At 64.8% G+C, this 55595-nt stretch carries 59 protein-coding genes; 15 read left to right on the forward strand and 44 right to left on the reverse strand.

The genetic code is table 11. The features are described from left to right. Positions 1–22: 22 nt before the first annotated feature. From mmsA to B9A15_RS07820, 3 genes are all read right to left on the reverse strand, one after another. Positions 23–1555, reverse strand: a complete 1533-nt coding sequence (mmsA, locus tag B9A15_RS07810) for a multiple monosaccharide ABC transporter ATP-binding protein (protein WP_084409487.1) — start codon at positions 1553–1555, stop codon at positions 23–25. Positions 1556–1683: 128 nt separating this feature from the next. After that, positions 1684–2754 carry a multiple monosaccharide ABC transporter substrate-binding protein gene (gene chvE, locus B9A15_RS07815; RefSeq protein ID WP_084409488.1) on the reverse strand — a complete coding sequence of 357 codons (1071 nt, stop codon included), beginning with the start codon at positions 2752–2754 and terminating at the stop codon, positions 1684–1686. 54 nt (positions 2755–2808) lie between these two features. Next, positions 2809–3606: a FadR/GntR family transcriptional regulator gene (locus tag B9A15_RS07820; protein WP_244556844.1), complete on the reverse strand. Its 798-nt coding sequence runs from the start codon at positions 3604–3606 to the stop codon at positions 2809–2811. Between the two features lie 378 nt (positions 3607–3984). Here B9A15_RS07820 and B9A15_RS07825 point away from each other — a divergent pair, with 378 nt between their 5' ends. Both B9A15_RS07825 and B9A15_RS07830 read left to right on the forward strand, forming a co-directional pair. Next, positions 3985–4893, forward strand: coding sequence for a universal stress protein (locus tag B9A15_RS07825; RefSeq protein WP_170923204.1), 909 nt, complete (start codon positions 3985–3987; stop codon positions 4891–4893). A 141-nt stretch (positions 4894–5034) separates the two neighbouring features. After that, entirely contained in the window at positions 5035–5265 is a 231-nt protein-coding gene (locus B9A15_RS07830) for a hypothetical protein (RefSeq protein ID WP_084409490.1), read from the forward strand. Positions 5266–5363: 98 nt separating this feature from the next. Here B9A15_RS07830 and B9A15_RS07835 read toward each other — a convergent pair whose 3' ends face one another. After that, positions 5364–5555, reverse strand: a complete 192-nt coding sequence (locus tag B9A15_RS07835) for a hypothetical protein (protein WP_084409491.1) — start codon at positions 5553–5555, stop codon at positions 5364–5366. 335 nt (positions 5556–5890) lie between these two features. Here B9A15_RS07835 and B9A15_RS07845 point away from each other — a divergent pair, with 335 nt between their 5' ends. Beyond that, positions 5891–6457 carry a copper chaperone PCu(A)C gene (locus tag B9A15_RS07845; protein WP_084409493.1) on the forward strand — a complete coding sequence of 189 codons (567 nt, stop codon included), beginning with the start codon at positions 5891–5893 and terminating at the stop codon, positions 6455–6457. Positions 6458–6574: 117 nt separating this feature from the next. Here B9A15_RS07845 and clpS read toward each other — a convergent pair whose 3' ends face one another. Continuing rightward, positions 6575–6880, reverse strand: a complete 306-nt coding sequence (gene clpS / locus B9A15_RS07850; protein WP_084409494.1) for an ATP-dependent Clp protease adapter ClpS — start codon at positions 6878–6880, stop codon at positions 6575–6577. A 191-nt stretch (positions 6881–7071) separates the two neighbouring features. On the opposite strand from clpS, the gene B9A15_RS07855 reads away from it, so the two are divergent. Then, complete coding sequence (locus B9A15_RS07855) at positions 7072–8118, forward strand: aldo/keto reductase (RefSeq protein WP_084409495.1); 1047 nt, start codon at positions 7072–7074, stop codon at positions 8116–8118. 77 nt (positions 8119–8195) lie between these two features. Here B9A15_RS07855 and B9A15_RS07860 read toward each other — a convergent pair whose 3' ends face one another. From B9A15_RS07860 to B9A15_RS07995, 28 genes are all read right to left on the reverse strand, one after another. Next, positions 8196–8693, reverse strand: coding sequence for a cytochrome c-type biogenesis protein (locus tag B9A15_RS07860; protein WP_084409496.1), 498 nt, complete (start codon positions 8691–8693; stop codon positions 8196–8198). Then, complete coding sequence (locus B9A15_RS07865; protein WP_084409497.1) at positions 8690–10684, reverse strand: heme lyase CcmF/NrfE family subunit; 1995 nt, start codon at positions 10682–10684, stop codon at positions 8690–8692. The genes B9A15_RS07860 and B9A15_RS07865 overlap by 4 nt, the downstream gene beginning before the upstream one ends. Further along, positions 10681–11169, reverse strand: a complete 489-nt coding sequence (ccmE, locus tag B9A15_RS07870) for a cytochrome c maturation protein CcmE (RefSeq protein ID WP_084409498.1) — start codon at positions 11167–11169, stop codon at positions 10681–10683. Before ccmE ends, B9A15_RS07865 begins: the two co-directional genes overlap by 4 nt. Then, positions 11166–12401, reverse strand: coding sequence for a c-type cytochrome biogenesis protein CcmI (gene ccmI / locus B9A15_RS07875; protein WP_084409499.1), 1236 nt, complete (start codon positions 12399–12401; stop codon positions 11166–11168). The genes ccmE and ccmI overlap by 4 nt, the downstream gene beginning before the upstream one ends. Before the next feature lie 398 nt (positions 12402–12799). After that, on the reverse strand, positions 12800–13237 hold the full coding sequence (locus tag B9A15_RS07880) for a hypothetical protein (protein WP_084409500.1): 438 nt from the start codon (positions 13235–13237) through the stop codon (positions 12800–12802). A gap of 27 nt (positions 13238–13264) precedes the next feature. Beyond that, positions 13265–14623, reverse strand: coding sequence for a sensor histidine kinase (locus tag B9A15_RS07885; RefSeq protein WP_280173784.1), 1359 nt, complete (start codon positions 14621–14623; stop codon positions 13265–13267). Between the two features lie 139 nt (positions 14624–14762). Then, positions 14763–15425, reverse strand: coding sequence for a response regulator transcription factor (locus B9A15_RS07890; RefSeq protein WP_084409502.1), 663 nt, complete (start codon positions 15423–15425; stop codon positions 14763–14765). A 53-nt stretch (positions 15426–15478) separates the two neighbouring features. Then, positions 15479–15736: a hypothetical protein gene (locus B9A15_RS07895; protein WP_084409503.1), complete on the reverse strand. Its 258-nt coding sequence runs from the start codon at positions 15734–15736 to the stop codon at positions 15479–15481. Between the two features lie 155 nt (positions 15737–15891). Beyond that, the gene (locus B9A15_RS07900) at positions 15892–16098 is read right to left on the reverse strand and encodes a hypothetical protein (RefSeq protein WP_084409504.1); all 207 of its coding nucleotides are present in this window, start codon (positions 16096–16098) and stop codon (positions 15892–15894) included. Between the two features lie 41 nt (positions 16099–16139). Beyond that, entirely contained in the window at positions 16140–20036 is a 3897-nt protein-coding gene (locus tag B9A15_RS07905; protein ID WP_084409505.1) for a baseplate multidomain protein megatron, read from the reverse strand. Positions 20037–20043: 7 nt separating this feature from the next. Further along, on the reverse strand, positions 20044–20514 hold the full coding sequence (locus B9A15_RS07910; RefSeq protein WP_084409648.1) for an NlpC/P60 family protein: 471 nt from the start codon (positions 20512–20514) through the stop codon (positions 20044–20046). An 11-nt stretch (positions 20515–20525) separates the two neighbouring features. Next, positions 20526–21419, reverse strand: a complete 894-nt coding sequence (locus tag B9A15_RS07915; RefSeq protein WP_084409506.1) for a DUF2163 domain-containing protein — start codon at positions 21417–21419, stop codon at positions 20526–20528. After that, entirely contained in the window at positions 21416–22051 is a 636-nt protein-coding gene (locus B9A15_RS07920) for a DUF2460 domain-containing protein (protein WP_084409507.1), read from the reverse strand. The genes B9A15_RS07915 and B9A15_RS07920 overlap by 4 nt, the downstream gene beginning before the upstream one ends. A gap of 1 nt (position 22052) precedes the next feature. Further along, positions 22053–22625 (reverse strand): phage tail tape measure protein, encoded by a 573-nt coding sequence (locus B9A15_RS07925; RefSeq protein ID WP_084409508.1) that lies wholly within the window; start codon positions 22623–22625, stop codon positions 22053–22055. 13 nt (positions 22626–22638) lie between these two features. Next, positions 22639–22857 (reverse strand): phage tail assembly chaperone, encoded by a 219-nt coding sequence (locus B9A15_RS07930; RefSeq protein ID WP_084409509.1) that lies wholly within the window; start codon positions 22855–22857, stop codon positions 22639–22641. Further along, entirely contained in the window at positions 22854–23249 is a 396-nt protein-coding gene (locus B9A15_RS07935; protein WP_084409510.1) for a gene transfer agent family protein, read from the reverse strand. Before B9A15_RS07935 ends, B9A15_RS07930 begins: the two co-directional genes overlap by 4 nt. Before the next feature lie 2 nt (positions 23250–23251). Continuing rightward, complete coding sequence (locus tag B9A15_RS07940) at positions 23252–23665, reverse strand: phage major tail protein, TP901-1 family (RefSeq protein ID WP_084409511.1); 414 nt, start codon at positions 23663–23665, stop codon at positions 23252–23254. A 128-nt stretch (positions 23666–23793) separates the two neighbouring features. After that, positions 23794–24204: a DUF3168 domain-containing protein gene (locus tag B9A15_RS07945; RefSeq protein ID WP_084409512.1), complete on the reverse strand. Its 411-nt coding sequence runs from the start codon at positions 24202–24204 to the stop codon at positions 23794–23796. Between the two features lie 128 nt (positions 24205–24332). Continuing rightward, entirely contained in the window at positions 24333–24542 is a 210-nt protein-coding gene (locus B9A15_RS07950) for a hypothetical protein (RefSeq protein ID WP_084409513.1), read from the reverse strand. Positions 24543–24579: 37 nt separating this feature from the next. After that, entirely contained in the window at positions 24580–24912 is a 333-nt protein-coding gene (locus B9A15_RS07955; RefSeq protein ID WP_084409514.1) for a head-tail adaptor protein, read from the reverse strand. Further along, entirely contained in the window at positions 24909–25472 is a 564-nt protein-coding gene (locus B9A15_RS22900) for a head-tail connector protein (RefSeq protein ID WP_170923205.1), read from the reverse strand. The genes B9A15_RS07955 and B9A15_RS22900 overlap by 4 nt, the downstream gene beginning before the upstream one ends. 80 nt (positions 25473–25552) lie before the next feature. Further along, positions 25553–26800 (reverse strand): phage major capsid protein, encoded by a 1248-nt coding sequence (locus tag B9A15_RS07965; RefSeq protein ID WP_084409515.1) that lies wholly within the window; start codon positions 26798–26800, stop codon positions 25553–25555. Positions 26801–26934: 134 nt separating this feature from the next. Further along, positions 26935–27426 (reverse strand): HK97 family phage prohead protease, encoded by a 492-nt coding sequence (locus tag B9A15_RS07970; protein ID WP_084409516.1) that lies wholly within the window; start codon positions 27424–27426, stop codon positions 26935–26937. Further along, positions 27423–27797 (reverse strand): DUF6107 family protein, encoded by a 375-nt coding sequence (locus B9A15_RS07975; RefSeq protein WP_084409517.1) that lies wholly within the window; start codon positions 27795–27797, stop codon positions 27423–27425. The genes B9A15_RS07970 and B9A15_RS07975 overlap by 4 nt, the downstream gene beginning before the upstream one ends. 155 nt (positions 27798–27952) lie before the next feature. Next, entirely contained in the window at positions 27953–29170 is a 1218-nt protein-coding gene (locus tag B9A15_RS07980) for a phage portal protein (RefSeq protein WP_084409518.1), read from the reverse strand. 149 nt (positions 29171–29319) lie between these two features. Then, a complete protein-coding gene (locus B9A15_RS07985; RefSeq protein WP_084409650.1) occupies positions 29320–30540 on the reverse strand; it encodes a DNA-packaging protein in 1221 nt (406 codons plus the stop codon). A gap of 109 nt (positions 30541–30649) precedes the next feature. Continuing rightward, positions 30650–31015 (reverse strand): hypothetical protein, encoded by a 366-nt coding sequence (locus tag B9A15_RS07990; RefSeq protein WP_139798268.1) that lies wholly within the window; start codon positions 31013–31015, stop codon positions 30650–30652. Positions 31016–31119: 104 nt separating this feature from the next. Next, on the reverse strand, positions 31120–31650 hold the full coding sequence (locus B9A15_RS07995) for a YcgN family cysteine cluster protein (protein ID WP_084409651.1): 531 nt from the start codon (positions 31648–31650) through the stop codon (positions 31120–31122). Between the two features lie 169 nt (positions 31651–31819). On the opposite strand from B9A15_RS07995, the gene B9A15_RS08000 reads away from it, so the two are divergent. The 4 genes from B9A15_RS08000 (at position 31820) to B9A15_RS08015 (ending at position 36317) form a co-directional block, all read left to right on the forward strand. Next, positions 31820–33991, forward strand: a complete 2172-nt coding sequence (locus B9A15_RS08000; protein ID WP_084409520.1) for a transglycosylase domain-containing protein — start codon at positions 31820–31822, stop codon at positions 33989–33991. 30 nt (positions 33992–34021) lie between these two features. Beyond that, positions 34022–34597, forward strand: a complete 576-nt coding sequence (locus B9A15_RS08005; RefSeq protein ID WP_084409521.1) for a DUF1214 domain-containing protein — start codon at positions 34022–34024, stop codon at positions 34595–34597. 3 nt (positions 34598–34600) lie between these two features. Then, positions 34601–35233 carry a DUF1254 domain-containing protein gene (locus tag B9A15_RS08010; protein WP_084409522.1) on the forward strand — a complete coding sequence of 211 codons (633 nt, stop codon included), beginning with the start codon at positions 34601–34603 and terminating at the stop codon, positions 35231–35233. A 166-nt stretch (positions 35234–35399) separates the two neighbouring features. Beyond that, complete coding sequence (locus tag B9A15_RS08015; protein WP_139798269.1) at positions 35400–36317, forward strand: DUF2336 domain-containing protein; 918 nt, start codon at positions 35400–35402, stop codon at positions 36315–36317. A gap of 33 nt (positions 36318–36350) precedes the next feature. On the opposite strand, the gene B9A15_RS08020 is transcribed toward B9A15_RS08015, so the two are convergent. The 3 genes from B9A15_RS08020 to B9A15_RS08030 all read right to left on the reverse strand — a co-directional run bounded on the left by B9A15_RS08020 (position 36351) and on the right by B9A15_RS08030 (position 39088). Continuing rightward, positions 36351–36701, reverse strand: coding sequence for a DUF1491 family protein (locus tag B9A15_RS08020; protein ID WP_084409524.1), 351 nt, complete (start codon positions 36699–36701; stop codon positions 36351–36353). Positions 36702–36879: 178 nt separating this feature from the next. After that, on the reverse strand, positions 36880–37557 hold the full coding sequence (locus B9A15_RS08025) for a peptidoglycan-binding domain-containing protein (protein WP_170923207.1): 678 nt from the start codon (positions 37555–37557) through the stop codon (positions 36880–36882). Between the two features lie 73 nt (positions 37558–37630). After that, positions 37631–39088: a sensor histidine kinase gene (locus B9A15_RS08030; RefSeq protein WP_084409526.1), complete on the reverse strand. Its 1458-nt coding sequence runs from the start codon at positions 39086–39088 to the stop codon at positions 37631–37633. A 371-nt stretch (positions 39089–39459) separates the two neighbouring features. Between B9A15_RS08030 and B9A15_RS08035 the strand changes: the two genes are divergently transcribed. Together B9A15_RS08035 and B9A15_RS08040 are read left to right on the forward strand one after the other, a co-directional pair. Beyond that, positions 39460–40134, forward strand: a complete 675-nt coding sequence (locus B9A15_RS08035; protein ID WP_084409527.1) for a DUF5330 domain-containing protein — start codon at positions 39460–39462, stop codon at positions 40132–40134. A gap of 77 nt (positions 40135–40211) precedes the next feature. Continuing rightward, on the forward strand, positions 40212–40634 hold the full coding sequence (locus B9A15_RS08040) for a SufE family protein (protein WP_244556845.1): 423 nt from the start codon (positions 40212–40214) through the stop codon (positions 40632–40634). Between the two features lie 4 nt (positions 40635–40638). Here B9A15_RS08040 and B9A15_RS08045 read toward each other — a convergent pair whose 3' ends face one another. Beyond that, positions 40639–41271 (reverse strand): hypothetical protein, encoded by a 633-nt coding sequence (locus tag B9A15_RS08045; RefSeq protein WP_244556846.1) that lies wholly within the window; start codon positions 41269–41271, stop codon positions 40639–40641. Next, positions 41231–42439 carry a succinyl-diaminopimelate desuccinylase gene (gene dapE / locus B9A15_RS08050; protein ID WP_084409530.1) on the reverse strand — a complete coding sequence of 403 codons (1209 nt, stop codon included), beginning with the start codon at positions 42437–42439 and terminating at the stop codon, positions 41231–41233. The genes B9A15_RS08045 and dapE overlap by 41 nt, the downstream gene beginning before the upstream one ends. A gap of 211 nt (positions 42440–42650) precedes the next feature. On the opposite strand from dapE, the gene B9A15_RS08055 reads away from it, so the two are divergent. Next, positions 42651–43610 (forward strand): lytic transglycosylase domain-containing protein, encoded by a 960-nt coding sequence (locus B9A15_RS08055; RefSeq protein WP_084409531.1) that lies wholly within the window; start codon positions 42651–42653, stop codon positions 43608–43610. A 68-nt stretch (positions 43611–43678) separates the two neighbouring features. On the opposite strand, the gene B9A15_RS08060 is transcribed toward B9A15_RS08055, so the two are convergent. Together B9A15_RS08060 and dapD are read right to left on the reverse strand one after the other, a co-directional pair. Continuing rightward, positions 43679–44440 (reverse strand): phosphodiester glycosidase family protein, encoded by a 762-nt coding sequence (locus B9A15_RS08060; protein ID WP_084409532.1) that lies wholly within the window; start codon positions 44438–44440, stop codon positions 43679–43681. 25 nt (positions 44441–44465) lie between these two features. Beyond that, a complete protein-coding gene (dapD, locus tag B9A15_RS08065) occupies positions 44466–45320 on the reverse strand; it encodes a 2,3,4,5-tetrahydropyridine-2,6-dicarboxylate N-succinyltransferase (protein WP_084409533.1) in 855 nt (284 codons plus the stop codon). Positions 45321–45551: 231 nt separating this feature from the next. On the opposite strand from dapD, the gene B9A15_RS08070 reads away from it, so the two are divergent. Next, the gene (locus B9A15_RS08070) at positions 45552–46406 is read left to right on the forward strand and encodes an LOG family protein (protein ID WP_084409534.1); all 855 of its coding nucleotides are present in this window, start codon (positions 45552–45554) and stop codon (positions 46404–46406) included. Between the two features lie 467 nt (positions 46407–46873). After that, the gene (locus B9A15_RS08075) at positions 46874–47803 is read left to right on the forward strand and encodes a CDP-alcohol phosphatidyltransferase family protein (protein ID WP_084409535.1); all 930 of its coding nucleotides are present in this window, start codon (positions 46874–46876) and stop codon (positions 47801–47803) included. Here the strand turns inward: B9A15_RS08075 and B9A15_RS08080 are convergent. Continuing rightward, positions 47704–48675: a lysylphosphatidylglycerol synthase transmembrane domain-containing protein gene (locus B9A15_RS08080; protein ID WP_244556860.1), complete on the reverse strand. Its 972-nt coding sequence runs from the start codon at positions 48673–48675 to the stop codon at positions 47704–47706. The genes B9A15_RS08075 and B9A15_RS08080 overlap by 100 nt on opposite strands. An 87-nt stretch (positions 48676–48762) precedes the next feature. On the opposite strand from B9A15_RS08080, the gene B9A15_RS08085 reads away from it, so the two are divergent. Continuing rightward, a complete protein-coding gene (locus B9A15_RS08085) occupies positions 48763–50493 on the forward strand; it encodes a sulfatase-like hydrolase/transferase (protein WP_244556847.1) in 1731 nt (576 codons plus the stop codon). A gap of 28 nt (positions 50494–50521) precedes the next feature. Here the strand turns inward: B9A15_RS08085 and B9A15_RS08090 are convergent, their stop codons facing one another. Beyond that, positions 50522–51583, reverse strand: coding sequence for an MBL fold metallo-hydrolase (locus B9A15_RS08090; protein WP_139798271.1), 1062 nt, complete (start codon positions 51581–51583; stop codon positions 50522–50524). 421 nt (positions 51584–52004) lie between these two features. Here B9A15_RS08090 and B9A15_RS08095 point away from each other — a divergent pair, with 421 nt between their 5' ends. Further along, positions 52005–53396: an MFS transporter gene (locus tag B9A15_RS08095; protein ID WP_084409537.1), complete on the forward strand. Its 1392-nt coding sequence runs from the start codon at positions 52005–52007 to the stop codon at positions 53394–53396. A gap of 15 nt (positions 53397–53411) precedes the next feature. Here the strand turns inward: B9A15_RS08095 and B9A15_RS08100 are convergent, their stop codons facing one another. Both B9A15_RS08100 and B9A15_RS08105 read right to left on the reverse strand, forming a co-directional pair. Beyond that, positions 53412–54146 carry an RlmE family RNA methyltransferase gene (locus B9A15_RS08100; protein ID WP_084409655.1) on the reverse strand — a complete coding sequence of 245 codons (735 nt, stop codon included), beginning with the start codon at positions 54144–54146 and terminating at the stop codon, positions 53412–53414. Then, positions 54143–55552, reverse strand: coding sequence for a Ppx/GppA phosphatase family protein (locus tag B9A15_RS08105; RefSeq protein WP_170923209.1), 1410 nt, complete (start codon positions 55550–55552; stop codon positions 54143–54145). Before B9A15_RS08105 ends, B9A15_RS08100 begins: the two co-directional genes overlap by 4 nt. Positions 55553–55595: the final 43 nt, after the last annotated feature.

The following is a 55595-nucleotide window of genomic DNA, read 5'->3' on the forward strand; positions in this document are numbered from 1 at the left end:
TGTTGGGACATGCCTCTTTTCCTCACGCCTTGCCGGACGACCGAATGATGGTCGCCATGATCTTTTCCTGGGAGGCCTCGCTCGTCGGCATCTCGCCGACGAAGCGCCCCTCGTTCATCACATAGATCCGGTCCGACATGCCTAGGAGCTCAGGCATTTCGGACGAGATGACGATCACCGCCCGGCCCTGCGCGGCCAGTTCGTTGACGATCGAATAGATTTCGTATTTCGCGCCCACATCGATGCCGCGGGTCGGCTCGTCGAGGATCAGCACCTCAGGGTCGGCGAAGAGCCATTTCGACAGGACGACCTTCTGCTGATTGCCGCCCGACAGATTGATACATTCCTGGCCGATGCTCGACGACTTGATCCGCATGCGGTCGCGATAGTCGTTGGCGATCGCAATTTCCCTGGCTTCGTCGATGACGAGGCCGTTGGAGATGCCGGAGAGATTGGCGAGCGGGATGTTGCGGCGGATCGGCTCGTCGAGGACGAGGCCGTAGCCCTTGCGATCCTCGGTGACGTAGCAGATGCCCGATGCGATGGCCCGCGAGACCGTGGAGGTGTCGGCGGGCCGGCCATGGACGAGAACCTCGCCTTGCGCGTTCTTGCCATAGGAGCGGCCGAAGAGGCTCATGGCGAGTTCGGTGCGCCCAGCCCCCATCAGCCCCGCAATACCGACCACCTCGCCGGCACGCACATGGAAGGAGACGTCCTTGACCACTTTACGCCCGGAATGGAGCGGATGCTCGCAGCTCCAGTTCTTCACCTCGAAGACGGTCTCGCCGATCTTCGGGGTTCGCGGCGGATAGCGGTCCTCGATGGAACGGCCGACCATGTCGCGAATGATGTCGTCCTCGGAGACCTGGCCACCTTCGCAATCGAGCGTCGAGACCGAGGCGCCGTCGCGCAAGACGGTGATGGAATCGGCGACGCGGGCGATCTCGTTCAGCTTGTGGGAGATCATGATCGAGGCGATGCCGCGTGCCTTGAATTCGAGAAGCAGATCGAGAAGCGCCGCCGAATCCTTCTCGTTCAGCGAAGAGGTCGGCTCGTCGAGAATGAGGAGCTTGACCTCCTTCGACAACGCTTTGGCGATCTCGACGAGCTGCTGCTTGCCGAGGCCGAGATTGGTGATCAGCTCCTTTGGGCTTTCCTTCAGCCCGACGCGCTTCAAGAGCTCTTCGGTCCGCTCAAAGGTATCCGACCAATCGATGATGCCCTTTGCGGCTCGCTCATTGCCGAGATAGATGTTCTCGGCGATCGACAGCAGCGGAATGAGCGCCAGTTCCTGGTGAATGATGATGATGCCGAGCTTCTCGGAATCCCGGATGCCGGCAAAGCGGCATTCGTCGCCGCGAAAGAAGATGTCGCCCTCATAGGAGCCATGAGGATAGATGCCCGACAGGACCTTCATCAGGGTCGACTTGCCCGCGCCGTTTTCTCCGCACAGCGCATGAATCTCGCCTTCGGCGACCTTGAGATTCACGTTGTCGAGGGCCTTGACGCCCGGAAACGTCTTGGTGATCCCCCGCATTTCCAGAATGGGTTGCATCGAATGGCGCCCTCGCATCGATCCGCCCGGATACTCTCTGGACGGACATCAGCCATATGTCTCAATCAGTGGATGAGCGATCGAAAGGCCGGGGCGGGATGCCCGCCCCGGCTTCTTGAATCGTCGTCTTATTTCAGCTGGTCGGCCGTGTAGTATCCGCTATCGACGAGCGTGCTCTCGATATTGTCCTTGGTCACCAGCTGCGGCTTCAGGAGGTAGGACGGAACGACCTTGACACCGTTGTCATAGGTCTCGGTGTCGTTGATCTCCGGCTCGCCGCCTTCCAGCACCGCATTGACCATCTGCACGGTGACGCGAGCGAGCTCACGGGTGTCCTTGAAGATGGTGGAATACTGGTCGCCGCGCTCGATCGCCTTGACCGAGGGGACTTCCGCGTCCTGACCCGTGATGATCGGCATTTTCATGTCGCCCGAGCCGTAGCCGACGCCCTTCAGCGAGGAGATGATGCCGATGGACAGGCCGTCATAGGGCGACAGAACGCCGTTGACCTGATTGTCGCCGGTGTAGTTGGCCGACAGAAGGTTGTCCATGCGGGCCTGAGCGACCGCGCCGTCCCAGCGCAGGGTGCCGACCGTATCCATGCCGGTCTGACCGGACGGGATCTTGATCTTGCCCTCGTCGATCAGCGGCTGAAGCACGCTCATCGCACCGTTGTAGAAGAAGTAGGCGTTGTTGTCGTCCGGCGAGCCGCCGAAGAGCTCCACATTCCAGCTCTCGGCGTCGGGGAAGCGCTCCTTGAGACCCTGGACGAGGGACTCGCCCTGGAGAACGCCGACCTGGAAGTTGTCGAAGGTCGCATAATAGTCGACATCGCCGGAATCGCGGATCAGGCGGTCATAGGCGATCACCGGAATGCCCGACGCGGCCGCATTGGCGAGCACGTTGGAAAGCGTCGTGCCGTCGATGGCCGCAATCACCAGAGCGTCGACGCCCTTCGTCACCATGTTCTCGACCTGTGCGAGCTGGTTCGGAATGTCGTCCTCGGCATATTGCAGATCCGCGTCGTAACCCGCGTCCTGGAACTGCTTGACCATGTTGTTGCCGTCGTCGATCCAGCGCGCCGAGGACTTGGTCGGCATGGAGATGCCGACGGTGCCCTTATCCTGCGCTACGACCGGACCGGCCGAAAACACTGCGACGGCCGCAGCGGCGATCGCCAGGCGCTTCATAAGTTTCATCTGAGGGTTTCCTCCGTCTCCCGTTGAAGATGTCGACTGGCACGAGATCCGGCGTCATGCCGGCGCCCGTGCCTCGCCCCGCCATCCGGCGGGTCGATCAGGTGTCTGGTGCCGCCCGTCGCTCCCGCCGAGGCCGTGATCCTCGGCGTAAAGGGCGCTCATCACGTCGTTGAAGGCGCTTTCGATCAGGCGTCGCATAAAGAGTTCGGATGCCTCCTCGTCGCCGGCACAGATCGCATCGCAGACCCGCTCGTGCTGGCGAACGGTCTCCAATTGCGGATTTTGACGCCAGGAGAGGGAAAAGGAGATCGACAAGCTCTTTTCGATCAAGGCACCGAGCGAGCGCAGGAGCGGGTTTCCGCTCCCTTCCAGAATGATACGATGAAAGGATATATCGGCCGCGATCAGTTCCTGCGAGCCACGCGGATTGTCCCGCATGCCGCCGAGCGCCTCGCGCAGCCTTTGGCAATCGGATGCCGCCATACGGCGCGCCGCGAGCCGCGAGGCCGCAGGTTCGTTGACCAGGCGCATTTCATAAAGCGCCTCGACGAAAGGTTGCCGTCGCTCGGCCTTCAGGTGCCACTGCATCACATCGACATCGAGCATGTTCCATTCATGCTCGGCCTGGACACGTGTTCCCACCTTCGGACCGACTGAGACGAGGCTTTTGGCTGCCAAAAGCCGGACCGCCTCCCGAACCACCGTTCGCGAAACGCCATACTGGCGCGACAATTCGGCTTCGGTCGGCAGACTGTCACCGGCCTTCAGGCGACCATCGGCGATCTGCGCGCCGAGTTCGCCCGAAAGCGCGATGGAGCGGTTCGTCCGCTTCGGTGCCAAGCCTTCGCTCAAATGTCGCAGGCCCTCCCAAGCCCATCAAACGCTTCCATCCGCAAGGGCTGAACCCTTGGCGACGTCGCGGCGAAACTTTGTCCGCGAAGAGTGCCGCCCGGGACAGAAATCGCTCTCGAAGTCCGCACCCTCGGCAAGGCGGAGCTGTGTCCGGCCGAGGCCTCCCAGACCGCGTAAATTCTCAATGATCATACCATTGCCCGATTCGCGCTTCGATGCAAGAGCCGGAAACGCGGACGGATCGGACCATACGAAAGGCTTATGAAAGCACGCCTAGAATTGATCCCGATCAAGGACGGCGACCGGTGATCGTCCGATGGTGCCTCTCAAGACGCGAATGCCTCGCGCCGCTTCACAAAGAGTGAATGGGAGATGACCATGAACCAGAGCGTGATGAACGAAGTCCTGCCGGACGATCGACAGGAGCCCCGTCAAGAGGGCGCGAGGAAGACCGCCCATCGCTTTGCCGATCTCGGCGTCCATGTGACCGGCACCGAAAGCGACGCGGCGGTCGTCTCGGCAGCCGCCAAACTCGGAGAGATGTTCGGCGCCCATTTGGAAGGGCTGTTGACCAACCATATCCCGGCCCCACCGGCAGTCGCCGCGCCCGGCGTCGATGCCTTGGCCGCCGACCTCAGGCGGCGCGGCACGGAAACCGGCAATGCTCTCTTCGCCAAGGCCAAGGAGCGTCTGGACGGGACTGGACTGCGCAGCGATCTGCGCCGCGTCGACGGCGTGGCGCTCGACTTTATCGAGGCGACCGCGCGCCTGGCCCGGGCGACCGACCTCTTCGCCATCGCTCAGCCGGGCAAGAACGACGTCATGATGACGCCGGTTCTGGAAGGCGTATTGTTCAATGCGGGCTCGGCGGCGCTGATCGTGCCGAAAGAGGCGGCGGAGCTCGGCGAACTCGAGACCGTGCTGATTGCCTGGCGCGATACGCCCGAATGCGCCCGGGCGATCGCCGCCGCGCTGCCGCTTCTTCAACGGGCGAGCCAGGTGGTTCTCGTCTCGATCGCGGAGAACGGATCGGACGAAGAGCGCCACCGTGAGCCCGCAGCCGATACGGCGAGACATCTGGCCCGCCACGGCGTCAATGTGGAGGTGCGGCACGTGCCGCGCTGGAAGCATCCAGCGGAAGGCATTCTCGATCAGGCGCAGATCGTCGGAGCCGGCCTCATCGTGCTGGGCGCCTATGGCCATTCGCGGCTTCGCGAGATGATCCTCGGGGGCGTCACCCGCGAACTTCTGGAGACCAGCCGTCTGCCGCTCTTCATGGTGCATTGATCGAGCGGAAAACGGAGCCTGCTTTCTCATAGCAGCGTCTCGATAGCAGGTTCGGGAGGCTGCGGCGGTCCTCTGCCTCATCATCGGCCCTCAGAGGCAGAGGACCGCTTCGTCCAACAGACGAGGCCAAGGAGCATCAAGATGTCGCTCTATCCCCTGGAATATCGCATAGAACCCGACGGCGCAGCCTGGGCGGTCATGTTCGGTGGAGAATCCCATGGCGGCTTCGACAATCGACGCAGCGCCATCAAGTCGGCGGTTGCCGACGCCATCCGGGTCGAGAAGCTCGGATACCGCGTCGCGGTGGTCGCGAGCCGGCCGAAGGGCTGCGAAGCCCTTTGCGAACGGATGATCAAGCGGCCGCATTTGTGAGCCTGTCGCATCCCGTTCGGGCGACTGACCACAAGATCCCGTTCACCTTCGCAAGAGGGCAAGGCGCTCGGCCTTGGTGACAAGCGGGCATCGGCCGGCTAAATCTCGCAGCCATGCGGCTCTTCCGACACCTCCTTCACGATCGATCGGCGAGCCTTGCCCTCGCGGTGATCCTGTTGGAGCTGTTCCTCCTGCAAGGCGCCGCTTCTGCCTTGGGCTGTCAGAGAGACACTTTCGGGCCCCTGACGCCAGTCTCCGCCGCCGCCGACCTCGCACAGGTCCGGTGTCATGGTCGGCCGCCGACGCAAGATGCCTCAGTCCGCAACGAACAGCCGGGCGCCCCGATGGACCCCGACTGCTGCGTCGAGACTTGCGCTCTCGCATGTGCCGGGGTCGCCTCCTCCGCCTTGATCGAGAGCGGGGCGACGGCTGTCCAGGCGCCCCACACCCGGGCCGGCCCGCTCGCGGAGTACCCCGCCCCGGTCCCATCGCCTGCTTTTGGCCCCGGCCAGCAAAAGGCACGTCCTCCACCCTCCGTTCGTGTCTGACATCGCCAAGACCGCGCCTGCCGCCCTCTTGCGACATGCGCCCGGCCAGACCATCCCCATTGAACGGAGACCTTCCAATGACCACCCTGTTTCGCGGCCTCGGCGCCGCTTTGACCTTCACCGCCCTTTCGGCCGCCATCGCCCTGACCGGCGCCGCAAGCGCCCACGAATACAAGATGGGCGAGGTCGCGATCGGCCATCCCTGGACACGCGCGACCCTGCCGAACGCCAAGGTGGCCGGCGCCTATATGAGCTTCACCAATTCCGGCAAAGAGCCGGCCCGCCTCGTCGGCGGCTCATCGCCCCTCTCTGAGGGCGTCGAAATCCATGAAATGTCCATGCAGGACGGCGTCATGAAGATGCAGGCGCTTGAAAATGGGCTGGATATTCCCGCCGGCGAGACCGTCACCTTGGAGCCGGGCGGCTATCACATCATGATGACTGGGCTGAAGAAGAGCATTGCCGAAGGCGATAAGGTGCCGCTGACACTGACATTCGCCAATGGCGAAACGGTCAATGTGGAGCTCGCCGCCGAGGCTGTCGGGGCAAAATCGTCGGGAATGGCCGGCAAGGGCGAAACGATGATCGACCACGGCGCAACCGGGCATGACGTCTCGGGCGAAACCCACGAGCACCAGCACTGAACGGGATGTCGGCGTCCGTCAGATGAAGACCGCAGCGGGCTGGTCGCTTCAAGCGACCGGTCAGCTGCCCCGAGGGCCAAGACCATTCTTGCGAGACGAAACCGCGGCGCCTCGAAATCAGTCTTCGGGCTCGGTGGAGAAGAGAAGCGGATAGCCTTCGGCCTTGGCGAGATCCGTCGCCTCGCTCGCCTTGGTTTCGGCGACATCCTTGGGGAAGACCGCGACGACGCAGGCGCCCTTCTGATGGGCCGTGACCATGACGACCTGCGCCTGATCGTCGTTGAGACGGAAGACGGCTCTCAAGACCAGCACGACGAATTCGCGCGGCGTGTAGTCGTCATTGAGGAGGATGACCTTATAGCGCCGGGGGCGCTCGACCTTCGGCTTGGTCACCGTTCCGGGAACGGTCGTTGTCTGAGGCATGGGGGCCTCCGGCGGTTGTCGCGGAATGAGGGGGCGTTTGGCTGGGCCCTTACGCCTATTGAGCGCGGATCGCAATGCTGCGGTTCCATAAGCTCACGCTCGCTTGATGCAGCGCGGCATGCCCACTAACTTGCCCGCCGACTCACCCACCCCGGCGGAGCCCCCGCCTCACGGCAATCAAGCGAGTGACCATGAAACACCGACCGCTCGGCCGGACAGGCCTGTCCGTCAGCGAAATCTGCCTCGGCACCATGACCTTCGGCAGCCAGAACAGCGAGGCCGAAGCCCATGCCCAGCTCGACCGTGCAGTCGAGCGCGGGGTCGACTTCATCGATACGGCGGAGATGTATCCGACGACGCCGATGAAGGAGGAGACCGTCGGCCGAACCGAAGAGTATATCGGCACCTGGCTCGCCAAGCCCGCCAATCGCGACAAGGTCGTCCTCGCCACCAAGATCACCGGCGAAGGCAATATGAAGGTGCGCGACGGCGCCCGGATTTCCCGCGCCACGATGACAGAGGCCATCGAGGCGAGCCTCAAGCGACTAAAGACCGATACCGTCGATCTCTATCAGCTGCATTGGCCCAATCGCGGCTCGTATCATTTCCGCAAGTCCTGGAGCTATGATCCGAGCGGCATCGATGCCAATCAGGCCAATGACGAGATGCTGGAGATTCTTCAGACGGTCGCCGATCTCCAGAAGGCCGGAAAGCTGAAGCATTTCGGCCTGTCGAACGACTCGGCCTGGGGCACGACGCGTTTTTGCGCCCTTGCCGAGGCAAACGGCCTGCCGCGCCCGGCTTCGATCCAAAACGAATACAGCCTGATGTGCCGCTATTTCGATCTGGACTTGGCGGAAACGGCGATCTGCGAGGATGTGGGGCTCCTGGCCTATACGCCGCTGGCGGCGGGACTTCTGACCGGGAAATATTCCGGCGGCGCCATGCCGGAAGGGTCACGAGCTTCGATCAATCAGGGACTTGGCGGCCGCCTCGACCACCCTTACGCACTTCCCGTCGCCGACGAATATGTGGCAATCGCCAGGAAGCATGGGCTTGATCCGGCCCAGATGGCGATCGCCTTCTGCCTGACCCGGCCTTTCATGATGTCGGTGATCATCGGCGCCACCACCATGGAGCAGCTCGACCTTGCCATCGGCGCGGCGGACGTCACGCTTTCGGACGAGGTGATGGCCGATATCCAGGAGGTCTATCGGCGCTATCCGATCCCGATGTGAGGCAGCGCATTCGCAAGCCTCTCAGGCTTTGCGACATGGGCGGCCGGCAATGTCGGCCGTCCTTGAAGAGACACGGATCAGCCGTCTTTCAGGACTCGTGCCAGCGCTTCCTGTTCCTCAGCTGTCAGTTTCTGAGGCTCCTTGTTCGCGCGGCGCCCCCGGGCCGAAAACGCCGCATAGCCGATCCCCGCGAGAAGCACGACGATGGGCGTAGCCCAGAGCGCGATGGTGCCGATCTCCAGGCGCGGCCTCAACAGCACGAATTCGCCATAGCGCGAGACCAGATAGTCGATGACCTCTTGATCTGAATCGCCGGCTTCCAGCCGTTGGCGAACGAGCACCCGCAGATCCTTGGCGAGCTCGGCATTGGAATCGTCGATCGACTGGTTCTGGCAGACGAGGCAGCGCAGACCGGACGAAAGCTCCCGCGCGCGGGCTTCGAGGGCCGGATCGTCCAGCACCTCGTCCGGCTCGACCGCAAAGGCCTCACTCGCAAAGAGGGTCGGCATGACCGGTGCCGCCAACGCAAAGGCGAGTGCGAGGCCGAGAGAGACGAGAGCGTTGCGGATCATCATGCGCCGGCCGCCTTCGCTCCAACCGCCGTCGGAGCACGCCGGCGCCCAGGCGCGCCGACGCGCAAGCGCCGGTCGGCCAACGAAACACAGCCGCCGAGAGCCATGAAGATCGCGCCGATCCATATGAAGGTGACGAGCGGCTTATACCAGATGCGAACGACCGTCGCCCCGCCATTCGCCTCCGAATCCCCCAACGAGATATAGAGCTGCGAGAACCACTCCGTGCGGATGCCGGCTTCCGTCGTCGGCATCTGACGGGCGGTGTAGAGGCGTCGAGCGCTCTCCATGGTGTCGACGCTCGTCCCATCGCGCAACAGCGTGAAATTGCCGACCTCTTCCGTATAGTTCGGCCCCTGCCGCTCGCTCATGCAATCGAAGCGGACGGAATAGCCGCCCGACTCACGCGTCTCTCCCGGCGACATGGCCGTGACGACTTCGGTCTGGAAGGCCGAGACGCAGACAATGCCGAGAACGGTGACGCCGAGGCCGAAATGGGCGAGCGTTGTGCCAAAAGCCGAGCGCGGCAGACCTTTCAGGCGCTTGAATCCGGTCGCCAGGCCGGCTTTGCGGAAGCCCGCCCGCTGGCCGAGATCGGCAAAACTGCCGACCATCAGCCACACCGCCAGGGCGACGCCGAAAGCGGCGAGAATCTCAGTGCCTCGCGTCAGTGCCAGAACGATAATCGCACCGCCCAGCGCCGCGCCGATCGCCCAATAGAGCCGCTGCGTCGCCCCGGCGAGATCGCCGCGCTTCCAAGCGAGCAACGGTCCGAAGGGCACCGCGAAGAGAAGCGGCAGCATCAGGGGACCGAAGGTCAAGTTGAAGAAGGGCGCCCCGACCGAGATTTTGGCGCCGGTCGCCATTTCCAGAACCAGCGGATAGAGCGTGCCCACGAGAACGGTCGCGGCCGCCGTGGTCAGGAAGAGATTGTTGAGAACCAAGGCCCCTTCCCGGCTGACCGGCTGGAACAGCCCGCCCGATTCCAGCGCGGAGGCGCGGAAGGCGAAAAGCGCCAGCGAACCGCCGATGAAGATGCAGAGAATTGCGAGGATGAAAACGCCGCGCGTCGGATCGGTCGCAAAGGCATGCACGGACGTGAGGACGCCCGAACGCACGAGAAATGTGCCGAGCAGGGAGAGAGAAAAGGTCAGGATCGCCAGAAGAATGGTCCAGACCTTCAGGGCCGAGCGCTTTTCCATGACAAGAGCCGAATGGAGCAGCGCCGTTCCCGAAAGCCAGGGCATGAAGGAGGCGTTTTCGACCGGATCCCAGAACCACCAGCCGCCCCAGCCGAGCTCGTAATAGGCCCAATAGGAGCCCATAGCGATACCGAGCGTCAGGCAGATCCAGGCCGCCAAAGTCCAGGGCCGCACCCAACGCGCCCAGGCCGCATCGATCCGCCCGTCGATAAGCGCGGCGACGGCGAAGGAGAACGCGATCGAGAAGCCCACATAGCCGAGATAAAGCAGCGGCGGATGGATCGCGAGACCGATATCCTGAAGGATCGGATTGAGATCCTGGCCCTCGAAAGGCACTGGAAAGATGCGCGTGAAGGGGTTGGAGGTCAGAAGAATGAAGGCGAGGAAAGCCGTCAGCACCCAGGCTTGGACCGCCAGCACATTGGCCTTCAAGCTCGGCGGCAGATCGCGCCCGAAGGTGGCGACCAGCGCGCCAAAGAAGGCGAGGATCAAGACCCAGAGCAGCATCGAACCTTCGTGATTGCCCCAGACGCCGGAGATCTTGAAGATCATGGGTTTCAGCGAATGGGAATTCTCGAAGACGTTGAGCACGGAGAAGTCCGAGGTGACATAAGCGGCGGTGAGCGCCGAGAAGGAAAAGGCGAGAAGCAGAAAGCCCGCGCTCGCCGTCACCGGCCCGATATCCATCAAACGCTTGTCCCCGATCCGTGCGCCGATCAGCGGCGCGACCGATTGGACGAGGCTGACGGAGAGGGCGAGGATCAGGGCGTAATGGCCGAGTTCGACGATCATGAGCCCACTCCCGTCATGGCGGCTTCGGGCGTCGCGGCCTTCGGGGCGGACTTGTCGTGGTCCCAAAGACCACGCGCCTTCAGATCGTCGACAACTTCCTTCGGCATGTAGTTCTCATCATGCTTGGCAAGGACAGTATCGGCAAGGAAGACATGGTCCGGCCCGAGCGTGCCTTCCGCTACGACGCCCTGCCCTTCCCGGAAAAGGTCCGGAAGGATGCCGGTATAGGTCACCGGCACGCTTTCGACCGTATCGGTCACGCGGAAGGTGATCGTCTCCCTGCCCCCGCGAATCACGCTGCCATCCTCGACCATACCGCCGAGCCGGATGCGCTGGCCGGGCGATGGCGTCTTGGAGACGATGTCGGTCGGCGAATTGAAATAGGCGACCGAGTCCGACAGCGCGGTCAGAACGAGGCCGGCGGCAAGACCGATAACGGCGAGAATGCCGCCGATGAAGCTGAGACGTTTGCCCTTGCGCGTCATGGGGTCTGTCCTTCCTGCGTCGGCTCGACGCCGAGAGATCTTGCGAGAGCGGCGATCTCGGACCGGGCGTTCTCATTGTCGCCCATCGCCCCAAGCGCCCTGGCAAGCGCGTCGGAGGCCTTTTTCGGCTCGCCCAAAACGGAATAAGAGCGAATGAGGCGCATCCAACCTTCCGCATCATCAGGGTTCTGCGCAAGCTTCGAGGCCAGTTGCGACACCATGCCCTCGATCATGGCCCGGCGGTCCCCGGCATTCATGCCGGAGGCCGCGGCCATCTGTTCTGCGGTCGGCCCCGGCACGCTTGGGGCTTGCGAAGGCCGAGACGTGCTTGTCACGTCGGCTGCGCTGCTCGCCGCAAGATCGCTCTCCGGCAGCGGAGACAGACCCGCTTTCTGGCGGGAGTCGGCAAGGCCCGCACGGGCTATGTTCATCCAGGGCGCGTTTTCAGGGCTCGCCTCAATCAGGCTCTGCCACGCAGTCGCAGCCTCTTCGTTCCGGCCTTCCTGCGAAAGATCGAGCGCAAGGAAGAAGCGGGACGGGAGATAATCTGGATTGTCCTTCAGGGAGCGTTCGAAGGCCTGGCGCGCCTCCTCGGTCACTTCGCCGCCCGCTTGTTGAACGAGTGCCTCGCCAAGACCACCCTCGCGCGCCGCATTCGTCCCCAGCAGGGATATTGCTTTCTGGAAAGCGTCGACGGCGTCGTCCGTGCGGCCCATGCGCAGATAAATGGGCGCGATGACGTTCCAGCCCTGGCCGTCGTCGGGGTTTTCCGCGAGCCGGGCTTCGGCTGCGGCCAGAAGCTGATCGACCTCGGGATTGATCGAAGGGCCGCCGCCCGGAACCGCGCGTGCGGATAAGGGGTAGTCCTGAAGGCCAGGCGCACCGAACATCCCATAGGCGGCCACCGACAGAATAGGGACACCGAGCGCCATCACCGCGGCGACGGCGAGAGGCCAGCGCGCACCGGCCGTGCCCTTTAGCGCGCCGGCACTTGCCGCGGCATCAGCCTTCAGAAGGCGTCGGGCAATCTCGGCGCGGGCCGTCTCGGCCTCCTCGCTCGACAAGGTGCCGCGCTCGACATCGGTCTCGAGTTCGGACAGCTGGGCGCGATAGACCTCGACATCATGCTCGGCGCGCGTGCGAGCGGCCGTGCCAGCCGGAAACAGCACGGGATAGAGGATCACGAGAACAATGCCGGCGGTCATGGCCGCTGCGATCAGCCAAAAAATCATCGATGCCGTCTATTCACTCTCGTCACGCAAAGCCCAAGGCCGCTCGGCCAAGAGGCCTCCCTCCCATCGCTCATTTCACCTTTGTGCCGCCATCCACTTGACCTTGGTCAAGCCGCGACGGGTTTTCGGAGAAAACAGCGTCTGCTTTCGTCCCGACCGACCATGATGAGACCCAGGCCAGGACGAGCTTCGCCGCTCTTCTAACAGACCTTTTGAATCGTCCCAATCAAATCCGCCGTGAAACCATCTTGCGCAAGAGCCCGGAAACAGATCGCCGGAACGCTCGAGACGGTGCGAGGCCGCTTCAAGCAAGACAGGATATTCGAGACGTTGCCGTGCGAGAAGCATTCGCGGCCGCAGCGGCAAGGCGGTGAAAGCGCTCGCTTCCCCCGCCGCGTTCAGGCGACGGGCACCCAAAAGCCGTCCGCCCCCCGGCAGGCAGTTGCGGTGATGCCATTCGTATCGGCGCCATCGACATATTGCGTATAGCCCCGGCAATCCTGGGAGCCGACACGATAAAGCTGCGTCGGCACGACGCGCCCGGAATAGCCTTCGGCGGACCAAGTGACCGCTTGGCCCGCGGTGCCGAATTGCAAGGCCTGATATTCGGCGGCGACGGCGCTCGCCACCACCTGCGACGGCAGGCGTCCGCCCGTCTGGCTTCGTGCGATGGCGCCGCCATCTAGCGCCGCGACGCCTGGCGGTGTCGAAGGCGCAAGCATACCACCGGTCGTCAGACAACCGCTGAGGCCGGCTGTCGCGGTCAGGGCAAAGGCGGGAAAGAGGAAGCGCAGCGCTCGCATCGGTCGCGTTTCGATCCAGACGGGTTCGATCAATCAGGTTTCAGTCGCTTCACCCGACCCTCATGTCAAGGCATCGACGCCATTGAGGCGCGGCAAGCTGACGATCGCGGCCAGCCCGCCGAGGCGCGCCGTCTCCAGCCGAAGGCTGCCCTGATATTCCTGGGCGAGATCGGAGACGATGGACAGGCCAAGGCCACTGCCGGGGGTTTTCTCGTCGAGCCGGCGGCCGCGCTTGAGGGCAAGCTTGCGCTCGGCCTCCGACAATCCAGGCCCATCGTCCTCGACGATCGCCTCGAAGCGCTCGGGCCCGGCTGGGCGCATGACCAGACAAATCTCGCTCCGCGCCCATTTGCCGGCGTTTTCCAGGAGATTGCCAAGGATCTCCTCCAGATCCTGCCGCTCGCCGGAAAAGATCAGATCATCCGCCTCGTTTGTGTCGAAGGCGACTTTCAGATGCGGATTGAGCTTACCGATGACTCGCACCAGCCTCTCAGCCACCGGCGCGACCGGTGTACGGAAAACGACGCTCTCGGTCTGAGCGGCCATGCGCGCGCGGTCGAGATAATGCTGGACCTGACGGCGCATGGCGAGCGCCTGTTCGCCGACGAGCCGGCCGCTTTCCCCGCCGAGCTTGTCGGCCTCGTTGGTGAGAACCGCGATCGGGGTCTTAAGCGAATGGGCGAGATTGCCGACCTGGGTTCGGGCCCGTTCAACGATGCGGCGATTGTTGCCGATCAGCGCGTTCATCTCGGCCGCGAGCGGCGCGATTTCGGTCGGGAATTCACCCTCGAGCCGTTCGGCCCGTCCGTCGCGGATGCGGGCGAGCGATTGGCGAACCGTACGAAGAGGTCGCAGTCCGAGAAGGATGACCGCCGCATTGACGATGACGGTACCGGCGGCCACGGCGCCAAGATAGGCGGCGAGCTGGCGATCGAAAGCATTGATATCCTCGGCAAGTTCCGAACGATTGCCCATGACGCGAAAACGCGCCGCCCGATTCTCGTCATCGAGGACGACCTCGGTTTCCAGAACCTGAAGGTCCTCGCCCGCAAGCCCCTTCATGGGATAGCTGCGCTGATAGCTCACGTCGAAGGGAACTTCGCGCAGAGGTTCGGAGGGAATGGCGGAATAGCCGAGGGAGGGGGAGGACAGGCGCCCTCGCGTGTCGCGGCTGGCGGGAAGAACCTCCCAATACCAGCCGGATTCGGGCTGCATATATTGTAGATCGCCTAAGTTTGGCGAACCGGTCAGAACGCCGGCATCGTCGATGCCGACGGAGTTGACGAGATTGTAGAGTTGCGCCTCGAGAAGTGCGGCAAAACCGTCCTCGGCGGCCTGGCGATAGAGCGCGGAAATAAGGATACCAGCAGCCACAAGGGCGATCGCCGCCCAGATGCTGGACAGGCCGACGACGCGCACCGCCAATGACCGGGCGATCGAACCGCCCCACCGTCCGATAAGGCGCCTGCGAAGACCTCGGCGCCGCCTCTCGGGCCCGCGCCTTTCGGCGTTTTCGGATGTTCGATCCGTACCATCTCTTGTCGCGGACGTCGCGTCATCAGGCGTCATGATGCAGCCGGTAGCCCTGGCCTCGGATCGTCTCGATCAGATCGACGCCGATCTTCTTGCGAAGGCGCCCGACGAACACTTCGATCGTGTTTGAATCGCGGTCGAAATCCTGATCGTAGAGATGTTCGATAAGCTCGGTGCGCGAGACGACGCTGCCCTGATGATGCATCAGATAGTCGAGAAGCCGAAACTCGTGGGAGGTGAGCTTTAGGGGTGAGCCATTGACCGTCACCCGCGCCGTGCGCGTATCGAGGCGCAAGGGGCCACATTCGAGCTCGGAAGAGGCATGGCCGGCGGCGCGCCGGATCAGCGCGCGCACGCGCGCCAGCACCTCCTCGATATGAAAGGGCTTGGTGACATAGTCGTCGGCGCCCGCGTCGATCCCGGCAACCTTGTCGCTCCAGCGATCCCGGGCGGTGAGAATGAGGACGGGCATATTGCGCTGATCCCGGCGCCAGCGCTCCAGAACGCTGATCCCGTCCATGACCGGCAGGCCCACATCGAGAATGATCGCATCATAAGGTTCGGTATCGCCCAAGAAATGCGCTTCCTCGCCATCGCTCGCCTGATCGACAACATATCCAGCCGTTGTCAGGGCCTCACTCAGCTGTCTCAGGAGGTTTTCGTCGTCCTCCACCACGAGAATTCGCATAAAGGTCGTCTCCCCCACTTCGTCCCGACCGGTTTGACGTGATGAGCCCCGCCTCAACGCCGGATCGTCACCACCTGGCGACGCGGCTTGCCGTCCCCCTGGGGCGGAATAAGGACGGTGACCTGGCAAATGGTCTGCCCGCCGCGCGACTGCTGAGAGACCGACATCATCCGCCCGCCCGTCTGCGCCTCGGCTTCGGCAACCTCGGCCGAACCGCAGCTGGCCTGCCCACCGCCCTGCCCGTCCCCCGAGCCTTGGGCGCCAGCCGAGACCACGGTGGCCGCGACTGAAAAACAAACGAGGCCCAGCATTCGAATCGTTCGGGAAAGGAAAGACATTCGCGACTGCCATTCGGGTTGCCCGGCCGTGATCGGCCGGGCTTGTCGGTCTAAGGACATACGGGTGAACCTTGCCTGAATAGCCATATCCCCTCGGTCGACCGATGACTTCGTCTGATGGGCGAAACCTAGCGGAGTGTCTTGTCCGCGGCCAGACGTCCATAGATGGCGACGAGCGCGCCGATGGCCGCCGCCGTATCGAGAAGCGCGGTCGCGATCGCGTCTTGTGTCGCCGGCGCCACATGCAGCCCGCCGAGACCGGCAAGCGCCGCCCCCAGGGCGACGAGACCGCCCCAGACGGTCTTCGACTGATACCAGGGTTTGTCGTTCAGCATGACGGAACTCCTTCTCGTCTTTCGGGGGATGAAATAGGGGCTCAGGCGCCAGGCCTTGCGAAAAGGCGCCGCGCCTCGGCGCCGGCGCCCCAGACCGCGCTGACCTGCGAGACGGACAGGCTGAGCGACGGCGCCAAACCGCCGAAAACCGCCATCTGATCGCTTAAGGACAAGACGAAGCGCGGTTCGCTCGTCTCGGTGAAGACAGCTGGCTCGGTATCATCGGGGCCGGCCCGGATCGCGAGGCGATAGGCTTCGCGCTCCTCGCAGAGCGGCACCTCTTCCGCCGCCCAATTGTCGCCGCCGAACCGCGCGCGCCGGATCCAGCGAAACAGGCAGCCGCCATCCGGGGAAAAGCGCGCCCGGAGATGGACCGGCGCAAGCGGGCGCTTGGCTTGAAGACCGAGGCTCGCTTCGAGGGTCACGCCGGCCGCATCGTCCAGAGGTCGACCGAGCGGGACGACGCGCAGGGCCATCGGCCGGCCGAGTTCGGCATCGCTCAGAGTCAGGGGTGTCACCGCCTCGTCCATCAAGAGAAAGCGCGTGCCGGCCGGCGTCACGGTTGCGGCCTCGGCCTCGCTGCCGCCTTGCCCGCGAATCAGAGCGCTCAGCACATAAAGATTCGGTTCGACCTCCTCGGCATCGACGAATTGCACGAATTCGCGCGCCCCCTCCTCTCTCAGCAGTGCCACGGCATTTCGTCCCGCAAGCACATCGCCGAGTGGCCGGGTCGCCAGTTCGCCCCGATCAAGCCGCACGGTCATTCGTCCGGCTCTGTCGAAGACGCCCACCGGCCCCGGCGCCAGCGGCTCGATCAGCGTGCCAGTTACCGCCGGCCGCTCGACGATGGCGCGGTGCGAAAGGCCACCGCCCGGCGGTCCGGCGAGGACGGCATAAGGAAGCCATGGCTTGGCCTGAAGCGCGACTCTCGGCCCGCCCTCTTCCCCGAGCGGCGAGCCGGAGAGATCGAGAAGCGTGACAGCCGGTCGAGAGGCCAGCACCGGCGCGATCAAAGGCGGCGGACTTTCTTTGCGATCGAGGCTCCCGGCGCCTTGCCCCTCGCGACGCGAGAAGCGCCGCGTTTCGACCTTTCGGGCCTCGCCGCTGGCAATGCGCGTGACGAGCCATTCGCCCTCGCGCCCATCGATGGCGAGAACGTCGCCCGGCTCGATCGCCGCCATGTTCGGCGCCAGGGACAAATCCATCGTCTCCAAGCCGTCGGTCGTTTCGGCGAGAAGCCGCGCCGCAAAGCGCTCGGCCCGTTCGGCATGAAGCACGGCGGGGCTCATTGTAATGCTCTTACGCGGCGAGGCGGCGTTCGCCTTCAAGGCATCGGCAACGCCCGGCTGATAGGCCCGGTCAGGGTCGGAGAAGCCAATCGCGACCTCGTCGGGGCGTTCGCCGGCCTCGCCGCGTCTCTTGGCCACGATCGGCCCGTCCGGGTCGACGAGCGCGTCGATGATGATCGGCTCGCGCTTGCGAGCGAGCGTCGAGAAGGCGATGGTCCCACCAGACTCCACCGCCATGGCACCGACAAGATCGAGAATCGTCTCGATGTCTTCTCGTGCCGTCCGGGGCCCGTCGACCACATAGCCATCGAGACAGGCCTCCAAATCTTGCGTTTCAAAATCGGTGATCCCGTGGTCGGTGAGGATCTGGCGGATCAGCGCATCGACCGGCGCATTGGAGAGCCGGCCGTTCAGCCAATGGCCGAGCCGCCAATTGGTGCCGTCGGTCCAAAGATCCGTGCGGCTCGGAAAGGCCGGATAGGGCCGCGCGTCCCAGGTCCAGACGTGAATCGCGTCTGCGGCAACCATCGGCCCGCCATAGACGCTGGAGATCGGGTTGAGCGACGCCGCCTCGGCTCCCACACCCTCCCGCCAAGCCTCCAGAGTCACCTCCAGGAATCGCCGCTGGGCGAGATCGTCGCGAAAGCCGCGCGAGTGATAGGGCACGAGACTTTCGGAGGATTTCGGATCGACGAAGACATTCGGCTGGTTCGCCCCGCGATCGATCGCCGGACAGCCGAGTTCAGTGAACCAGATCGGCTTCATCTCCGGCTGCCAGGCCGATCCAACCCCGGTTTCGGCCCCACCACGCCGCTCGATATGCGGGTTCGACCACCAGCCACGAAGATCCTTGTCGCGATAGACGAAGGGCTTGCCAGCGACCCCGTCGGTGATCGGCGTGCGGATGCCGGCCTCCCGATCGGCGTCGGTTTCGTAAAACCAGTCGAACCACTCACCGCCGGCGATCTTTTCCGCGAGCGCCGAGCGGTCATAAGGGGACGGCGTTGACGCTCCCTTCTCTCCGCCGCTTCGCCAATCGGTCAGCGGCAGATAATTGTCGATACCGACGACGTCGATCGCGGGCGAGGCCCAGAGCGTGTCGAGATTGTAGAAGAGGTCGCCCGAGCCGTCCTGGGGCCGATAGGCGGCATATTCGCTCCAATCGGCGGCATAGGTGACTATCGCCTGCGGCAGGAGCGCTTTGACGTCCTCGGCGATGGCGAGCAGCGCCTCGACGAAGGGAAAGCGCCCCTCCCCGTCCCGAAGGCGCGTCAGCCCGCGCATTTCCGAGCCGATGACGAAGGCGTCGACACCGGCCTTCGCAGCCAGATGGGCCTGATGGAAGATCATCCGCCGATAGGACCATTCCGCCGGCCCTCGATAGGCGAGCCGGTCGCCCTCCCAGGCAAAGTCCGCTGGACCGGCGGTGCCGACAAAGGCCTCGATATCGGAGCGCGCCGCAGCCGTGCGATCGGTCGTCCCCGCCATCGTCTCGGCGAGATCGAGGCTCATGCGCCCGCGCCAGGGATAAGGCGGCTGCTCGTCGCCGCCATACGAATCGGCGAGGCCGTTGCCCACTGGGATATCCATCAGCATGAAGGGGTAATGGGTGACGAAGAGGCCCCGCCGCTTCAGATCGCCGAGCGCGCGCAAGACGCCCCGATCGCTCGGCGTGCCGCCATAGGCCGGTGAGCCCTCGATCCGGCTGATCAGCCTTGCGCTCTCCCGATCGCAACCCCCGGCGAGCCATGGCTCGCTTTCGTCGCGCTGCCGGATTTCGACGCCCGGCATGATGTTGCAATGCCCGGCGCGCAGATCGTCGGCAAACCAGGCGACGACCAAGGCCGCGCGCTTCAGGCCGGGCGCCAGCATCTGAAGCTCGTCGATCGAGGCGAGCCAATCCGAATCGCCGAAGGTGACATTGCGATTGATCAGCCGATCCTCGCCGGGGCCAAGCCGCTCGCGCACCGCCGCTGGGTCAAGCCCATGTTCGGTTGCCCCTGGAATGATCGTCACCGCCTCGATCGCCCGTTCCAGGTCACCAATCGGGCGAAGCACCTCGCAGGAGATCTGCGGAATGCGATTGCCCCAACGCTCCAGCGCCAAGCGCTCGAAGACCACATAAGCGAGGCCGCGATAGGCCGGCGCGTTGCCCGCGCCTTGCTTCGCCTCGATCAGCGGATCGGGACCTTGGGTCTCGTCGCCGCGATAGACACGGATCTGGTGGTCGGCCTGATCGATCTCCTCGCCATCGGCCCAGATGCGGCGGATGCCGGCGATCGGCCCCTCGCAGAGACCGACGGCGACATTGCCGAAATAGCTGTAGGTGGTCACCTCGACCCCGCCACCGCCGCCCTTCCCACCCTGGCGCTCGGTCTCGCTCTCCTCCTCGAAGCGCGTTCCCCAGATCACCTGACCGGCAATGCGCGCCGTGCCGTAGACGCGCGGAATGCCCGCGCCCTCGTCGGCCTCCATGATGCGGGTCGCGCCAAGGCGCGGGCCCTCGCGCTTCTGGGTGGGCGAGAACAGCGCAGTGTCGATCGCCGCGCCCGCCAGCCCGCCCGCCGCCCGGCCGAGGATTGCCCCGACCGGCCCACCGAGCATGCCGCCGAGCGCGCTGCCCACCGATTGCAGGAGTATCGTCGCCATAGCGGCCTCAGCTCGTTGGATCAGCGGGAAAAGCGAAAATGCCGGCGATCCGTCGCCGCCACGCATCCGGCAGGACCGAGACGACCACCGCGCTACGCTCATAGGCGTGGATGAGGGTCCCGCTCACACCGGCAACGCCGCAATGGGTCGCGGGCCTTTCCGCTCGAAAGCGAAAGAGGACGACATCGCCGGGCGCCGGATCGCGATAAGACCGCTCTACAAGATGGCGCTCGGCCGCCTCCAGCAGACGCTCGTGCCGGTCATGGGCGTACCAATCAGGACGATAGGGCTCGACGCTCTCCGGCTCGGCGCCGAAAAGCCCGCGCCAGACACCCCGAATGAGACCCAGACAATCGCAGCCGACCCCGGCGCGGCTGCCCTGATGACGATAGGGCGTGCCGATAAAACCATGGGCGAGAGCCAGAACCTGATCGGGCTCGGCGCAGAGCTGTCCCGAACGATCGGCGTGATCGGACATTTCCACCTCCATCACGGCACCAAGGGCCGGCCGTCATGGGCCTCGTCGCTCTTGGCGACCTTCAGCGCCGCATCGGTGCCCGGCATGTGCGGAAAGCCACGAAAGTTCAGTCCGTTGGCAAAACGGTCGCGGCAGGTGGAGAAGCGCTTGTCGCAGCCCTCCCCGATCCGCACCCGATCGTCGGCGGACAAGGCTTCCGGCAAAGGCTCGTCGAGACCGAGCCGCAGCGTCCCGTCGAGCCGCTTGTCGGCCGAAACGATTTCACGGGTCAGGCCTTCCAGCGCCCCGGAGAGCACGTCGAAGGAGCCGAAAACATAGCGCCGAGGATCGCTTGCGAAGTCGCAGGCCAGCGTCACGCTCGCTTCCTCACCCGAGACGACGCTTGCTTCGACGCGGAACCCTCTCGCGGCCAGATCCACACCGCATCGCCCATCGCCGAAGACCGCGTCGCAGCGCCGCCGATAGAGCCGCCCGCGCACCCGGTCGAGCTCGGTGGTTCTCGATCGCAGCTCGGCCGTGAAGGCGAGATCGCCCCGCTTGACCTCGCCGATGTGATGAACGCCGATGAGACCGTGTACCGCCTCGGGCTCCATCCAGTCGACCAGGAAGGTCTCGACCCTCGCCCCGTCATAACGCCCGGCCAGAATGTCCACCTCGGTCACCGCATCGGACGACAGGGCGCCGGCCACCTCTCCGGTCGTTGCAGCGAGCCCGGTCTCGCTCTCGGCTTCGCTCGCCGAGAGGCCGGTTCGCGCCGCAAAGCGCGTGCCGGCAAAAGTCAAAGCCTCGTCGTGATCGGTGAAGCCGAGAACGAGACCGTCGCGGCGCGTCAATCGCCAGCCATGGGCAAGCGTCGTCGCCGGCCCCTCAAGGGCCGCGATAAGCGCGTCTGAAAACGGTCTCATGGGCGGATTTCGATAAGTGGGATGGTGGGGATCTCGCCGGCCTCGAAGGCCGAGACATTGACGGCAAGATGGTCGATGTCGAAACGGACCGGCACGTCATAGGAAAAGCCGGCGGTGATTGGCACGCCCTCCCCAGGCGGGCTCTCGAAGACGATGGCGCCCGACAGGGTGTCCAGTGCAAATCCGCTCTGCCGCTCCTGCCAAGCGAGCCCGACCTTCAGACTGCCGGCCACCGGCTTTTCGATCGGCCGTTCATAAGCGGCCTCGTCGGCACCGTAGCGTTTGATCAGGGGAAACCGCGTCGTGACACCGTCGCCGCTCCCGATCATCTGGTCGAAGGCGGTGACCGGCTGTCCGAAGGCTGCCGAATGCCAGTCGAGAGGATCGCGAAAGCGAAACCCGACCAACCGTCCGCGCCTTGCCTCGAAAAAGGCGACGACTTCGGCAAGATCGGCAAGGCTCTTCACCCCCGATCCGGCGTCGTAGCGGCGCACGGCATGGGCGGTGCGCTGATTACGATGCTCGAAACCGGTCGACAGGCGCACGATCTCGACCCGGCGCTCCGGTCCGCCGCTCGCCCCGAAGGCGACGCGGGCCGGAAAACGCTCCTCGGAAAATGCCGCGCGCGCCATGTCAGAGCCCGCGCCGGCCCCGGCCGGCAGCCCGGGCGAGCATCGCCTGAACCTGCGTCTCGGCCTTCAAAAAGCTGTCGGCATTCTGGGTCGTCACATTGAAGACCACGGATGCGCCCCCTGGGCGCCCCATCGGCGCGGCGACGCCCAAGCGCCCATCGGTGCCGCGCCGCAGGGGAAGGATCGCTTCCGCGCCGGCTTCACCCATCAGCCCGAGCCCGCCACCATGGGGAAAGAAGGACGGGCTCGCCACGACACCCCCTTGCGCGAAGGGCGTCACCTTCGCGCCGCTGCCGGAAAAGGCGCCGGCAAGGGCTCCGAAGGCATTTTCGGCCACCCCGCCAATGAGCTTCGACAAGGGCGCGAGAGCGGCGTCGAGCGCCATGTCGGTCATCCGGCGTGCCAACCCTTGAAGCACCTGATCCAGCGACTTGCCGCCGGTCACCGCACCCTTCAGGGCCGACGTCAGCGCCGAGCCGAAGGCATTTGCCCGGCGCGACAGATCGTCGAGCGCAGCGGCCACCTCGTCGGTATCGGCCGTCATGCGCATATGCAGGGTCTCGTCCCGCGCCATCGGCTGGACCTCCTTATGGTGTGTCGGGATAGCGTTGCATGAGGGCGGCGAGATCGCTCATGGACGGGGCGTCCAAGTGCCCGCTACGACCGCGATGAAACGCGATCGCAGCGGCGATCTCACGCGGGGTCGAGGCCCAGAATTCGGCCGGCGAAAGCCGCCAATGGCCGAAGGCAAAGCCCATGATCTCGTCCCAGGGAAAGGCCGCGACCGGTTGCCCAACGCCGGTCACGGCCTCGAAGGGTTTGCGGGGCGACCCTGGCTTGCCTCGCCCATCGCCTCGCCGCCGCCGCCGAACGCCGCTTCCAAGAGCTTCGCGGCGATTTCGGCCGCCCCCGCGACACCGCGCTCGAAGCGCATCGCCGCGACCTCCTCCGCCTCGGTCCGCTCGCCAGCCCCGCTGAGGCCGGCGGCGATCACGACCATCAGGTCACGTGCCGAAAGCCGTCCGCTGGAAAAGCGCGTCGTGAGGGCCGCCAGATCGGAGGCCGCGAAAGCCTCTTCCAGTTCGGCCAGACTGCCGAGGGTCAGACACAGGCGGCGCGGGGTGCCGTCGATCATCGCGGCGATCTCGCCGCGCCGCAGATTGGCGGCCAGCGCGCGTCTTTCCTTGTGCGCCCCCATCGTCATGCCGCCTCGAAGGCGAGCACGCCGGCCGATTCGAGCGCGATCTCGAAAGTGACCTCGCCATTGTGCTCGGCGCCATATTCCAGAGCACTCACCTGAAAAGGCCCGGAGACGGTGCCGAAATCGGGCACGAGCACCTGGAACGCCGCGATCCGCCCCTCGAAGAAGACACGCCTCAGATCGGCGTCGGACGCCGCATCCTTGAAGATGCCGCTTCCCGAGATCGAAGCGCGCTGGACGCCGGCACCGCCCAGAAGCTCGCGCCAGCGCCCGACGCTCTCGGTATCGGTGACGTCCACCGTTTCGGCATTGAAGGCGAGCCGGCGGCTGCGCAGGCCGGCGACGGTCGTGTAGGTGCCGCCGCCGGCCTCGTCCATCTTCAGGAGAAAGTCCTTGCCTCTCTGGGCGACCATGATGTTCGGCTCCGCTCTTCATCATTTCAAAAACAAAAAAGGGCGACCGTGAAGGCCGCCCCTTGAAAGGCATCGTCTGTCTTGCGTCCTTCCCCGCGCCCCTTTTCAAGAGAGCGGGACCCGGCCGGTCAGGCCACCGGTTCGGTCACCGCCCGAAAGCGCAGGATACCGTGATAGGTCGCGCTGTCCGTCTCCTGGCGTGCCTCGGCAAATTGCAGTTGCAGGTTCACGAGGTGATGGCCTTCCAGAGGCAGATTGGCCCCGTTCAGCCGCTCCGAAACCTTGTCCATGATCTCGTAGGTCTCCTGCTTGCCGCCGCCCTTGGCCCAGACATGCAGGGTGAGAATGTGTTCCGACCCGTCCTCGGTCCCCGTCGACCAGTCGACGACGGCCGTGCGGCCGAGGGTCAGATAAGGGAAGGCGATGCGCTCGGGCCGGCGATCGAAGACCTTGGGCCCTCCGAGAAGGCTCGTCAGCGACCGGTCGCCGGTCAGCGTCTCGAAAATCGTCTTCTGCAACTCTGAGCTTGGATGCGCCATTCTGCTAAAGTCTCCCGTTCCGAGACATCTCGCGAAAATTTCCAGTCCGAAATATGTCGTGAAGCGCAGGGACTTTCCAGCCACGCGCTTCGAGAAAAGCTTGCTTAATCGTTTCGCATTCGCCCTCATCAAGCGATTGTGTGCGCCTCGCCGTCGTTGAAGGGATCGGACGAGCCGAAGGGCGCCTGCATCCCCTCCGCGGCGGAGCGGAAGGACGAGGTCTTCGGTAGGCCCTTCATCCAGCGCTCGTCGTCATCCGGGTCGCCCGTATCTTCTTTCTTCAAGCCGCCCTTCGCGGCCAGGCTGGACAGCGCCGAGAGATCGAGTTGAGCCGTCAATTTCACAGGTCGCCCCTCGCGTCTTGATCAAGATTCATCACGTCTCCTCGACGCATTGGCAGGTCAGGTAGCGCCCGGTCTCGTCGAGATCGCGAACCGTCTCGATCAGCAGATTTCGCGTCGCGAAGGAAAAGCGTCGCCCGCGCAGAATATCGCCCGCCGCTCGGCAGATGACGCGAAACCGCGTCTCTGCCTGATGACGCTCGAACCGCTCGCGCCGGGAGGCGCCGACCGGCTCCAAAGCGATCGAGAGCGAGCGCACCGTCTGCCAGACGGTGCTCGCCCCGCCCATCCCGTCCGAGACCTCGACGGGCTCTTCGAGACGCGCATGGCGCGACAGGCGTCCGGGATCGAGCTGCAACGGGCTCATAGGAGACGCACCCGGCGCCGGCCCTGAACAAGCCCCGCCATGCCCGGTGAAGCGCCCTCGTCCGATCGATCACGTCCCGATCCGAGCATGGACCGCGCCTCGTAGAAGGTCGCGATCACGGCCAGAATGGCGCGCTTGATCTCGGCCGAGACCTCGGATGGAGCGGGCCCGGCCTCGAATTCCATCGTGATGCCGCCGGCGCCGGCGGCCAGGACCGTCGGATCGAACTGAAGCGCCATGCCACCCGGCTCGATGCGGATCGTGGTTTGCGCGTCGAACACCGTCTCGGCTCCGGCCGTGTCATAGGCACTCACACGCGTCACTGAGACGACCGGCCCTTTGGCAAGTGCGATCCTCCCGCAATCGGGCGTATGGCTTAGAACAAGCCGAAACGAACGCCGGAAGAGCGCGACGTCGAGCGCGGCCTCGACGGTTTCGCTCGCTGCCCGCATGAGAAGAGTGAGCGTCGCGTCCTCGTCGTCCCGCTCGATGCGGCACCAGGACTTGACCTCGGACAGGGTGACCGGCGGCTCGCCGCCGCCGAGATCGGTCAGGGTCACGGAAACACCTTTGGAAAAAATGGGACAAGCCACCGACAGCCGGCCGCCTTTCGGCGACCGGGGTCTTCGACGGCTGACGATCAGGCGGCGAAGGTCAGAACCTTGCCGGCATCGAAGTCCTGAATGCCCCCGCCGACGCGCTTGGTCGTGTAGAAGAGGACATAAGGCTTGGCCGAATAGGGATCGCGCAGGACGCGCACGCCCTGGCGGTCGACGATCAGATAGAAGCGCTGGAAGTCGGCGAAGAGGATGGCATTCGCGCCCGCCGCCGGGTCCGGCATGTCCTCCGCCTCGACGACAGGAAAGCCCATCAGGCTCGCCCGCGCACCCACCGCCGAAGGCGGCTGCCAGAGATAGTTGCCATCCCCATCCTTCAGCTTGCGCACGAGGCCTTGCGTGCGGCGGTTCATCATGAAAGCGCCATTCTGGCGATAGCAGGCCTTCAGCGAATAGATGAGGTCGATCAGCGCGTCGGCCGCCGTGCCGGCCGCAAAGCCGCCATCGGCGCCGGTCTTGACCGACCCCACCTTGCCCCAACCCCAGGCGCTCTCGTCGACCACCGGATAATTCATCAGACCGCGCGGCTTGTTGACGCCGTCGCCGGTGACGAAGGCCTTGCTTTCCTGGGCGGCGAAGGCCTGCTCCACCTCTTCGCCGATCCAGCGGTCGATATCGACCGCCGCATCGTCGAGAAGCGCGTTGGTCGCCGCAGGCATGGCGTAGAGTTCCATGGTGGGGAAGGTCAGTTCGGCAAGTTGCGGCGCGCTCGTCTCGGGCCGTTGATCGGTCTCGCCCACCCAGCCGGTCTGGGCGCCGGTGATGGCGAAGGGCTTCTTCAGGACCGAACCCGACACCGTGCGGATCGCCGCGAGCGATCTGACCGGAGAGATCGCGGCCAGGCGCCGGCCGATCTCCGTCTCGGTCTCGTCGGGCACGAGGAAACCCCCATCGGCGCCTGTTCCTTGCGACATCGCCTTGGCTTCCAGGCGCCGAAGCGCGGTCTCGTCGCCGCCGCGCATATAGGCCTCGAAGGCCTGCCGGCGTTCGCTCGGCCGGCCGGCATCACCGGTCTCGTCGCGGCCCATCGCCGGGCGCATCGACTTCATCGCCAGGCGCTCCACACGGCGTTCCTGCTCGTCAAGCGCCTTGGCGATGCGGTCGACCTTTTCCTCGCTCAAGACATCGCCGTTCATCCGCTTTTCGATTTCGGCGAAGCGTTCGTCATTGGCTTCGCGGAAGCTCTCGAAGATCTGCATCATGCGGTCGTGCTCCGCATGGGCCTCCAAGCTGTGCGCCTTGGTTTCAGGGGCGTTGTGGCTGTCGGTCATGGGCAGAAAGCTCCTTTATTGCGAGAAAGAGGGACGCGCGCCAGCCGCCGCCGCTTGGACGACCCAAGCGGGCGCGTGTCGGTTGTGGAAAAATCGCGGATCGATCAGTGGTGGTGCGCGAGAGCGGACATCGCTCAGGGCGACATCGATCGCGAGACCGATTTCGGTGCCGGAACCTGGCCGCTCCCCGTAACGGTTAGCCGCGCGCCTTCCTGCATGGGGAAAGAGACGAGCGAGACCTCCCAGAGATCGATGGTGACGAGCCGGCGCCGGGCCGGCGCATTCGCCTTGCGTGCGAGCCGCGTCTTGAAGCCGATCGACAGCCCGTCGAGCGCTCCCGCCGCGATCAGCGCCGCCGCTTCTTCGCCCGCCTGGCTGAAGGGCGCGAGCAGACCCTCGACGAAGAGCCCCGTCCGGTCTTCGCTGATCGCGGTCCAGCGACCGAGAGGACGGGCGGGATCGTGATGCCACAGCATCCGCACCCCGCCGGCTCCTCTCCTGACTAGGGAAGCCAGAAAAGCGCCGGGTTCGATGACGTCGCCGGACAAGTCAGGCCGGCCGAAGAGCGCCGCATAGCCTCGGATCAGCAGCGGCGGCCGGCGCCCCGCGTCACGCAAGGCACTCATTCGCGCCGGTCTCCCGCACGCTGTGTTTCGGCGCCGGTCACGACGGCGCGTAAGGGTCCGTCGCGGCCGAAACTATCCGCCAGCTGCCCGAGAACGCCGAGCGCCCACCAGGCACAGAGGCTGGCTGCGGCCGATCCCATCACGATCATCTCTTCCGGTCCCAGGAGGTCGTTCAGGGCGAGCCGATCGGCCAGCATCAACCCAGCTGGTGCCCCGAAGACGACGCCAGTCACGAGACCGATGAGAAAGCGCGTCGCCGCTTCCCGCCGGCTCTTGGGCAGGAGATAGGCGACCGAGATCGCCGACCCTGCAGCGGCCCCCGCGAGCTTGGCGCCCCACAGGGTCAGAAGAGGTGCGGATTCCATGGTCATTGAGGTGTTTCCTCAAATGCCTTGACAATTCGAGATACCTGTTGCACGATTACACCTGTCCTGAAATCTTGATGTCGTGGCAGTTTTTGGCGGCAACCTCCTCTTGAGGTGCCGCCATTTTTGTGTCTGAGCGATTCAAGTTCGCCGGGCTTCTTTCACCCCGTGCGACCGAAGCCGACAACTTCCCGCTTCTCCTCGCGGCTCAGGAAATCGGCCTTGCCAACCCGCTCCCAGAGCGCGTCGCGCTCGTTGGAAAGCGCTTCCACCGCGTCGAGGTCGATGTCGAGCCGCAGGCCCGGCTCTTCGAAATGATCGCCGAGAAAACCGCCGAGAGCGCAGCAGAGCCGCCTCGCCAAGGGCAGAACCGTCAGGCGGTAAAAGGCCCGGTTCGCCTCGGCATAATTGGCATAGGTGTTGTCGCCGGGGATGCCGAGCAGCATGGGCGGCAGACCGAAAGCCAGCGCGATGTCGCGGGCCGCCCCATGGCGCGCCTCCATGAAATCCATGTCCTTCGGCGAAAGGGCCATCGTCTTCCAGTCGAGCCCCCCTTCAAGGAGCATCGGCCGCCCCGCCGCGCTCGCGCCCTGATAACCGGTCTCCAACTCGGCCTTCAGCCGTTCGAACTGTTCGGCGCTGAGATTGGCCCCGTCCGCCGGTTTGTAGACGAGCGCACCCGAGGGTCTTGCCGAATTCTTCAAAAGCGCGGTGTTCCAGCGCGCCGCCGCATTGTGAAGCTCGACGGCGGCCGAGGCCGAGGCAAGCGGCGCGAACCCATCCTGATCCGACAGCGGGTGGAAGAGATGGATGGGCAGAAGCCGCGAAGGCCGCGCCCCCTCTGGCTCGGCCGCGATCCGCCGGAGGCTCGATCCAATGCGATATTCATAGGCCTCCGGCCAGCCATCGTTACCTGCGATCGCCCGGACTCGGTCGGGTCGCCAAAGAAACAGCGCAGGCGGCGTCTCATCGCCGCCGACCCATTCCACATAGGCGCTTCCCGACAGCATTAGATGCCCGCAGAGCCGCTCCAGAAAGGTCGCCTTGTCCTGCACGCCGTTCGGCCGGCGCAAGAGATCGAGCGCCGGATGCGCATCGAGCTCCTCCGCGCCCCGATAGGCGAGGAAGACGAGAGCCCCGGTCGCTTCACCCAGAAGGCGAACGCAGCGATGGACGACCGGATTGGCCATATATCCCGTTCGCGACAAGGCCTCGAAGCTTTGGGCAAAGGGGCCGACGCTCCCCTCCCGGGTCAAAAGAAAGGCCCCTGCGGAGAGGGGCCCTGCCGATTTCCGTTCCTGCGGCCCGTTCGCGCGTTCCTTGCCACGCGCATGGCCCTCCCCGCCGAAGAGTTCGGCGATCGCCCGTCTCAGCCCCATCAGGACCTCCTACTCGTTGAGAGCATGATGTGATCGGAAAAGCTGCATGACATTTCCGATCACATCATGCGGCAAAACAAGGGTTTAGAGCGGAATTGCGATCCCGATGTACCGCATTTCGCTCCAAGTGATCTGAACCGCGATGTCCTTTAGAACGCCCGGATGCGCGGCACCGCTTCGAGGCCCGACAGGGCCGTCACCGCCCAGACCAGCGCATCGAGCCGATCGGGCGAACGTCCGCCGGACAGTCCATCGGGGCCGAAATCGGCCATCTCGTCTTCGAGCTCGCGGAAGAGCCCCACATGGCGCACCTTCCCCTGCTCGTAGAGCGCGGCCACAGGCTCAGCCCGCACCCATTTGCCGCGGCTGGCGCGCACGCACTCGACGGGGATATCGGCGCGCACCGTGCGCAGAACCGCTTCCACCATGTCGCCGCCCTGATTGACCTCGGCGACGATGCGGTCGGCGCCGAGCCGATCATAGAGCGCGACGGCGGCTTTGGCCCATTGGGGCGGCTTGGCCCCGCGCAGGCTCCGATCAGCCAGAACATAGATGACGCCTGTCCCGTCTCGGCCGGCCGCCACAATTCCGCAAGCATCGCTTTTCTGTGTCGAGGTGGCCGGCGGATCAATGGCGACGACAATCCGACCGAGCGGCGGCGGTGCCTTCACCCGGCCCCGCTCGATGGTGTCGCGTTCGAACAACGCATCCTCGCGCGCCGACAGCATCTCTCCGTCGAGTTCCTGCCGGCCGAGCCGCGTTCCACCGTAACGGGCTTCCATCGCAGCCATGAAGCCTGGGGCGAGATTGGCGACATTATCCGCCGTGCGCATGCGTTGGACGGCCGTTCCAGGTTCTGCCATCAGCCGTTCAAGCACAGGCACCGGCCGCGGGGTCGTCGTGAACAAAACGCGCGGCTTCTCTCCAAGCCGCAGCGCCAACATCAGATTGTCGAACGTCTCCTCGGCCTTGACCCATTTGCCGAGTTCGTCGCCCCAGGCGGCGTCGAACTGGTAGCCGCGCACCGAATCGGGATCTTCGGACGAGAAGATCTGGGCCACCGCCCCATTGGGAAAGACGAGACGGCGTCGGCTCGCCTCATAGGTCGGCGCCTCGGTGAAACACACCGCCTTCAGCCCGCTTTCGCCCTCGATCATCACTTCGCGCGCATCGCCAAGCGTCTCGGCGATCAATGCGATCCGCGTATGAGGGCCGGACGCAAACGGCGTCTCCCCCATCGCCAAAGCGCGCACCCATTCGGCGCCCGCCCGCGTCTTGCCCGAGCCGCGCCCCCCAATCAGCAGCCAGCTGCGCCAATCGCCCTGCGGCGGAAGCTGCTCGGCTCGCGCGATCTCTGCCCAGCGCGGCATTGCTTGGCGGGCCACGTCGCCGGAATACCCGTCGACGACGCTCCGCACCTTGTCCCAATATCGCGTCTCGTCCGCGGTTCGCTTCGTGAAGGAGCCGGCCGAGGACCGCTCACCCCCCATCGGCCGGTGCCCCTTCCGCGACCATGGCCTTCAGCGCCGCGTCCAAACGCCGCCGCTCCATGAGTTTCAAACGCCGAAGAAGTTCGTCGCGAAGCCGCTCTGTCTCCGGCCCCTCCTGCCCATCCGGGCCCTCATCCGCTTCCAGCCGCTTCAGATCGATGAGCTTTTCGAGCGTGCGGGCCAGAAGCCCGATGGTCTCGATCCGCTCCTTGGTGCCGGAGCGCCGCGTCGTTCCCTTCGATCGACTCTCAGCCTCTGGTTCAGGACCATTTTCCTCGAAAACCGCTTCCGCCGTTCCGATCTCGACCAGAAGAAGATCCATGAGGCGCTCTGCGACGAGCCTGTTCCCCGCCAAGCCACACCCTCCCCGAACAACCGCATGTCGAGAGAAAACCGTCCAAAACAAAACGGCGGAGCTGTATGCCCCGCCGTTCGCAGTTTTCCGACTGTGCCTGAACCCTACTCCTCGACCGTGACGCTGTCAAGGACTTTTTTCTTATTTCGTCGCATCGCTTTTCGATCGCCGTTTCCGGGATCGATGCCGGGCCATTCGGCGAGGTGGTCCTCATAGTCTTCGAGTTCCATCCCAGTCTCGCTGACCGTGCGCCCGCGCACGGATACGCCAGCGGCATGGACCGTGTCAGGATCGCCCGAAACCAAATGATGCCACCAATAAAGGTCTCGCCCCTCGGCCACGAGCCGATAGGCGCAGCTCGGCGGCAGCCAGCTCAGTCTGCGAACCGCTTCCGGGTCGAGGCGCACACAGTCGGGCACCGTTGCCTGGCGGTTGTCGTAATCGCTGCAGCGGCAAGCCTCTCCGTCGAGCAGGGTGCAGGCCACATTCGTCCAGACGATCTCGCCGGTATCCCAGTCCTCCAGCTTGTTCAGACAGCAGCGGCCGCAGCCGTCGCAGAGCTGCTCCCACTCCTTGTCCGACAGCTCCTCGAGCGTCTTGGCCTTCCAAAAGGGCCTGTTGCCGGAATCACTCAGGGCCAAAATTGATGTCCTCGCCTCGCAACTTTCGTCGCCAATGTTTATAAGGTGACGGAACTCTCGACGCCTCTGCGCCCTATGCTCACGGTACCCTCCGCGACCTGGCGCATGGCTTGGGCGACGGCATACCGAGGCGAAGTGGCGTGACTATGGGCAGCGTGATCGCGTGGTAGACGAAACGAAACCGAAGCGCAAAAGACGTGTTCCCTCGCGGCTGATCGAGGTCGACGCCTGGATCGATACGTCCTTGTTCCGCGTCTGGCATGGTTTTGTCCAATGGTGGGAAAGCGTGACCATTCTGTCGCGCCGCATGCGCGCCCGCGGCTTCAGCCGGGTGATGGTCGAGCTTGCCTGCGAAGGGTTGACGCTGGGCCTCGCCGGCTTCGTGCTCCTTCTCGCCCTGGCCCAGCCCGCGATGGAGATGGTCTCGAACGGTCTTCCCCAGGAAGCGGCCTATTCGGTCAGCTTCCTCGATCGGAAGGGCAATGAGATCGGGCGCCGCGGCGTCATCCGCGCGGCCGCGGTGCCGATCGACGAACTGCCGGATCACTTCATCAAGGCGGTGCTGGCCACGGAGGACCGCCGCTTCTTCGATCATTGGGGCATCGATCTCTTCGGCCTGTTGCGCGCGCTCGGCGAGAATGCGCGAGCCGGCGGCGTGGTGCAAGGCGGCTCGACGCTGACCCAGCAGCTCGCCAAGAACGTCTTTCTGACGCCCGAACAATCGCTGGAACGCAAGATCAACGAGGCGTTCCTCTCGATGTGGCTGGAGGCCAATCTCTCCAAGCGCGAGATTCTCTCCATGTATCTCGACCGCGCCTATATGGGCGGCGGCAGCTTCGGTGCGGCAGCGGCCGCCGAGTTCTATTTCGACAAATCGATCCGGGACGTGAATCTCGCCGAGGCCGCGATGCTGGCGGGCCTTTTCAAGGCGCCGGCGAAATATGCCCCGCACATCAATCTTCCGGCGGCCCGGGCCCGCGCCAACGAGGTCTTGACCAATATGGTCCAGGCCGAATTCATGACCGAGGGCCAGGTGGTCGCCGCGCGCCGCCATCCGGCCTCCGTCGTCGATCGCTCCCAGCGCTCTTCGCCCGACTACTTCCTCGATTATGCCTTCGACGAGGTGCAGCGGCTCGTCGAAACCAATCACCTCGGCGTGCGCAATCTCACGGCCCGCACGACCATCGACCTGAAGCTTCAGGATCTGGCAGACGAATCGGTCGAGTATCACCTGCGCCAGTTCGGCAAGAATTACGGCGTCGACGAAGCGGCGATGGCCGTCCTTGCCAGCGACGGCGCCGTGCGTGCCATCGTCGGTGGGCGCGATTACGGCATTTCCCAGTTCAACCGCGCCGCGCGGGCCCTGCGTCAGCCGGGCTCGTCCTTCAAGGTCTATGTCTACGCCGCCGCCATGCAGGCCGGCATGAAACCGGACGACACCATCGTCGACAGCCCGCTGACCATCGGCAACTGGTCGCCTCAGAATTACGGCCGCTCCTTCTCCGGCCGCGTCACGCTCCAGAACGCTCTGGCACGCTCGCTGAACGTGCCGGCCGTCAAGCTCTATCGCCAAGTCGGCATGGACAATACGGTGAAGCTCGCTCACGAAATGGGCATCGAATCCGAGTTGCGGGGCGACAAGACCATGGCGCTCGGCACCTCGGAGGTGACCGTTCTCGACCAGGCGACGGCCTATACGGTCTTCGCCAATGGCGGCGAGAGCTCCAATCGTCATGCCATCACCCAGCTGATCGACGCCGAAGGCCGGATCGTCTGGGATGCGCGCCGCGATCTGCCCCCGCGCCACCGGATCCTCAGCGAGCAGGCGACGAAATACATGAACGAGATGCTCGTGAACGTTTCCGAACACGGCACCGCGCGACGCGCCCAACTCTCCATGACGCGCGTCGCCGGCAAGACCGGAACCACCCAGTCCTATCGCGACGGCTGGTTTGTCGGATTCACCGGCAATTTCGTGGCCGCCGTCTGGTTCGGCAATGACAGCTTTGCCCCAACCAAGAATGTCACCGGCGGCTCGCTGCCGGCCATGACATGGCAACGCTTCATGGAAGCGGCCCATCAGGGCATCGAGCTGAAGCCGATCCCCTATATCGAAAATCCGTTCCCCGAGGGCGAGCGTGAGGTGGCGGAACGTGGCGACGACGCGCCGGTTCCGACCGGGCCGACCGGCCTTACCCAAGAGGCGGAAGACATCATGCTGACGATTGGCGAAGAGCTGCGCAGTCTACCGCCGTTGATCGCCGAAAAGCTTGCCGATGCCTCCGCGGTTGGAACCGGAGACGGCATGGGCCGCGATCGAAGCGCGAGCAACTGATGCCGAAATTCGTCTGAGCCCTAAGCGTCGATGCGTCTTCTCCTCTCGATCCTTGTCGTCTGCGCCATCGCTCTCGGGCTTGGCGGCTGGAGTGCCCAATGGGCCGTCGAACACGGCACCAATTTCGACGCCGTGCGCGTCGGCCCCTGGAGTGCGAGCCCCTTTTCCGGAACGCCGGAAGCCGATCCCTACGCCAAGGCGCGGCGGGCCAAGCTGGCCCAGCTCACCCTCGGCGGCGGCGAGGGCATCGTGTTTCAGGCCGAGACCGATGCGCTCGGCAACCGGTTGCGACGCGAATGCGAGTATCGTCTCTCGGGACGCACGCCCGTCTCGCGGGTCTTCACACTCTCGGCCCATACGGACGAAGGTCAGCTCATTCTGCCGGAAAGCGGCCGTCCCGGCTGGCTCACCTCCAATTCGATTCTGCGCTCGGAAGACAACAGCTTCGAGATCGCGGTCGGGCCAGAGGCTCGAGCCGGCAATTGGCTCGCAACGCTTGGCCAAGGCCCATACATCCTGACCCTTGCCCTGTACGATACGCCGGCTAGCGCCATCACCGGGGCGGCCGGTCTCGAACTGCCGACCATTTTGCCGGACGGGTGCTGAACGATGGGCCGGATCATTCTCACGCTTCTCGTCGGTCTCGTCGGCGCCGGGCTCGTGCATATCGCGACCATCTTCATGGTCCCGCGCGTTGCCGAGAACAACGCCTGGGGGCGGATTTCCGCTCTCGGTGCGCCCTATGAGGTCGTGCGAATCGCGCCCTTGCGCGACACGTCGGGCCAGCCGAGCGCGCCGCGTCAGGCCGCCCGCAACGCCTTTTCCTTCATCGACCCCGCTTTCGTTGTGGCCGGCTGCCGATTCTCGCTCGAGGATGGCCCGGTGGAAATCGCCGCATCCGGCGTCCTCGACGGCTTCTGGTCCACCTCGATCTACGACCGCAAGGGCGATAATCTCTATTCCATCAACGATCGGGCGGCGATCGAGGGCGTGGTCGATCTCATCGTCGGCACCCGCGAGCAGATCGAGGCTATCGACGCCATGGCGCCTTTCACCAGCGAGGACACCAGCCTCCCCGTCGTCGTCGATGTCGGGGAGGGCTATATGACCCTGCGCATTCTGATCGACGAGGAGAGCAAGCGCCCGGCTGTGGACAGCTTTCTGCGCACCGTCTCCTGCGCGCCGCTCGACGCCGCGGGAACGGCCTCCACCCGCACCTCGCAGGCCGGAACTGATAACTAATAACTTCTATTTTTCAGAGACTTGCAGGCGATTGTTGCAACACTGCGCCAGTCCCGCGACGCACGCGCGGCAATTCGTCGTTAACCATACGACTTAACGGCTTGCAAAGGATTCTTGCCGCATTCTTCCCATCGTTGAAACCTTCGATAAACCATTGGAGCGCTCCATGCCGAGCCCGCTACCGCGTCTTTACCGTTCGCTGGAGAAGTCCGGCCCCGAGAGCGGCTTCGACGCGATCGCCATGGCCGCGGCACTGAGCTTTGCGACGGTGGCCAATCCCCGCAGCAAGCAGACCGAAACGCTGCAAAAGCTCATTGAGCCGCTGTGGGATCGCCTCTCGGACGAGACGCGGAGCGAGATCGCTCACCTCCTTCAGGCCCACAAAGCATCGCTCCCGGCTGCACTCGCTCAGGAGATCGGCGAGACCGCAAGGCGCCACCCGAAGCCCGCCGGCGCCTCCGTGCGCACCACAGCCCCATCGCAAACGAAAGCGCCCGAGCCCGCCGCATCGAACCGCCCGCCGCGTCACGCTGCCTCTACGGAAGAAGCCCGCCGGGCTCTGCGCCAACTCGCCGGCAATCCTCCCGCTGGCGACAGCACTTTCGCGCCCCTGCGGGATACGAACGATGGTTCGATGGTCCAGAAGCGGCTCGGCGACCGTCTTGTCGCCTTCGCACGCATGGGCGACCGCGCCGGATTGCGCGCCGGCCTTTCAAGAGAACTTGCCCTGCCCCCGGCTGCCATCGACCGTCTCTTCGAGGGCTCGGCCATGGTGCATCTCGCTCCGGCTCTCAAGGCTCTTGGACTGTCGACTCCGGACGCACTGACCATTCTCATGTTTGTCGATCACTCGATCGCTGCCAATGTGGCAACCTTCGCCAAAGCCAAGGCCGATTACGACGCTTTGTCGAGCGAAGCCTCCATGGCCGCCTACGCGTCGCGTGAGCGCATGAAGGTCGATGCCCCTGCCCTTCAGCCGCTGAGCGCCGATCTCCTGACGCCGCTGCGCGGCGCCCCATCGCGCCGTGCAGCCTTTGGCCGCCGTCAGGACAATGATCGGCGCGGCACGGGCACGCGCGACTGATCGAGGCCGAGCCTCAAGCGAGAGGCGGGCTGATCAAACCGCTTTCGGGTCACCCATCTCGACGATCTCGAGATAGCGCGCGGGATCGTCCACCTCGATCTCCACAATCCAAAAATCGGGATCGAACCGAGCCTCACGCTGAAGCCGGGCGTCGATCTCGGCTTCGCCGCAGGCCGCCTCGCGCATGAAGAGCCGCGTCGACCCATCCTCGACAAGGCTTTGGATCGCCGGTGTGAAGAAAGTCACCTCACCCAACCGGTCGCGATTGAGGATAAAGATCGCCCCCGCCGCATCCGCGCCCTTGCGGCCGACAGCCGCAAAGCCGCCGTCGTTGAAGACCCGGCGCACCAATTGGGCGACGAAGAGTTCGCTCGTGATCCGCATGTCCCCGCCTCTGCGCCTTTATCGATCCTTCGAGGCGCTTGGCCTATCCCGGCTCACATGCCGAGAACAAGGGATACGGCAGCGGGAGCTCTCAAAACGTCGATCACTGCTGCGCCAAACAAAAAGGGCCGCTCCGAAGAAGCAGCCCTGTCGATTCGGTCCGCCGCTCCCGGCCCCGTCAGATCGCGCCGATCGCCCGCAGCCGCTCCAAAATGCGCCGGTCAGGCTCGCCTGTCACGTCCATGCCTTCCAGCGCCTCGAAGGTGCGGATCGCCGAACGCGTGCGCTCGCCGACGATGCCGTCGGGCGTCAGATCGGCGACGCTCGCCGCCGTCAGTCCCGATTGGATTCGCTTGACGAGTTCGGCACCGGCGATCTGGTCGGGAAGCGGTTCGCTGGCGGTCGTGTTCGCCATCGCGATCTGCGCCGGATCCACCACGCGCCCGCCGCGCCCAGCACTCGCCTCATCCTCTTCGCCATAAGGGCGCGGAGACGGATTGGGTGCCGAGGCGACGATCTGGCGGATCTGCGTCAGAAGAAGCGGCGTCGCCTCCCCCGTCGCGGTGAGGCCGTTGACCGACTGGAACCGCCGGATCGCATCCTCGGTCGCCGGTCCCGGCCGCCCGTCGATCGCCGCGCGATAATAACCGGCCTCGGCCAGCGCCTGCTGGACGTCCTGGACGAGAGGTTGGGCGAGATGGGTCGGATCGCCGATGCTGCCCGTCGTCTCGACCACGCCATGGGGCGCACGCGTCGCGATGAAAGGCGCGGCATGGCGGCCGGTCTGGCCCCACAGCGCATTTGCAGCCACGGCGGCGAAGAAGACGCCGAAGGCGGCGATACTCGCCGACGCCACGGGCCTGCGGGCAAGACCGCGCGCCGTCCGGTGCCCCACAAGGCCCGCGACGGCTGCGATCCGGCTCCAATGGCTAGGCCGAGCGGCGGACCGACGGCTGGCGTTCGTCTCTGAAATTCGGATTGCGGGCATGGTCCAGCGCTACGATGTTCTTGTCTTCATTGTCATTGATGAGCCGCGCGGTGAGCGGCAGTCGAAGGGTCACGGACGTGCCCTGACCGATATGGCTTTCGATCTGCATCAGGCCACCATGCAGCTCGGCCATGCCCTTCACATAGGCAAGGCCAAGCCCCGTTCCCTCGAAATGGCGTCCATGGCCGCAAGAGGCCTGGACAAAGGGATGGCCCAGCTTGCCGAGCTGGTCGGGATCGATGCCAATCCCGGTATCGGTGACGGTCAGGATGAGATCCTCGTCCTCCAGTCGCCCTTCCAGGCAAACCAGTCCCTCGTCGGTGAACTTCACCGCATTGGCGAGGAGATTGATCAACATGTGGCGCATCGCCCTCGGATCCGCCTCGACGGTGATCGGAGCGGCCGGAAAACGAATATCCAGCTCCAGCCCCTTCGTCTCGGCGTTACAGCGGACCATCGAAACCGCCTCCGTCACGATCTCCGAAAGGGCGACGCGCTCCTTTCGCAACTCGTATCGGCCGGCCTGCATCTTCGAGACGTCCAGAAGCTCGTTGACGACGGACAGAAGATGCTGACCGGACTTCTGGATCAGATCCACATATTCGCGCTGTCGATCCGAGCCGAGAGCGCCGAAGAGCTCCTGTTCCAGAATGCCCGAAAAGCCGATGATCGCGTTGAGCGGCGTGCGCAATTCGTGGCTGACGGTTGCCAGCATTGCGCTTGCGACGGTCGCGGCCGGGTTTTCCCCCGTGTCCGACGCGGCCAGGGCGCAAGGCGAGAGAAGGGCGATATGCCGGTCAGGGCCCTCCGTCTTGACGATATGGAGGCTGCGGCGGCTCCCGTCCCGCAATTCGATCTCGGCCCCCTCCTTCTCACCCGCATGGAGCGCCGCCATCGCGACCGAACGGTCGCTCGGCGCGAGGAGATCGAGAAGAAGCGGCGTATCGAGACGGCCGGGTGCAAGCTTCAGCAGCTGATAGCCGGCCTCGTTCACCCCATGGATGAGTCCTGCACCCGAGACCAGAAAGGCCGGAACGCCGAGGATGTCGGCAATCGGAAGGGCGGATGTCTCCTGGCTATCGGCCGAGGTTATCCGCACCGGCTCTGGCGCCGCGACGTTCTGCGAACGGCTGGCGACGAAGGCCGCGGCCCCAACGGCAAGGCCGGCAATGAAGAGCGGCAGGGCAACGATCAACCCGGACATGTCCGCCGAAACCATAACCGGCGGCAGGATCGCGGTCCCAGCGCCCAAACCCAAAAGGGCTTGGATCAGACGCCGTCGATGAGAGCCGCTCGTCGCCGCTCGGCGCACGACGCTCAGGCCGGCCGAGGCGGCCTTGTCCGGCCCTTCGCCTTTACCACAGGGCGTGCGCGCCGCTTGGCTCGACACAAGTTCCATACGCTTACACACTCGTCACGGTCTGCGGCGGGTCCGCCGAAGCAAAAGACCCGCCCTTGGCGTGGTTCGAGGCCGATCATGTCTCGGAGATTTTAAGGAAGCCATAAACTGTAATCGGTCCCGTCACTTCGCCGTCCCGGCCGAGCGATCCGCGGCATGGTCCGACCCCCGCCAAACCCTGCGGGCAAAGGCGTTCGGCGCCTTTGGCGGCCTATGCGAACCGGACCAGAAAGATATTTGCCGGGCCGACGCCGCGAAGTGAAGGATTTCGTTTCCCTTTTGGCCCGATACTCGCGCCCGCGACGCGTTGGACGAAACCGCGCCGGAAGCGTCGCGCCCTGAACGAGACATAGGCAACCGGCTGATCGGCGATGATTCGCTTTCTTCTCAAGACGGCCTTTCTTGTCGGACTTGGATCCCTGCTGATTCCAGGTTTCGGCCCAAGCGACGACGCCGCGCCCGAGATCGATCTTTGGCAGAGCGCGGCCGGAATTCAGGCCGCCGTCTCCGACGTCTTGTCCTTTTGCGACCGGGCGCCGGCCGCCTGCGAGACCGGCGGCGAGCTTGCGGGCTTCGTTCGCTCGCGGATCGAGACCGGGCTGACGATCGCCTATGATCTCGCCATATCCTCCGAGCCCGGTCCTGGCGCGGTTCCCGCCATCGGAGTGCCCGCGCTCGGCGCGTCCTCACCAGCCCCTAGACCGCAAGCCGCGACCACCGCCCCTTCGGGTCACGGCCTTCCCGAGACGATGTCGCCGGGCCTCGTCGAAGCCCTCGCGCGACTGAACGCTCTCGATCCTGAAACGCTTCTCGACCGTGGCGCGGGGGCGGCGGACATCACCGGCAGCCTGACGCCGGATCAGCAGAGCATGGCCCGCAAGGTGCTGGAGGCCGCGCTTGCGGCCCGTCAGACCGCGACACCCGCGAGCGACCAATCCGCGCCACCCGCATCGATCCCGCCTCGGCGGCTCGACGAAGCGGAGCTATCCGGGGAAGCCCCGCTGCCTGCCAATGGACCGCTTCCGCAGGCACGCCCCCCGCTGTAAATGACGGCGCCCATCGCCTAGATAGAGCACGAAGCACGCCGACTGGCCCTTCGAGACATCCTATGGGGAGACACGCCTTGCCGTCGATCGACGACATCGTTTCGGACTTCGAATTCTTAGATGACTGGGAAGACCGCTATCGCTATCTCATCGAACTCGGTCGCTCTCTTCCCGACATGTCGGAGGAGGAGATGAACGAGGCGAGCAAGGTGCGCGGCTGCGTCAGCCAGGTCTGGCTCGTCAGCGCGACCGACGATGCCTCCCCGCCCCATGTCACCTTTCGCGGCCAGTCCGACGCCCATATCGTGCGCGGCCTCGTCGCCGTGGCGCTGGCGCTGTTTTCAGGCCGAACCGCGCCGGAGATTCTGGAGACCGATGCCGAGGCGGTTTTCGCGCGCCTCGGCCTGGCCGAACATCTGACGCCGCAACGCTCCAATGGCTTGCGTGCCATGGTCGACCGCATCAAGCGGGACGCTTCGAGCGCCCTCGCTGCCGCGTGACCCATCAGATCAATGGCACACCTGTCAGATCGATCACCGCGCCATAGCTGACGAGCCCGGCGGCGAGCATCAACACCGTGATGCCGATTGCGGCAGCCCAATCACCGACAACGGTCTGGATGAGACGGGCCGTCAGAATCAGTGTCGCCCAGGACAGAATCGTCCCGACGATGGCGAGCCCGGCATTCATGCCGAACAGCACGACGAGAGCGAGATAAGGGGCGAGCGCCCAAGCGATCAGCGCCCCCGCCCAATTCGTCGCCACCACCAGCGGCGAGACCTTCCGGCCATAGCCGATGCGCTTGGCGATCATCATCAGAAAGAGCACTGGCACCAGCCAGGCGAGCGCGTCGGCTAAGGCATGGGCGCCATAGACTTGGAACGAGCCGAGATGGCTCACCGGCCCGGATCGCTCCATCGATTCGTATTCGATCCAAGAAAAGGCGATCGCCGGCGCGGCGATCGCGATCGCATAGAAGGACTGCCAAAAGCCGTCGGGCGAAATGTCGAGCCGCGCGAGCCCTTCCTTGCGGCCCAGCATCATCAGAGCCACGCCCGAGAAATAGCGCAGCACCTCGTCCTTGGTCGGCATCAGGCTAGGGCTGGGCGGCGAACCAGCGGGATATGAATTGGTCATAGATCTCGGTCAACGCCTCCAGGTCGGCAAGCGGAACCCGCTCATCGGTCATATGCATAGTCTGTCCCACGAGGCCGAACTCCACAACGGGGCAGACAAAGCGGATAAAGCGCGCATCCGACGTACCGCCAGTGGTGGAAAGCTTGGCCGTCGATCCTGTCACCTCCTTGACGGCCTCCGAAATCGCCTCGATCAGCGGCTCGGAGCGGGTCAAAAACGGCTCGGCGGGCCTTTCGCGCCAGGATATCTCGACCTTGGCCGGCTCCCGGCCGGCGCGATAACGCCCGCCTGTCGCTCCCGCGTCGATCCGACGCGTCAACTCGGCCTTGAGGCTTTCGGAGGTCCAGACGTCGGAAAAGCGCACATTGAAGAAGAGGCGGGCCCGGGCGGGAACAACATTGACGGACGGGTTCCCCGTATCGATCGAGGTGATCTCGCAATTGGACGGCGGAAACGCCTCGGTTCCTTCGTCCAAAGGCTCGGCGAGAAGCGATTCGCCGATGGACAGAACCGTCCGCAGCGGATTGTCGGCGAGATGGGGATAGGCGACATGGCCTTGCCTTCCATGAACCACGACTTCGGCCGAAAGCGATCCGCGCCGCCCGATCTTGATCATGTCGCCAAGACGGTCCGGATTGGTCGGTTCGCCAACGAGACAGGCGTCGAATCGCTCGCCCTTTTCCTTCACCGTCCAATCGAGAAGCTTGACCGTCCCATTGACCGCCGGCCCCTCTTCGTCGCCCGTGATCAGAAGGGAGACGCGCCCTTCGGGCATGCGGTTCTCTGCGATCTGCCGCGCGACAGCGGCGATGAAGGCGGCAATCCCGCCTTTCATGTCCACGGCACCGCGTCCGTAGAGTTCGCCATCGACGATGTCGGCCGAAAAGGGTGGCACCTGCCAATCGGCCTCTTCGCCCGGAGGCACCACATCCGTGTGACCAGCAAAGACCAGGTGAGGCCCCGCGCCCCGCGCGGCGAAGAGGTTCTCGACATCCGGCGTATCCGCATCCGAGAACGTCGGGCGATCGACCGAGAAACCGAGAGGCTCCAGCATCGTCTGAAGGGCGCTCAAGGCCCCGCCCTCGTTCGGCGTCACCGACCGACAGCGGATCAGCTCGGTCAGGACGGCGACGGGATCGGTCGGATCGAAATCGGGCGCAAATACCATGGGCGGACAGTCTCTTCTCAATTCGTCCAAGCGCGGCCCGGCGAGCGGTCTGAGCCGCCTTCGGCCGGGGCCATTCGATGCCTCTCTGCCACAGGGTCGCCCCTAAAGCGAACGGCCGGTGCTCTTCTTGAGGCGGCTATCTCGTCCTGCCTCCGTTTTGCCGAGATCGGACCACACTCGGTCACGTCTCATTAACGTTTGGACATCTTCGATGCCGCTCGCCTCGCGATTCCCCGCTCTCCGCCTCGCAGCCTTCGCGCTCATGGGCCTGATGCCCTTTGCCGTTTCCGGATGCGTTTCGGATTCGGGCGCCCTCCTGAGCGAGGCGGCGCAATCGCAAATGCAATTGGCGGCCGCGCCCATCCCGAGCGCCGCTCCGCGCGAATCGGCAACGAGCGAAAGCGCGGAGATCTCGAGCGAAAAGGCCCTGGCCCTCACGACTGTCGCCGAAAGCGGAACCGTTTCGGGCAGCGCAGCCATCGACCAAATGATCGTCCGCCATGCGGAAGAGAACGGCATCCCGCCGGAACTCGCCTTTGCCGTCGTCAAGGTCGAAAGCCGCTATAACCCTCACGCCCGAGGCGCCGGCGTCTATGGCCTTTCCCAGATCAAGCCGGCGACGGCCCGCAGCCTCGGTTTCGCCGGCTCGGCGAGCGATCTCCTCGATCCCGACACCAATCTGACCTATGGCATGAAATATCTGAAGGGCGCCTGGGAAAAGGGCGGCCACGATGTCTGCCAGACCGCAATGAAATACAAGGGTGGCCACCGCGCGACCCGAATGACGCGGTCGGCCTCGGCCTATTGCTCCAAGGTCAAGCAGCATATGGCCGCGCTCGCCGAGCGCCGCCGCGCCCCGGCCCTCGCGGTTCCGGCGACAACGCGCGAAACCGCGGAAGCACCGGCTTCCCGCCCGGCAACGGATGCCCCGGCATCGAGAGCCGCCGATGCCGCAACCGAGCGCGGACGCCAGAACGGCGTGCCGCGCCCCAAGCCCGCGCCCGCAGCGGACCAGGCATCGGCCGCACCAGCGACCACCGAAGCCGGCGATGCAAAGCTCGCCGATGCGACGGAAACGCCCAAGGCAGCCACCGAAACCGTGCAACGGACCGATACGGCGTCGGCGAAAGGCGGACGCCTCCGGCCTGAAGGCAACGGGCGCTCGTCCTGATCTGAGCAGCTAAAAACGTGATCTCGTAGGCAAATCCAACGACGAAGACCGCAACGGCAAAGGTGCGCTCAACGCTCCGTGACCGCCAAGATCGGACCGAGGCGGTCCCGGCGCTGATCCACGCCGCCGCCAGGATAATAAAGGCTGCAGACCTGCCCATCCAGAAACAGGGCATTCTCGACCCCGACTGTGTCGCGGAAGAACAAAGCAAAGTCGTAAAAATTGATCGGGTGCCGCGTCACGGCCAAGAAAACCGTCCGACCATCGGCGCTGACGCCGACCCCGTTGCGCACATAGCGGCTGTCCGATCCTTCGATAAAGCGCGGATGGACCGCGCCCTCGACGAGAAGCATAGGACCCGACTGGGTGGCAAGCTCCGGGCGATGGGTTTCGGACAGATAGCGCTCGGTCTCGCGCACGAAGGCTTGGCCATTCTCGATGAAGAAAATCCCATTCGGCCGCATCGAGAAATTGCCCGTGCCCTTGCCGAGAACAGCCTCTTTCAGAAGCTGCCCGTCCTGCACCGCGAGGCCGACCGGCCGCCGATCCTCGTGATACATGCCGGCATTCATCATCAGCCGGACGCGCTCGCCGTCCAGGCCCTCCCGCGCCTTCTCGAAGGTCTCGAAGGGCCGGCCGTCTTCGCCGATCGCGCGAAGGCGCAAGGCGTAGCGATCGAGGGGCACCGTGCAGAGGATCGTTTCGACCGGCGTCTCCACCAGTCGGCAAAGCCCGTCATGGCCCTCGGGCAGGCTCGGGATGGGCTGCAACCAGCCGAGGAGGCCGGCAAAAGCCGCCAGCGGAAGTCCGAGAGAAAACAGCCGCTTCATTCAAACCTGCCCGATCTCTTGGCACTCAGTTGCGCAACAGATCGTTGATCGAGGTCTTGGAGCGCGTCTGTTCGTCGACGCGCTTGACGATGACGGCGCAATAGAGATTGGGCCCCGGCGCGCCGTTCTCCATCGGCTTGCCCGGCATCGAACCGGCGACGACCACCGAATAAGGCGGGATCTCGCCATAAGAGACTTCGCCCGTCGTGCGATCGACGATCTTGGTCGACTTGCCGATATAGACGCCCATGCCGAGGACCGAGCCTTCGCGCACGATGCAGCCTTCGACGACTTCCGAGCGCGCGCCGATGAAGCAGCCATCCTCGATGATCGTCGGACCGGCCTGCAGCGGCTCCAGAACGCCGCCGATGCCGACGCCGCCTGAAAGATGCACATGCTTGCCGATCTGGGCGCAGGAGCCGACCGTCGCCCAGCCGTCGACCATCGAGCCCTCGTCCACATAGGCGCCGAGATTGACGAAGGACGGCATCAGAACCACGTCCTTGCCGATGAAGGAGCCCTTTCGCACGATGGAGCCGGGCACGGCGCGGAATCCCGCATCCCGAAACCGGTTCTCGCCCCAGCCGGCGAATTTGGACGGCACCTTGTCCCACCAGGTCGCGCCGCCTGCCCCGCCTTCGATGATCTGCATGTCGTTGAGGCGGAAGGAGAGAAGCACCGCCTTCTTCAGCCACTGATGCACGGTCCAGTTGCCGTCCTGCCCACGCGAGGCGACACGTGCCGTGCCCGAGTCGAGCATGTCGAGCGCGGTCTCGACCGCGTCCCGCACCTCGCCTTTCGTGCTCGACGAGATCGAGGCGCGATCCTCGAAGGCCGCTTCGATCGTCTTTTCCAGGGCGGCGTGCTCTGCGGCGCTCATCGGCTCTCTGTCCTTCATTCTGGGTCGGATGGGAACCAGCGCTGATCTCGCGCCGGACCGGATCGGCGCGGACCCTATAGCATTGCGTAAGACGCTGAAAACCGGTTCGCCCATGAAAAGGCGACGAATTTCCACACCTCTCGATCGGATTGTACGAACCGGTCATCCTGGCGCCAGCCGATCCTGGCAAGATCGACGGCGATTGAAAGCAAAACACTTAATAGGCCGATCATGCCCGCAACCCCGCGCGATCCCCATGGTTGGGACCCTTTTCCGTCATCGCGCAGCGAGGTCGAGGGCGCGCGCGAGGCTTCCTCTCCAGATGCTGCTTCGCCCATCTCGGCGGGCCAACTCGCCTTCGACGACCCCGACTTCCTGACCCGCGCGGAAACGCGGGGCCTGCGCCTGCAACTCGAATGGATGAAGCCCGAACTCCATCTCATCGAGGCCGGAATTCGATCGACGATCGTTCTCTTCGGCGGCGCCCGAATCCCGGAGCCCGGCACCGAAGCCTGGGCCGCGCGCAACGAGAGCCAGAAGCGCAATCTGGAAGCAGCCTCGAAATATTACGACGAAGCCCGTCGTTTCGCGCAGATCGCCTCGCGCCATTCGGCCAATTCCTCCGGCGGCAAGGAATTCGTCATCGCCACCGGCGGCGGGCCAGGCGTCATGGAAGCCGGCAATCGCGGCGCGAAGGATGTCGGCGCCGTCTCGATTGCCTTCAACATCTCCGTGCCCCACGAGCAGGAGCCGAACCGCTATGTCACGCCGGAGCTCTCCTTCGGCTTCCACTATTTCGCGATCCGCAAGATGCATTTCCTGCAGCGCGCCAAGGCGATCGCGATCTTCCCCGGCGGCTTCGGCACGCTCGACGAACTCTTCGAGGCCCTAGCCCTCATCCAGACCAAGAAGATGCAGCGTATCCCGGTGATCCTCTTCCACCGGGAGTTCTGGCAGCGCGTGCTTGACATCGAGGCCCTTGCCGAACTCGGCACCATTGCGCCGGGCGATCTCGACCTCCTCACCTATGCCGAAACGGCCGAGGACGGCTGGGAAGCGATTCGAGCCTTTTACGACATCGCCTGAGACAGAGCTTCTCGCCCCTCGATTTTGGTTATGACCCGCAGCCTTCGCCGAACACGATCTTGCGAGCCCCGCGAGAATCCGGTCGGCGCGAAGATCGCATTAACGCCCATCCCTTGGTGAGGGAAAGTCCTCAAACCAAAGCTCTCACAAACGAGCCTCGCGCAGCCTTGTGAGGCGGAAAAATCTCTGCGATCTCAGTCCGTTCCGACCGGTCACGGAATGCCCGACCAGTCCGCCTCCACCGCAGTCGAACGCGGCGCTCAAGCGCCCAAATTCGCCACGTTCCGCTCTTGGGACCAAGAGCTTTCACGCCAGTTGCAGATGGGACGGTGCTTCAATTCGTCCTGAGTTCTCATGGATCGAAACCAAATCACCAGCGCTTAGCTATCGGCCGGCGTGGAAACATGTAGGAAATATGACAGTGCGCTCGCGGCCGGCGGCACTGTGGGTTTAGGACAGATTCGACGATGAGTGACGTGGTAGAGGGTGATCGGACGGACCAGCGGCAGGCTTATCGGCCGGCGCGTTCCAGGACCCTGTCCGTTCCCCGAGGTCTGGTTGATTTGCCGGATCTGGCGGCTGGACTGACGCAGTCTGCCTTGGATGGGCGGGCGCCTAATCTCTTTTCACGCGGCGGTGGCGCAGCGATCGCGCTCGTCTCGGGCTGCGTCACGGCCCTGGCTCTTGGCGCCGGCATCGGCTTGCTGCATGGCTCGCCCTTCATGCTCGCTTTCGTCTCCGTGGCGATCTTCAGTGCCATTGCGAGCTTCGTGGTTGTCTTTCTGCCCTTCCACACCCCGTCGATCTTCGGTCTCGCCAACACCGTCACCACCTTCCGCGCCGCCATCGTCTCCGCTCTGGCTGCGCTCTTGATCGTCGAGACCCAGTTTCCCCTCGTGCCGGTCAGCGAAGCCTTTGCCTGGTTCGTCGCTGGCCTCGCCGTCTTCTGCCTGAGCCTCGACGGCTTCGACGGCTGGCTCGCCCGCCGCCAGGGCACCGCCTCGCGCTTCGGCGCGCGCTACGACATGGAAGTCGACGCGGCACTCGCCCTTGTACTCGCCGGCCTCGTCTTCATGAGCGGCAAGACCGGCGTCGCCATTCTTGGCCTCGGTTTGATGCGCTACCTGTTTCTGGCTGCGGCCGAAGTCTTTCCCGTGCTCAAGGGCGAGCTCGCGCCGTCCATGCGGCGCAAGACGGTCTGCGTTCTTCAGATCGCGATCCTCTGCGCCTTGGCGACCCCGGTCTTCACCTCGCCGGTCAGCGACGCCATCGCATGGATCGGCTTTGCCGCTCTTCTTTATTCCTTCGGCGTCGATATCGTCGCGCTTGTGAGAGACGGCCATGGCAAGACGACGAAGAGTCCGGGCAACGCGCCAGCCAGCGAGACAAGGCCGTAAAGCACGCTCGCGGCCACCGCACTCTCGGCATTCATGCCGGCAAATGGCAGGAGAGCGGCGGCCGCTGCCTCGCGAAGCCCCCATCCCGCGATCGAGACCGGCACCAACATGCTGAGAAGAACCAGCGGCACGAGAGCCAGCGTCGCGGCCAGCCCGATTGGCTGACCAATCGCGGCGGCGCAAGCCGCGAAGGCCCCCAGATAGGCGAACACCACCGTCAGCGATGATATGGCTTGCACCAGAAAGGCTCGGCGACGCCAGAAGGCTTGTCGGATCGCGGGTCCGAAGGTCTCGAGAAACGTTTTGACCCGCCCCTTGGCAAATCGCGCGCTGAGCCATCCGCCGAGACCGACCAGCACAGCCACAAGCGCTACGATTCCGACAAGGCGGATGCTTTCGCTCGGCAGGCTGATACCCAGCCCCAGGGGCGCAGCCAGAAGCCCGATCCCCGCCGCAAAAAATAGCGCAATCTGCCCCGAGAGCCTTTCCAGCATCACCGATTGGACGCTGACCCGCAGCCCGGCCCCGCCACCAGTATCCTCGGCTCTCGCGCCATGGGCCGAGCGGATGCTGCGCACCGCATCGCCCGCGACCCCACCGGGCAGAACCTGATTGAGAAGCGACGCTAGATAATATTCGCCCACCGCGCGAGACAGCCCGATCGGCTGACCAAGTCGGGCCGAGGTGAAACGCCAGCGCAGGGCCGAGACGACGATCTGAACCTCGACGGCGAGAATCGCCGCACCGATGAGAAGCGGGTCCGACGCCGACAACGCCTTGGCCGTTTCGTCCACATCAAGGGTCAGAGCGAGCGCCCCGAGAATGAGGATCGGAACGGCGATCCGCAGGATCGACAGGGCGGACTGCGGCATCGTGACCAAGAGGCGGCTCCAATTCAATTCCGTCGCACCCTTGCGGATAGGCTGCCTCGGCGGCATCACTCGGGGATGATCGACGCCATGGCTCCCCTGTCGGCCCCTCCTTCGCGCAAGCGCCTCGCCCCTGCAAGCGGCGATGAAGCGCAAGTGATCGCCCAAACCCACGCCACTATGCCGGCAAGGCCTCTGCCGCCGCAGAAAACATTTGGCGATCGCGCCCGGCGCCGACCGCTCTTACGCGCCTCGTTGCGCCTCACCCTCGCGATCCTGCTTCTTTTCGCGGCCCTCATCCTGCCGTCCCATCCCGCCGGCCTCACCGTCGAGCGCCTCTGGCGCCTGCCGCTGGAAGTGCCGGCGATCCTGTTCGCTCTCTGCCTCCTGCGTGGTCGGGCCTTTGCCTGGAGCGTCCTGGCGGTCGCGCTCTTCACCGGCCTTTCGACCTTTCTGAAACTCGCCGACCTCGGCACTTTCTCAGCCTTTTCACGCCCCTTCAATCCGATGGTCGACGTACCGATCATGGTGGCGGGCTGGCACCTATTGACCGGAACGATCGGCCTGTCCTCGGCGATCGCGGCGATCGTCGGCGCCCTCGTCCTATGGTTTTCGACCAGTCTTGCGATCGCCTGGGGCCTTCTGGGCCTGGCTCGTCTGCCGGCCTCGGCGCGCCGGCCGATCGCACTTGTCTCGCTCATCGTCCTTGTCGTCGGCGCAGCCTTCCTCTCAATCTCGGGCTCGCCACGGCTGACCTCGAACGCCGTCCCGTTTCTGACTGAGCGCCTGGCGCTGATGCAGACATCCTTGCGTGATCTCGCTGCCTTCAACGAGAAGCTCGGCGACGATCCGCTGGCGGATCTTCCCGCCGACGCCCGGTATTCGGCGCTGGCCGGCAAGGATGTCGTGATCCTCTTCGTCGAATCCTATGGGCGCAGCGTCGTCGAGGATCCGCGCTATGCGTCCCAGACCACCGATCGCCTTCGATCGGTCGAGGCGCAGCTTACCGGGACGGGCTATGGCATCCGAAGCGGCTGGGTCACCTCGCCGACCATGGGCGGCCAATCCTGGCTTGCCCATGGGACGCTCTTGTCAGGCCTTTGGACTGACGATCAGGCCCGCTACGATCGCTTGATCGCGAGCCGCCGCGAGAGCCTCAACCGCCTGTTCCAGAGAAGCGGCTGGTCGACCATCGCGGTTATGCCGGCGATCACCATGGATTGGCCTGAGGCCGGCTGGTTCGGCTATGACGAGGCCTATCCGGCGGCTGCCCTCGACTATCGGGGCCTGCCCTTCAACTGGGTAACGATGCCGGACCAGTTCACCCTCGCAGCCCTTGAAGACAAACGACGCGCGCTCGATGAGCCCGTCATGGCCGAAGTCGCTCTGATCTCCAGCCATGCGCCCTGGACGCCCATCCCCCATCTCGTGCCCTGGGAAGCGGTCGGCGACGGCAGCATCTTCGACGAACAGGCCAAGGCCGGCGATCCGCCCTCCGTGGTCTGGGCGGATCCTGAGCGGGTTCGCCTGCAATATGCGAAATCGATCGATTATGCCTTGGAGACGATCGGCTCTTATGTGTCCCGTTTCGGCAAGGATACGGTCTTCATCGTGCTCGGCGACCACCAGCCTGCCTCGATCATCACCGGCCCCGATGCCTCGCGAGACGTGCCCATCCATGTGATCGCCGACGATCCGGCGGTCCTGAACCGCATCGCCGACTGGGGCTTTGCCAGGGGCATGATCCCGCCGGAAGGCCCGGCGGCCTTCCGGATGGACGATTTCCGCGAACGCTTCACCCGCGCCATGAGCGGCGAGTGAGCCCGACGATCATCGAGAGCGTGCCGCTCTAAGCCTCCTTCTCCACCTCGAACTGATAGCTCTCCGGAATGAAGCGATAGCCGCCATCGGCGAGCTTCTCCACATAGCCGACGGCCGGGAACGGCATGTGATAGCCGATGAAAGGCAGACGCTCCTCGGCGATCCGATCGAAGACCCGCTTGCGGGTTTCGGCGGCCATGTCCTTGTCCATGTCGAAGCGCACATGCCATTCGGGCTTCTGCAGCGAGGCGACGAAATGGTTCGCCGTATCGGCCGTCAGCATCAGCCGCTCGCCGCCGGACGCGACCTCGAAGATCATGTGGCCGGGCGTATGGCCGATCGCTTCCATCGCCGTAATGCCGGAGACGACCTCGTCGCCATCCTCGAGGAAGGTCATCTTGTCCCTGAAGGGCACGACCTTCTGTTCCACCAGGGCGGCGCTTTCGGCCCGCTCGCCGTTCTTCGCCTCGTCCGAGGTCCAGAAATCCCATTCCTTTTGGCCGGCGACATAGCGAGCATTGGGAAAAGTCGGCTCGCCGGAGGCCCGCGTCAGGCCCATGATGTGGTCGCCATGGAAATGTGTGAGAACGACGATCGTTACCGCTTCCGGTCCATAGCCGGCCGCCTTCATTCGCTCTTCCAGCTTGCCGAAACCGTTTTCGCGGCCGCCTTCGCCAAAGCCGGTATCGAAGAGGATGAGATTGTCGTCGAGCTCGACGAGCGTCGGCGTGAAGCCGTTCACGAAGCGGGTCTCCGGCAGGAAATTGGCCCGCATCAATTCGCCCATGGCCTCTTGGCTCTGATCCATGCCGAAGGTCGGGTATGGCCCCTCACCCGGGCGAAGACCGTCGAGCACGGTCGTTACCCGCGCATCTCCGAGCTCGAAACGGCTCCAGCCGGGTGTCATCATGCGTGCGCGCTCCGTATCGGCTTCGGCTTCCCTGTTGGCGGCACCCGCATCCTGTGCGCTCGCCCTGCCGACGAGGCCGCTCGCGGCAAGGCCCAGCGCGGGCCCGGCCATCAGTGCGGTCCGACGCGTCAGGCCGTTGGCCTTGTTGCGTCCCGGCTCGTTTCTGTCGGTGGTGGTCATGTCTTGCTCTCCCATCCCCATAAAATCGTCTACGATCGGGCACCGGCCAAACCAAATCGGGCAATCACCCGCATCAAAGCAACAAAGGGTCCGGCAACGTCCTGCCGCAGGGCACCAGAGCGATCGATGGAGACCGCCTCGATGCCCATAACTCCCCTTGCAAAAGCGCAACGAGACGAAAGAAGCGGTGGTGCTCTTCTTCACCCGGCGCTCCAGCGCCCATACGAGCGCGAAGAATGGGCCACCCCACTCGTTCGCCAAGGCTCAATCAGCCAATTGTGAGCATTTGCCGCGCCAAGGGGCGGCGGAGGCCTGTCCTCGCCCGCAGGCCTGCCTTATGTGAAGGGCCTGTCCCGGCTCGCCGCACGCGCTTCGCGCTGCCCTTCCTCGAGCCTTGCTTCCATTGCCTGGAGTTTGACCCGTGGACCGGATCGTTCCGATCGTCTTGGCCGTCGCCCTGTTCATGGAGAATATGGACTCGACGGTCATTGCCACATCGCTGCCGGCGATCGCCGCCGATATCGGAACGAGCCCGATCGCCCTCAAGCTCGCTTTGACGAGCTATTATGTGGCGCTCGCCGTCTTTATCCCGATCTCGGGGCGCATCGCCGACGCCTTCGGGCCGAAGCTTGTCTTTCGCCTGGCGATTGCCGTCTTCGTCGTCGGATCGCTCGCCTGCGCGATCTCGGGCTCACTCGAGGATTTCGTCATCGCCCGCTTCGTTCAGGGCATGGGTGGCGCCATGATGACGCCGGTCGGACGCCTGCTTCTGGTGCGGGCCGTGCCGAAATCCGATCTCGTCGCCGCCATGGCTTGGTTCACCATTCCAGCATTGATCGGCCCGTTGATCGGGCCGCCGCTCGGTGGCGCCATCGCGACCTATGCGGACTGGCGCTGGATCTTCCTGATCAACCTGCCGATCGGCATCATCGGCATCCTTCTCGCCACGCGCTATCTGCCAAAGGTGGAGCGTGTGCGCGGCATCCATTTCGACGGACGTGGCTTCGTCCTTTCTGGCCTTGCCTGTTCCGGCATCGTCTTCGGCTGCTCGATCGTCTCGCTTCCGGCCCTGCCGCCGGTCGTCGGCGTGGTGACCGCCGCGATCGGTCTCGTCTGCGCCGGCCTCTATGTCCGTCACGCGCGCCGGACCGAAGAGCCGCTTTTGAAACTCTCTCTCCTCAGGGTCCGCACCTTGCGGGCGGCTGTTCTCGGCGGCGCCTTCTTCCGCATCGGCGCAGGAGCGACGCCCTTTCTCCTGCCTTTGATGCTGCAACTCGGCTTCGGCTATACCCCGCTTCAATCGGGCCTCGTCACCTGCGTTTCGATCGGCGGGGCGATGGCGATGAAACTCTTGGCCAAGCCGACCTTGAAGCGCTTCGGCTTCCGTCCGACCCTGGTGGCGACGGCCCTGATCGGCGGATCTCTGACGGCCTGTCTCGGGCTCTATCGGCCGGACTCGCATGTTGTCATCGTGCTGATTCTACTTCTCGTCGGCGGCTTCTTTCGCTCGCTGTTCTTCACCTCCATCAACGCCATCGCCTTCGCCGATGTGCCGACCCGCGCGACGGGGGATGCGACGGCCATGATGGGCGCGTTCCAGCAGGTATCGATCGCGACCGGCGTCGCACTTGCCGGCGGCATTCTGGAAGCCGGCATGCTGATCTCGGGGCGCGAGACGTCGAGCCTCGCCGATTTCTCGGCTGCCTTCTTCGCGGTCGGTGCGGTCACAGCAGCCGCATCCTTGGTGTTTCTAGGCCTCCCGCGTGAAGCCGGCGACGAGGTTGCCGGCCGCAAGGTGCCGGCCGCCGAATAGCACTTCCAAGGTCCTTCAGCCGAGCGGCCCGGCGTCCTCGTCCTCTTCGCCTTCGGCGTTATCCCTCTCTCGCCGGCCCTTGAAGCTCTTGGCGAGGAGATAGAGTTCGACGGAGCCGTCGCGGCTGGCGGGCGGTTTCACATGGTGGACAGAGGCGAAGTTGCGCTTCAGGAGATCGAGAAGATCGCGCTCGGTCCCGCCCTGAAAGGTCTTGCAGAGAAAGTGCCCGCCCGGCCTCAAGGTGCGCACGGCGAAATCGGCCGCGACCTCGCAGAGATGCATCGTGCGCAGGTGATCCGTCCGCCGATGACCGGTGGTTGGCGCCGCCATGTCGGACATGACGATGTCGGGCTCGCCGCCCAGGGTTTCGATCAGGCGATCCGGCGCCTCGTCTTCGAGAAAGTCCATCTGTAGAATTTCGGCGCCGGGCACCGGATCGACCTCCAGATAGTCGATCCCGACGACCTTCACCTCTTCGTCCGTGGAGCCGACCCGATCGGCCGCCACCTGGCACCAACCGCCAGGAGCGGCGCCGAGATCGACGACCTTCTGCCCCGGTTTCAAGAGCTGGAATCGATCATCCATCTCGATCAGCTTATAGGCCGCGCGCGAGCGGAAGCCGTCCGCTTTCGCCCGGCGCACATAAGGGTCGTTCAGTTGGCGCTCCAGCCACCGCCGCGAGGAGGCTTTCACCCCGCGCTTCTTCTTCACCCGGACCGTCAGTCCGCGATCGTCGCCGCGTCCGCTCATCGTTTCGCCCTCCGGGCATTGGGCCGGCGCCAAACGCCGTCGGCCACCATCATTTCAGTGAGAAGCCCCTCGCGAAGCCCCCGATCGGCGACCCGCAGCGTCTTTGCCGGCCACACGCGGCGAATGGCCTGAAGAATGGCGCAGCCGGCCAGCACGAGATCGGCTCGGTCGCTGCCGATACAAGGATTGGCGACCCGCTCCTCGAAACTCCATCCCGCGATCGTCGAGACGAGATGGTCGGCTTCGGTGTCCGTCAGCCAAAGCCCATCCACCTGCCGGCGGTCGTATCGCTCCAGATTGAGATGAACGCCAGCCAGCGTCGTGACCGTGCCGGATGTCCCAAGAAGATGGAAGCGCGGCCCGCCGACGATCCCGGCCAGGCGATTGCGGCCCGGAAAACGGTCGATGAGATCGACCGTTTCCTGGATCATTGTCTCGAAGAGCTCCGGCGTCACATTGCGCCCGCCATGACGCTCGGCCAGCGTCACCACACCGACCGGCAACGACGTCCAGCCGACGATGCGGCTTGCGAGCCGTCGCGTGAAACCAGGCCTCAGATCGAGAAGCGCGATCTCCGAGGAGCCACCGCCAATATCGAACAGCACCGCCCCGCGCGCCGAGCGATCGACCAGCGACCCGCAGCCGGACACGGCCAGTCGCGCTTCGGTCTCCCGGCTGACGATCTCGAGCTTCAGCCCCGTCTCGCGCGTCACCCGCTCGATAAATTCGGTGCCGTTGGCAGCCGCGCGGCAGGCTTCGGTCGCAATGAGACGCATCCGTCCGACATCGCGGGCCGCGAGTTTCTGGGCGCAGACCGAGAGCGCAGCGATGGCTCGGTCCATCGCTCCGCGCGACAACGCGCCCGTCCGGCCGAGCCCCTCGCCCAGACGCACGATGCGCGAGAAGGCATCGATGACCCGGAACTGCCCAGGGCGCGTCGGGACGGCGATGAGAAGTCGGCAATTGTTGGTGCCGAGATCGAGCGCGGCATAGACGGGCGGCGGCGTGCTGTCCTCAACCGGCGCCGCATTTGCGACTTGCTGCGGCGTTTGGGGGCCGGCGCCCGCCTGACGGTCGCCACCAGCATCCTCGCTCGGCGCACGCCGGCGTCCGCGGCGGCGCACCTTTCGCTTTCCGCGTGGCTCTTCCTGCGGCTGCGCCCCGGTTTGCGCTCCTTGCGTTTTACCGCCGGGCTTGGATTGTTCCACTTTTGCCGGAACGCCCTCGCCCGCCGATGCCTGCTTGGCGCGATCGGCCTTGTCGCTCTTGCGACGGCGACGTCTCTGACGCTTGGTTAAAACCCGGTCCGAAGCGGAGTCGCCAGCCTCGGCTCTGGTCGGCGCCCTGTTTGGGGCCCCTTCGTCGCTCTGGTTCGGCGTCCCACGGCGCGACGAACGATCGTCCATCGCAGGCCACGCGCTGTCGTCCGAAGGATCACGCCGTCCTTCG

The sequence above is a fragment of the Fulvimarina manganoxydans genome, assembly GCF_900176465.1.
Classification (GTDB): domain Bacteria; phylum Pseudomonadota; class Alphaproteobacteria; order Rhizobiales; family Rhizobiaceae; genus Fulvimarina; species Fulvimarina manganoxydans.

Excerpts from the sequence above, each read along its gene's own strand:
- B9A15_RS08010 (WP_084409522.1), top strand. The coding sequence starts at position 34,601 with ATGGGCCGGATCATTCTCACGCTTCTCGTCGGTCTCGTCGGCGCCGGG.
- B9A15_RS07895 (WP_084409503.1), bottom strand. The coding sequence starts at position 15,736 with ATGCTGGGCCTCGTTTGTTTTTCAGTCGCGGCCACCGTGGTCTCGGCT.
- B9A15_RS08035 (WP_084409527.1), top strand. The coding sequence starts at position 39,460 with ATGATTCGCTTTCTTCTCAAGACGGCCTTTCTTGTCGGACTTGGATCC.
- B9A15_RS07980 (WP_084409518.1), bottom strand. The coding sequence starts at position 29,170 with ATGGGGCTGAGACGGGCGATCGCCGAACTCTTCGGCGGGGAGGGCCAT.
- B9A15_RS08020 (WP_084409524.1), bottom strand. The coding sequence starts at position 36,701 with ATGCGGATCACGAGCGAACTCTTCGTCGCCCAATTGGTGCGCCGGGTC.
- B9A15_RS08075 (WP_084409535.1), top strand. The coding sequence starts at position 46,874 with ATGAGTGACGTGGTAGAGGGTGATCGGACGGACCAGCGGCAGGCTTAT.
- B9A15_RS07905 (WP_084409505.1), bottom strand. The coding sequence starts at position 20,036 with ATGGCGACGATACTCCTGCAATCGGTGGGCAGCGCGCTCGGCGGCATG.
- ccmI (WP_084409499.1), bottom strand. The coding sequence starts at position 12,401 with ATGATTTTTTGGCTGATCGCAGCGGCCATGACCGCCGGCATTGTTCTC.
- chvE (WP_084409488.1), bottom strand. The coding sequence starts at position 2,754 with ATGAAACTTATGAAGCGCCTGGCGATCGCCGCTGCGGCCGTCGCAGTG.
- B9A15_RS07975 (WP_084409517.1), bottom strand. The coding sequence starts at position 27,797 with ATGACCATGGAATCCGCACCTCTTCTGACCCTGTGGGGCGCCAAGCTC.
- B9A15_RS07915 (WP_084409506.1), bottom strand. The coding sequence starts at position 21,419 with ATGAGACCGTTTTCAGACGCGCTTATCGCGGCCCTTGAGGGGCCGGCG.
- B9A15_RS08005 (WP_084409521.1), top strand. The coding sequence starts at position 34,022 with ATGCGTCTTCTCCTCTCGATCCTTGTCGTCTGCGCCATCGCTCTCGGG.
- B9A15_RS08030 (WP_084409526.1), bottom strand. The coding sequence starts at position 39,088 with ATGGAACTTGTGTCGAGCCAAGCGGCGCGCACGCCCTGTGGTAAAGGC.
- B9A15_RS08100 (WP_084409655.1), bottom strand. The coding sequence starts at position 54,146 with ATGAGCGGACGCGGCGACGATCGCGGACTGACGGTCCGGGTGAAGAAG.
- B9A15_RS07985 (WP_084409650.1), bottom strand. The coding sequence starts at position 30,540 with ATGCCGCGCTGGGCAGAGATCGCGCGAGCCGAGCAGCTTCCGCCGCAG.
- B9A15_RS07935 (WP_084409510.1), bottom strand. The coding sequence starts at position 23,249 with ATGGGGGCGCACAAGGAAAGACGCGCGCTGGCCGCCAATCTGCGGCGC.
- B9A15_RS07945 (WP_084409512.1), bottom strand. The coding sequence starts at position 24,204 with ATGGCGCATCCAAGCTCAGAGTTGCAGAAGACGATTTTCGAGACGCTG.
- B9A15_RS07925 (WP_084409508.1), bottom strand. The coding sequence starts at position 22,625 with ATGGCGCGGGACGAGACCCTGCATATGCGCATGACGGCCGATACCGAC.
- B9A15_RS08055 (WP_084409531.1), top strand. The coding sequence starts at position 42,651 with ATGCCGCTCGCCTCGCGATTCCCCGCTCTCCGCCTCGCAGCCTTCGCG.
- B9A15_RS08090 (WP_139798271.1), bottom strand. The coding sequence starts at position 51,583 with ATGACCACCACCGACAGAAACGAGCCGGGACGCAACAAGGCCAACGGC.
- B9A15_RS07865 (WP_084409497.1), bottom strand. The coding sequence starts at position 10,684 with ATGATCGTCGAACTCGGCCATTACGCCCTGATCCTCGCCCTCTCCGTC.
- B9A15_RS07970 (WP_084409516.1), bottom strand. The coding sequence starts at position 27,426 with ATGAGTGCCTTGCGTGACGCGGGGCGCCGGCCGCCGCTGCTGATCCGA.
- B9A15_RS07845 (WP_084409493.1), top strand. The coding sequence starts at position 5,891 with ATGACCACCCTGTTTCGCGGCCTCGGCGCCGCTTTGACCTTCACCGCC.
- B9A15_RS08105 (WP_170923209.1), bottom strand. The coding sequence starts at position 55,552 with ATGGACGATCGTTCGTCGCGCCGTGGGACGCCGAACCAGAGCGACGAA.
- B9A15_RS08085 (WP_244556847.1), top strand. The coding sequence starts at position 48,763 with ATGGCTCCCCTGTCGGCCCCTCCTTCGCGCAAGCGCCTCGCCCCTGCA.
- mmsA (WP_084409487.1), bottom strand. The coding sequence starts at position 1,555 with ATGCAACCCATTCTGGAAATGCGGGGGATCACCAAGACGTTTCCGGGC.
- B9A15_RS07900 (WP_084409504.1), bottom strand. The coding sequence starts at position 16,098 with ATGCTGAACGACAAACCCTGGTATCAGTCGAAGACCGTCTGGGGCGGT.
- B9A15_RS07830 (WP_084409490.1), top strand. The coding sequence starts at position 5,035 with ATGTCGCTCTATCCCCTGGAATATCGCATAGAACCCGACGGCGCAGCC.
- B9A15_RS08015 (WP_139798269.1), top strand. The coding sequence starts at position 35,400 with ATGCCGAGCCCGCTACCGCGTCTTTACCGTTCGCTGGAGAAGTCCGGC.
- clpS (WP_084409494.1), bottom strand. The coding sequence starts at position 6,880 with ATGCCTCAGACAACGACCGTTCCCGGAACGGTGACCAAGCCGAAGGTC.
- ccmE (WP_084409498.1), bottom strand. The coding sequence starts at position 11,169 with ATGACGCGCAAGGGCAAACGTCTCAGCTTCATCGGCGGCATTCTCGCC.
- B9A15_RS07940 (WP_084409511.1), bottom strand. The coding sequence starts at position 23,665 with ATGGTCGCCCAGAGAGGCAAGGACTTTCTCCTGAAGATGGACGAGGCC.
- dapE (WP_084409530.1), bottom strand. The coding sequence starts at position 42,439 with ATGGTATTTGCGCCCGATTTCGATCCGACCGATCCCGTCGCCGTCCTG.
- B9A15_RS07860 (WP_084409496.1), bottom strand. The coding sequence starts at position 8,693 with ATGATGATCCGCAACGCTCTCGTCTCTCTCGGCCTCGCACTCGCCTTT.
- B9A15_RS08060 (WP_084409532.1), bottom strand. The coding sequence starts at position 44,440 with ATGAAGCGGCTGTTTTCTCTCGGACTTCCGCTGGCGGCTTTTGCCGGC.
- B9A15_RS07910 (WP_084409648.1), bottom strand. The coding sequence starts at position 20,514 with ATGTCCGATCACGCCGATCGTTCGGGACAGCTCTGCGCCGAGCCCGAT.
- B9A15_RS08045 (WP_244556846.1), bottom strand. The coding sequence starts at position 41,271 with ATGACCAATTCATATCCCGCTGGTTCGCCGCCCAGCCCTAGCCTGATG.
- B9A15_RS07965 (WP_084409515.1), bottom strand. The coding sequence starts at position 26,800 with ATGACCGACAGCCACAACGCCCCTGAAACCAAGGCGCACAGCTTGGAG.
- B9A15_RS07855 (WP_084409495.1), top strand. The coding sequence starts at position 7,072 with ATGAAACACCGACCGCTCGGCCGGACAGGCCTGTCCGTCAGCGAAATC.
- dapD (WP_084409533.1), bottom strand. The coding sequence starts at position 45,320 with ATGAGCGCCGCAGAGCACGCCGCCCTGGAAAAGACGATCGAAGCGGCC.
- B9A15_RS08080 (WP_244556860.1), bottom strand. The coding sequence starts at position 48,675 with ATGCCGCAGTCCGCCCTGTCGATCCTGCGGATCGCCGTTCCGATCCTC.
- B9A15_RS07920 (WP_084409507.1), bottom strand. The coding sequence starts at position 22,051 with ATGGCGCGCGCGGCATTTTCCGAGGAGCGTTTTCCGGCCCGCGTCGCC.
- B9A15_RS07890 (WP_084409502.1), bottom strand. The coding sequence starts at position 15,425 with ATGCGAATTCTCGTGGTGGAGGACGACGAAAACCTCCTGAGACAGCTG.
- B9A15_RS07835 (WP_084409491.1), bottom strand. The coding sequence starts at position 5,555 with ATGACACCGGACCTGTGCGAGGTCGGCGGCGGCGGAGACTGGCGTCAG.
- B9A15_RS07825 (WP_170923204.1), top strand. The coding sequence starts at position 3,985 with ATGAACCAGAGCGTGATGAACGAAGTCCTGCCGGACGATCGACAGGAG.
- B9A15_RS07955 (WP_084409514.1), bottom strand. The coding sequence starts at position 24,912 with ATGAGCCCGTTGCAGCTCGATCCCGGACGCCTGTCGCGCCATGCGCGT.
- B9A15_RS08070 (WP_084409534.1), top strand. The coding sequence starts at position 45,552 with ATGCCCGCAACCCCGCGCGATCCCCATGGTTGGGACCCTTTTCCGTCA.